The sequence below is a fragment of the Rhizobium cauense genome (assembly GCF_019511525.1).
Taxonomy (GTDB): Bacteria; Pseudomonadota; Alphaproteobacteria; order Rhizobiales; family Rhizobiaceae; genus Rhizobium; species Rhizobium cauense.
The window spans coordinates 112,175-169,044 of the sequence record NZ_JAEUAT010000011.1; the positions used below are offsets into that span (position 1 = coordinate 112,175).

Here is a 56,870-nt window from a genome sequence, read left to right on the forward strand (position 1 = left end):
TCCGAGCCGGTGAGCTCGCGCATTTGCGATCGATCGAGGAAAACGTGCTTCTCGCCAATACGCCGGAGCGACTCTCCGTAGCTGACGTTCAGCTTCATTCCCCTCGCCGTTGCTGCGGCATTGATTTTGCCCGATGGATCGAACGTCTCCCGGGACATCCCATACTCGTCCGCGGCGCTTTTTGCGAAATCGATTGCAAAGCGGTTCTGCGCGATCTCCATGGCGGTTGCCGCCTCGCTGGCCCCAGAATATTCGCCTGCCGAGAGATTGTGCGGAACATCGATCATATAGCCGGAATTTCGACCGGCCGTACTCTTGGCTACTTCACCCGCTTCCATGACGACGATCTTGTCGCGTGGCCGGATCTGAGAAAGCCGTCGCGCCGCGGACAACCCCGCAAACCCGGCCCCGACAATCAGCCAGTCGGCCGCCACACTGCCTTCGAGCGTCCGCATGGGGGCGACGCGGTTGCTGATCGCCTCCCAGCCGGAGACACCGGATTCGGCGGGGAGCCGTCTGACCGCGGTCTTGGTCATCGGATCATCTCGTCGATCGAGCGATCGGAAATGTCGATCCAGATCGTCTTCAGCTCGCAGTAGTTATCGTGGGCGAAGACGGACTTGTCTCGGCCGCCGAACCCGGACTCCTTGTAGCCGCCGAACGGCGTCGTCGCGTCCCCCTCGCCGAAGCAGTTGACCGTGACCAGGCCGGCCCGGATGTCACGCGAAAGCCGAATGGCGTTTCGCAGGCTGCCCGTGTACACAGAGGCGGTCAAACCGTAGTTTGTGTCGTTGGCAAGGGCGACCGCTTCCGGAAGGGTCTCGAACGTCGTCACCGACAAGATCGGCCCAAATATCTCCTCTTGGAACAGCCTGCTCTTCGGCGTCACGCCATCGACCACGGTCGGCTCAATGAAGGCGTCCTTGTGGGTCCCGCCGCCGTGGACGAGTGAAAGCTCCTCCGCCTCCACGTCATCGAGGAACGACTTCACCTTCTGGAAATGGCTCTGACTGACGAGAGCGCCGATGCGGTTTTCCGGATCCAGTGGATCACCAGTCTTCCACTCCCTCAGGTAGGCACCTATCCGCTTCAGCAGCTCGTCCTTGATACTGGAGTGGACAATCAGCCTGGATGTAGCCGAGCAGTTCTCGCCCATGTTCCAGAAGGCGCCGTTGACCACCTGCTCGGCCACGAGGTCGAGATCTTCCGCGTCCGGCAGCACGACCGCGGGATTTTTGCCGCCACATTCGAGCACTACCTTCTTCAGATTGGAATCCGCCGCGTAGCGAAGAAAGCGACGCCCCGTTGGCGTCGAGCCGGTGAAGGCCACCATGTCGACGTCCATATGGAGACCTATCGGTTCGCCGACATCCTTGCCGCTCCCTGTCACGACGTTGAACACGCCCGCCGGAATACCGGCTTCATGGGCAAGTTCGGCAACGCGTAGTGTCGTCAGCGTCGTTTCCTGCGCGGGTTTGACGATGACCGAGCATCCGGCCGCGAGAGCTGGCCCGATCTTCCATGCCAGCATCAGCAACGGGAAATTCCATGGCAGGACACAGCCGACGACGCCGATAGGCTCGCGGACGACCATTGCCAGTGCATCCGGTCCGACATTGTTGGTGTTGTCGTAGATCTTGTCGATCAGCTCCGCATGCCAACGGATCGTGTGGATCGTGTCAGGAATATCGACAGTCTGGCATTCGCGAACCGGCTTGCCGCTGTCGAGGCTTTCCATAACTGCCAGTTCGTGCCGGTTACGCTCAATAAGCTTGGCGAGCTTTAGAAGGGCGTCTCTCCGCTCGCCAGGAGAGCGCAAGCGCCAGCGACCATCGTCGAAAGCCTCCTTCGCCTTGGCCACCGCATAGTCGACGTCACTTGCATCGCAAGCGGTGATCGCTGCGAGCGCTTCGCCTGTCGCCGGGTTCACAGACGTAAAGGTCTTGCCGGAGATTGCAGGGCGAAACGAGCCGTCAATGAATGCATTGGTCGGCAGCTGAATCTCGGCGGCGATTGCCTTGTATTCGGCAGCGGTCAAGGGTTCATGCATGGTTGGCTCCCGACGAGATGTTGGCGACAGTGCGCTTCAAAGTGGCGACGACTGTTTGCAGGGTGCGCTTTTCTTCCGAGTTGAGAGGCCGCAACGGCGCACGCACGGATCCGGTCTTCAGCCCGATAATCTCGCAGCCGTGTTTGATGGACTGGACGAACTTGCCGCATTCGAGGAAGTCCATCAGCGGGAGCATCGCGGTCATGATCGCGCGGCCTTTGTCGAAGTTCTTCTCGCGTACACAGGCCTCGTACAGCGCGACATGTTCGCGCGGGAGGAAGTTGGATCCGGCGCAAACCCAGCTTTTCGCTCCCCAGGCGAAAAACTCGAGTGCCTGGTCGTCCCAGCCGCAGGACAGCGATATGTGCGGAAACTTGCGGGCAAGCAGATGCAGGTTGCCCATGTCGCCGGAGCTCTCCTTGATGGCGACGACATTCTTCGATTTGCCGACGCGCGAGAAATATTCCTCGCCCATCACCACGCCCATGCGGGCCGGATAGTTGTAGAGCATGATCGGCAGGTTGGCGGCACGGTCGACAGTCAGCGCGTGGACGGCATTTTCCCGTTCCGTCGGAAGTGCATATGGAGGCGAGGAAACCAGGATCGCATCCGCGCCGATTTCCTTTGCTGCCTTCGCGTATTCGACCGAATCCTCGGTCCGGGTCGCGCCGGTTCCAACGATGAGCGGCAACCGACCGCCGATGACATCCTTGGCGTAGGAGGCGAGGTCGAACCGTTCCTGGCTGGTCTGAGCATAGTACTCGCCGGTCGACCCGCCGACGATGATGCCGTGCACCCCGGCATCGACCAGTGATTCCAGCACAGCAGCGAATGCCTTCCGGTCGATTTGTCCGCATGTATCAAGCGGAGTAATCGCCGGGGTATAGATCCCCTCGAATTTCACTGTGACTTCTCCAATGCTTTGGCGGCTGGCCCACCGATAAGGGCGTCAACCTTCAACCCCTGCGGAGCGATGAACATCTCCATGTTCTCGCGAGACAGCTCCCAATGTTCGAAGACGAGATCGACGACGGTATCCTCGTCGTGCGCCGCCAATGCTTCAATGAATGCATCGTGGTGTTCGACGGCAACCTGCAGGCGGCGCTTCATGTCCTCATTCCTCGGTCGGAAGAAGGTATGGCCGATCCGGGCATGGTCGATCAGCAGGCGGCCGAGGCTTGGCTGCAAATAGACGTTTGCGGACATCTCGCCGAAAATCTCGTGGAAACGGTTGTTCTCGAGCACCATGTCGAGCGCATGACCATTCTCGCTGGCCCTGCGGAAGCGCTCCTGCGTTTGCTTGAGGTCAGTAAGCTGCCCCGACTTGAAATTCTGGACCGCGAGACGACCGATCGCGGCGTAGATCATCGGTGCAACCAGAAAAAAGTTTCTGAGTGTTGCATGGTTCATTGGAATGACGCGCGCGCCGCGGTTTTCGCGAATGTCGACATAGCCCTCGCCCGCCAGGCGGCGAAAAATGTCGCGTACCGGCGTTCGGGAAAGACCGTACCGTTCACTCAGGCTGGCTTCATCGAGATCGGCGTCTGGGTCGAGCTCCATCGTCAGAATTTGACGTTTCAGATCCTCGTAGAGGTTGCTCTTCACGGTTTTCGCCATGGGTCACTCCGCGCCGTTGGTTTCGCTAAGGGGAAACATGGCACGCATCTAATATGCTGTCAATGGATTGTGTACTTTGCGTACACAATAAAAGTTTCATAGGAATACAATTAAGAAAATGCTTCGCTAACCAATTGAATTATCTTGACTCTCTGACATATCAAGCGTCGTTCCTACAGCTTGGATCGAAGCTGGTTGTCGACGGCGCTTTTGGCGGAGTGAGAGTCCGATTTTGCTGGTGACGTTGCGGAGTGAGAGTCCGATTTTGCTGGTGACGTTATCGAGGGTTTGTGCTCCCGATTTCTATTGGCCGACACTCCACGTGTGACCGGCGGCCCGCCGCATACGGAAACATGGGATGAAATGCCGTCTATCCGCTATCGATTGACGTAAACCCAGTTTCAGTAGGAAATACCTCCAGGCATCTTCGGAAATGTCGACGGCAGGTTTGTATGGATCGTCTCGAAGCAATGAGGATGTTGCTGGCAGTCATCGACGCCGGGAGCATTTCTGCAGGCAGCAGGAAGCTGAATGCTCCGTTGCCCAGCGTCAGCCGCAAGGTCGCCGAGCTCGAACGGTACCTCGGCGCCAGTCTGATCGTGCGCACCAGCCGGAACCTCCAGCTCACCGACGCCGGGAGAGAATATGTCGAGACGGCGCGCAGGATCATGGCGGACCTGGAGGAAGCGGAGCGGCGGGCCTCCGGCGAATACCAAACCCCACGGGGCACGCTGACGATCACCATGCCGGTGGAGTTCGGCGCCCGCCGCGTTCTGCCGATTGTCCTGGGCTACATGGAAAAATACCCGGAGGTGCAATTGAACCTGCTGTCGCTCGACAGGACGGTGCACCTGGTGGACGAGCAGGTGGATATCGCGATCCGGCTGGGCGACCTCGCAGACAGCTCGCTCCACGCCGTCAAGGCGGGTGAGTTCCGCCTCGTGACCTGTGCAAGCCCAGCATATCTTGAGCGCCGAGGAGTGCCGGAGCACCCAGGTGACCTGGCACAGCACGATGGAATTCATTTCAACAAGCGAGCGTTCTTCTGGACGTTCGACGTCGACGGCCAGGCTGTCGAAGCGATTCCGCGAAACCGCCTTGAGGTAAACACCGCGGCCAACTGCGTGGCAGCTGCCGTAGGCGGGGCAGGTATTGCCCGCTTGTTCGACTATCAAATTCCCGACGAGCTGGCTTCAGGTTCCCTCGTGCCCATTCTGCAGCGTTTCGACGGCGCCCTCAGGCCAATTCACATCGTCTACCCTCGCCAAGGCCTACTAACGCTGAAAGTACGCTCGTTCATCGACTGGGCCCTGCCACGGCTTCGCACCGTCTCAGCGCAAGGCGAAGCGGTAGACGTCTAGCCTGAAAACGCAGCCCTGACCTCTTCGACCGTCCGCGCCCGATCCTGCAGATGCGGAAAGTGGCCGATACCTTGCAGGATTTCGAATGTCGAACCCGTACGATCCGCAAACTCACGGCCCATTTCCTTCGCGATGTAGATGTCTTTGTCGCCCCAGATCACCTTTATCGGTGTCTTGAGCTTGCCGAGATTGGCCTCGAGATAGTCTTCATCACGATTAAAGTAGGAATAGTAGAAGGCAAAGGCATCGGCGGTTGTCAGGCCGTCACGCGTCCACGAGTGCTTCATATCCTCCTGCACATCGGAGGGAAGATCGTATTGTGCGTCCGTCGAGAGTCCTCGCCGATGCACGTTTTGCAGGATCTCGTCACTGGTCTTGTTCATGTGGGCACGCGTTGGGGTGGCTGTCGGCTCCATCTTGAGGTTCTGCAGGCTCTCGTACATGTACTGTGGCCTGTTGAAGGGGGCGAAGTCGCCGACAATGATCTTCTTGGCCACTGCGGGTTCGTCCAGGGCAAGGAGTAGAGCGGGAAGCGCGCCGATGTCCGAGGCATAGATGATCAAGGTCGATCGATCGATGTGTGCCTTTTCGATGTAGACCTTCAGGACCTCGGCGTAGTCCTTCGGAGAGTAGGAGAACTTGTCCGGCGACGGGCGGGAAGACTGGCCATAGCCGGGCCAATCGAAGGCGTGCACCTCGTATTCCTTGCTGAGCGTACGTGAGATCTCTTTCCAGACGGCCAAGGTCTCAGGAAAACCATGCAGGAAAAGAACCGTGCCCTTGGGATCATCGGCACGGGAGACCATTCGGCGGAGCGTGATATGTTCACCGATCTTGATGAAGTCGATCTTCGGCTCTGCCTGGAAGGTGTTCGTCTCGGCATGTCCGTCCACCGTCGGCATCGATACCACGGCGGCCGCAGCGACAAGGGTTCTGAATGGTGAGATAGGCATGTCTGCCGTCCTTTTGGTCGAGTTGGATGTACCGAGAAGATGGAATACCGCGCTGGCGGCCGGTAGCCGGAAAATCCGAGAGGGCTCCTCTTGAATCGACAGGATGCCAAAAGAGGCGACCCGATGGCTGCGTTGATTGCAACGGGAGCCAACGCCATGTCGCAACTTCAAGGCGCTTGTCACCAATCTCTGCTCCGCGGCGATCGATCCCCACGCCAGAGCGAGAGGATGGCTCTCAATTTCGCTCAGTACCGCCCGCCAACGACCGTTCATAGATTCTCGCCATTCACGGATCGCTGGTCGAAACGCGATCCGCGTCCAACCCAAGCGGGGGAACTCGATCGCCCGCCTCAAAAGGAAGATGAACATGAACGATGTAGCAACCCGTCAGCATAAAGAGGCGCCCGAGAAGGTCAGAGGACTTTCGGGTCATTCGACAGTCGGCACGAACGACCTGGATGCCGCCGTCGCCTACTACGACAAGCTGCTTGCAGTCTTTGGGATTGGCCGCGTGCTCGAGCAACCCGGTCGGGCGGTCTATTACGGGCATCGCGCCCTGGAATTCGGCGTGACCAAGCCCTTCAACGGTGAAGCGGCGGCTGTCGGCAACGGAAACATGATCGCGTTCGAAGCCCGTTCACGGGCGCAGGTGGACCTGGCCCATGCCACGGCACTGCAAGCCGGCGGCTCCGACGAAGGGGCCCCTGGTCCGCGGGGGGCGAACGGCGATGGGCCATACTGCGCCTATTTCCGTGATCCGGAAGGCAACAAGTTCCTCGTATTCCGCGCCGGGCCTGACGAAGTCTGACTTCCCGATGAACAAGGGTCGAGGGCAGTACTCGAAAGCGCTCCCTCGACCAGAAGGCAAGAGCAATGAATATCCTCTCTATCGCATCCGCCGCCGTGACGTTCAGCCTCGTAGCCATCCACGGCGCGTCGGCTCAGCAGCCCGGCATCAAGCGCACCGACCTCGTGAAGAACGACATCGTCGTCTCCGGAAAGGAGGCCATCCAGGTGCGCGTCGACTTCGATCCTGGCGCCTTTGCCGTCAATCATCGCCACCCTGGCGAGGAGATCGCCTACGTCCTGGAGGGTGCCCTCGAATACAAACTCGAGGGCCGCGGGGCCATTATTCTCACTGCGGGCCAGTCTCTCTTCATCCCTTACGGCGTTGCCCATTCGGCTCGCAATGTCGGCAGCGGGAATGCCTCCGAACTCGCCACTTACATCGTCACTAAGGGAAGTCCTCTAGTCGAACCGGTACAATGAGCATCTGCTATCTCAGACAAGGAATCGTGACATGACACAGGCAAGCAAAGCCGGAAACGGGCAGGTCTCGCGACGCTCGTTCGTGTTTGGCGGCGTGGCGATTGGCGTCTCCGCAGCGGTGCTGCCTATGCCCGCTGTCGCAGCAGACAAGGTCAAATCAACGACGGGCATCGGTGACATCCGGCCGTTTAAAGCCGATATCCCCGAGTCGGCGCTTGTCGATTTGAGACGACGCCTCGCGGCAACCCGCTGGCCCGACGGCGAGACCGTAACCGACCGCTCCCAGGGTGTCGAACCGCAGAAGCTGATGGACCTCGTGGACTACTGGAAGTCCGACTATGATTGGCGCAAGGCAGAACGCAAGCTCAATGCCTTCCCGCAGTTCCTGACTGACATCGACGGACTGGACATCCACTTCATCCACGTACGCTCGCGCCATGAGAACGCGCTGCCCCTGATCATGACGCATGGCTGGCCGGGTTCGGTCTTCGAACTGCTGGACGTTATCGGGCCGCTGACGGATCCCACCGCCCATGGCGGCAAAGCCGAGGACGCGTTCCATCTGGTGATCCCGTCCATCCCCGGCTTTGGGTTTTCCCAGAAGCCGACGACAACAGGTTGGGACGCACAACGGATCGCAATGGCATGGGACACGCTGATGAAGCGAGTGGGCTACGATCGCTACGTCTCCCAGGGCGGCGACTGGGGCGCGATTATCAGCGATGCCCTCGGGCGTCAGGCCCCGGAAGGACTGCTCGGCATCCATGTAAACAGGATTGAGCGCGCCACCACGCTTCCGGCAGACGCCGCGCAGGCCCTCAAAAGTGGAGGACCAGCTCCCGATGAACTGTCGGAGGACGAGAAAAAGGTCTTCGACGAGGTCCGCGACTTCCTGAACAATGGTTTCGGCTACGCCGCGATCCTCAGCACGCGCCCGGAGACAATCGGCTACGGGCTTGCGGATTCTCCTGTCGCACTGGCGGCCTGGCTCTATGACAAGATTAGCGAGTGGGTGTTCACCCGTGGCAACCCCGAACAGGCGCTGAGCAAAGACGATATCCTCGACAACATCACGCTCTACTGGCTAACGAACACAGGCCCCTCGAGCGGACGCATCTACTGGGAGAACGTCAAGGCGGGTGCAAAGCTCACTGCTGTCAAGGTTCCCGTTGCCGTCAGCGTGTTTCCGGGAGAGGTCTACAGGCCGCCGAGGAAGTGGCTTTCAGCGGCCTATCCACAGCTCGTCTACTACAACTCGGTTTCGAAAGGCGGCCACTTCGCTGCCTGGGAAGAGCCGGACCTCTTCAGCGAAGAGATCAGGGCGGGCTTCAGGGCCATGCGCTCGAAATAACGCATCTCGGCCCGCCGATGCGCGCCGGGAAAACCGCAACCGATATGGGCATGACGCCGATCTTACGTCATGCTTCGGAAATGGGGTGTCGCTTCCTGTACTTGGAAAGCCCGATCTTGATGCCAACGAGCACAGGGGCGGCGACTACGAAAAGAAGAGCAACCGCGTTGAAGGCGGTGTCAAACGCGACCACAGTTGCCTGGCCCGACACGGCCCGACCGAGAAGGTTTGTCGCTGCCCGGCTGGCGGACGCCGGGTCCAACCCTTTCGCGGTCAGCACGGCGGTTGTGGCCGCCAGCCGTTCGATGACCGCGGGCTGCCCGGCGTTGACGTTCGCGCCGAGTACCGCAAGATTGGCGACGACGTTGTGGTCGATCAACGTCTGCAGCGCAGCCACGCCCATCAGACCGCCGAGCTGGCGGCCTGTATTGAAGAGGCCGATGCCCGAGGCCAGGTTTCGGCTGCCGAGGTTGCTGAAAGCGATCAACGTAATCGAGAGAAACAGGAAGCCAAGACCCAGGCCGCGCAACAGGATTGCCGCCATCATGTCGTTCGCGCCACTCTCGCTCGTCGAACCCGACAGCATCCACATCGACGCCATGATCATCAGAATGCCGAAGGGTACCGTGGCGAAAGGTGGAATGCGGCGGACCTGCATGAGGTAGGCGGCGACGAGAAGCGCGCCGATGAACAGTCCACCACTCGGCAGCAGGAGCAGTCCTGCATCGGTCGGTGTCAGCGCGAGCACAGATACGGCAAATGACGGGATCAGGAACGCGCTCCCGAACAATGCTGCTCCGGCAACGAAACTGACAATGAAGGCGAAGAGAAAATCATCCTGACGGAACAGGGAAAAATCCAGCAGGCCCTGCCCCTTCGCCGACACCTGCTGCCCCAAAAAAACCAGCAAAGCGGCTGCGCCAATCACCGTCAGCCATAGAATGCGGGGTTCCTCGAACCAGTCCCATCGGCTGCCTTGGCTAAGGACGTAGGTGAAGGAGGAAAGCGCGATTGAGAGCAGCAGCACGCCGATCCAATCAAACGGGCGGGATGTGGTTGTGGCGAGCAGCGGGCTCTCCGAAATCAACAAAAGTCCAACCGCCGCCAGCGCAAGCGGAACAACGCTGAGGTAAATCCATGTCCAGGAGTGGCTGTCGATCAACCATCCCTGAAGAGCCGGAGCTATCGTTGCGGGAGCGACAACAGCTCCCATCGCAAACACCGCCTGGAGAATCGGTTGGTGAGACCGCTGATAGGAAAAAAATATGATCGCCTGCCCCGCAACGAGCAGGGTACCTCCGGAGAAGCCCTGGATAACCCTTAAGGCGACCAGCAGATCCAGACGCGTTGTGATGGCGGCAATCGCGCAGGCCGTGCCCATGGCGAGCGTGGAGCCTATGACGACGTTAAGCGGCTTGATGCGGCTCAACAGCCAAGGCGCGATCATGAAGCCTATCAGCTTGAGCGCAGTGTAGCCGATATCCAGCCACGCAAACTCGTCGGGAGTTGCATAGGTGTCGCCGATTATGTCTGCGCGCCCGAGCGACAGGACGGTACTCGCGATGGCCTCGGTGAGCGCGGCGAGGAGTATGCCACCCACAAGAAACAAGCTTCCCGTGGAGCTTTCGCGGTTCAGTGCGATGGCGGTCGGTGTCATGATCCGCTCTCCAGATCTATCGCCACCCGTGCGGACAAGCCGGGGACAAGGCGACCAGGCAACGGATTGTTCGCAAAGCGGATCTTCACCGGAACACGTTGGACCACACGAACAAAGTTGCCTGTTGCATTATCGGCGGGAAGCAAGCTGAAGGCCGAGCCGCTGCCGGGTGCGAAGCTGTCCACGACGCCATCAAGCCTGTTGTCCGGATACCCGTCGATCGTGATGCGGGCAGTCTGACCCGGCCGGATGTTCTGGAGCTGGGTTTCCTTGAAGTTCGCCACGAGCCAAACATCGCGAACAGGGACGATATCGAGCAGGGACGTACCGGGCGCGACGAATCGGCCGACGCGGATCTGACGGTTTCCAATCACGCCGTCGACCGGCGCGCGGACCACCGTGCTTTCAAGGTCGATTTCTGAGAGGTCACGCGCGGCTTGAGCCTGAGCCACGGCGGCAACGGCCGCTTCCCGTTGTGATGCAAGGACGGCGATCCGTTGTTGCTGGGCCTCCAGCGTCGCGGAGGCCGCCAAAACGCTCGCCTCGGCTCTCGATCGCGTGGCATCGGCTTCCTCCGCGTGCGCCTGGCTCACCGTGTTGCTTCGGATAAGCTGGCGGCTGCGGTCGTATGCCTTGATCGCCAGATTCAGCTCCGCGACGCTCGACGTCTTCTGGGCCTCGGCCTGACGGATCAGCGAATGCTGAAGTTCAGTCTCGGCAGTAACGTTGGTGAGACGTGCCCGGGCAGCTTCAACATTGGCGACAGCTTGCGCAAGGCGTGCGCGGTAGTCACGATCATCGATACGAAAGAGGACATCCCCGGCGCGAACGGTTTGGTTGTCCTTTGCCTCCACCGCGACAACGTAGCCCGCGACCCTTGGCGCAAGCGAGGTTACATCCCCGCGAACGTATGCGTTGTCGGTCGATACCTCACCGCTCGAACGCGCCCCGGCCCATCCGGCAGCGATGGCCACCACAGCGCTGAAGCACAGCAGCAAGCCGATCACTCTCTTCCTGTTGGGCCGCGCCGTGCCGGCTGCTGCCTCAGAACTTCCTCCGCTGATGGTGGCGGCGTTGTCGAGCGTATCCATTTTCCCATGTCCTGTTGAATGCGGATGATCGTGCCGCGACCCCAGGCGACAGAATTCTGCCGCCTGGTTCTCAGGCATCGATGAGAGCTATCGCCAACCTCACTTCTTGGTGGGCGTGGTCAGTTCCTGTTCGCCGGTGTCCAGAACGAACACGGCCAGAAGGCGCGCAGGTTCCGTATCGCTGGCGTTTGCGCTTACCTCATGCAGAGAGCCGGGTTCTTCATAGAAGTTTTCACCGACCTTATAGACCCTTTCCGGAGCGCCATTTACGCTGCTGCGGATCGCACCCTCGAGTACTGTTGCATAGATGAAGGCCGACTTCGGATGCGTGTGGGCTGGCGATCCGCCGCCCGGCCCGTATTCAACGAGCACCCCTCTCATGCTCTTGCCGGGAACGTTCGGCAGCGGGCGATCAAAGACCACCGTGACCTTGCCCGCCGGTCGGTCGGCGGCAGAAGCAGTGGTGATCGAGAGCGTTGCCAAAGCAACTGCTGCGAGAGACCGTGTGAACATCGTATTCTCCTTTCAGATTGTCTGTCGTGAGGGTGCCAGACGCCCTCCGCTGGGGATCAGTGGGCGACCTGCTGGCCAAGCCAGTCCTCGAATCGGTTCACGCCGACGCGTGGGTTCTTGCCGGGGGTCAGCGACTGATCATCGAGAACCGCTCCGAAGTAGCGTGCGTGGACATCGGGCACGACCTTGCGAGGATCTTGCGTTGACCGCAGGAAGCGTCTGACCAACTCGTCGAGCGGCATTGCTTCGGGACCAGCAACCTCCACCGTGCCATTGACCGGCGGCGCGACCGCGAGATCAGCAAGGGTGGCTGCCACGTCGTCGGACGCGATTGGCTGGATCAGTGCCGGCGACAGGCGGATTTCTTCGCCAACGGTTGCCGACTGGGCGATGCCGCCGACAAACTCGAAGAACTGCGTCGCACGCAGGATGGTATAGGGAATGCCGGATGCCTTGATCAGATTTTCCTGGGCAACCTTCGCGCGGAAATATCCGTTCTCAGGTAGCCGTTCGACGCCGACGACAGACAGGGCAACGTGGTGGCGCACGCCTGCGGCGGCTTCGGCCGCCAACAGGTTGCGACCAGATGTCTCGAAGAACTCGAGGACGGCCTTGTCTTCCCATGCAGGTGCATTCGCTACGTCGACAACGATATCAGCCTTATCCAAAGCCGCTGCCAAGCCCTCGCGGGTGATCGTGTTCACACCGGTGTTGGGGGACGCGGGCAGCACCTCATGGCCGCCTTCGCGGAGATGCTTCACAAGTTTCGATCCGATGAGGCCGGTACCTCCGACAACGACAATCTTCATGGCTTCACTCCGTTTCACCCGACAGCACCATCGCTGTCGTCATGGGAGGAGATTGCCCGCTCGCTTCAGGGAAGTCCTTGCGCCGACCTTGTATTATCCCTGAGGCAAGCTTGTTTGTTTGTCCAAGACAGCGCTACTGATGGCTCCGTGTCAGACGGGCGAGCGAACCACGCGATCCTGTGCTATCAGATTCGAACTCCGTCAGTTGCTTCGGCTGGCGAGCCGAAGCACTCGGTCAAGGGGCAATTTAGCGTGCAGTTCGCGTTTGGAGATTACGTGCTCGACCCACAGCGAAGGGAACTGACCCTGCGCTCGCAAGTCGTGACCGTCGGCCCCCAGGTCTTCGACCTCTTGCTGCATCTCGTGACAAACCGCCACCGTGTCGTCAGCAAGGACGATCTGCTTCAGGCCGTGTGGGACGGCAGGATCGTCTCGGAATCGACGATCACCAGCCATATTAACGCGGTCCGCAGAGTGATTGGCGACAACGGCGAAGAACAGCGGCTGGTCCGGACGGTCCCCCGCAAGGGTTTTCGCTTCGTCGGCGATGTCGAGATCAGTGAGACCCAGCAGACGGAACAAGCGGAAAGCTCCGATTTCACCGAAGAGGTGACCGGCGAGACGTCGGAGAAACCCTCCGCGCTGGCCCTTCCGAACAAGCCCTCCATTGCCGTGTTGGCCTTCCAGAACCTGAGCGGCGATCCGGAGCAGGAGTATTTCGCCGACGGTGTTGTTGAGGACATCATCACTGCCCTTTCCCGCCTTCGATGGCTTTTCGTGATCGCGCGCAATTCCAGCTTCACCTACAAAGGACGGTCGGCGGACGTGAGGGATATCGGCCAGGAACTTGGCGTGCGCTACGTGCTGGAAGGCAGCCTGCGCAAGTCGGGAAACAAGGTGCGTATCACCGGGCAGTTGATTGACGCGACGACCGCCACACATCTGTGGGCGGAGCGCTTCGAGGGTACGCTCGATGACATCTTCGAACTTCAGGACCAGATAGCCGAAAGTGTCGTGGGGGCGATTGCGCCGCAGCTTGAACGGGCGGAGATCGAGCGCGCCAAGCGCAAACCCACAGAGCGGCTGGACGCTTACGACTATTATTTGCGCGGGACGGCCAAACTGCATAGCGGGACCCGCGAAGCGCTGGATGCTGCCCTGCCCCTGTTCTACAAGGCCGTTGAACTCGACCCGGAGTTCGCGTCAGCCTATGCCATGGCGGCCTGGTGCCATTTCTGGCGAAAGGTGAATGGCTGGATGACCGATCGCCCGCGGGAGATCGCCGAAGGTATTCGCTTGGCACGGCAAGCGGTCGAGTTGGGCCGGGAGGATACGGTGGCCCTCACACGCGGTGGACACGCGCTCGCCCACCTCTCCGACGATCTTGACGGCGGCATCGCTCTCCTCGACAGGGCCGTTCTGCTCAACCCGAACCATGCGCCCGCATGGTTTCTCGGAGGCGCTCTGCGTGCACTGCGCGGCGAAACCGACGCGGCAATCGAGCATTTGACGCATGCCGTTCGCTTGAGTCCACTGGATCCGGAAATGTTCAGGATGCAGGTGGGGATGGCGCTGGCACACTTCTTTGCCGGACGCTGGGATCCCGCGTCCGACTGGGCAGAGAAGGCGTTGGGAAATTTGCCCAGCTTGCTTCCTGCGGCTGCCGTGCTGGCGGCCAGTCATGCACTTGCCGGACGAATGGACAATGCCGCGCACGCGATGCAGCGCCTGCGCGGCCTCGATCCATCCATGCGGGTCTCCAACCTAAACAGCTGGCTTCCGATCTACCACGCCAAGGACCTTGCACGATTCGCGGAGGGACTACGACTGGCCGGCCTGCCGGAGTGAGCGCGACTACTCGAAGCGGCTGGTGGCGTCGCGATCGCGCTCATAGTGGCTCGTCAGTGGAAAGGGCGGCAACCAGGACTCTCGCCTAATGGTCCAGAGTTCGTAAGTTGGCTTGAACTGGTCGGGTGCGTCGAGTGATCCAAGGTTCACTTCGACCTCATCCCCGCTACGTCCGAAAACTGGCGAGCCGCAACGGGGACAAAAAAATCGCCCTTCGTAGTCACGCGTTTCGCCTTCGACGGTCACGGCATCCTGCGGAAATATCGCGGACGCGTGAAAGAGCGCCCCGTGATGCTTGCGGCAGTCAAGACAATGACAGATGCCGACGCGATAGGGACGCCCAGATGCCACAATTCGGACGTTGCCGCAGCGGCAACCGCCAGTGAACCGGTTCATGTTGCGTCTCCTCCAAAATCATTGGGCGAAATGCCTGCGAGCGTCAGGCTGCAATCCGCTTGCGGACATCCTCCGCGAGATCTTGCATCTGGTCGATGGGAATGCGGCCGATCAGCATGAAGGCGTGTGTCGCGTTCGACCAATAGACCACGTTCATGCCGTGGCGGCCCTCGACGTCAGGATCCTTTACCCCGACATCCGAGCGCACGATGCAGAGCGCCAGCGGCCCTGTCTCGGCATCAAGGTAGGCAATCTGCGCAAGGGGTTTATCATCGTACTGCAATAGCTGGGCCCGCTTGAACTCGATGCCCGGCAGCGACACGGCCTCGGGGGACAAGGAAAGACCAAGCTTGTCTTCAAAACGGCTAAGTTGGGCAGCCTGCGCTTCGACCGAGGGAGTCGGCCCGGCTAGGGTGTCGGCGGTGTAGAGGGCGATGTATTCGGCAACGACAGCCCGCCACTCGCTGCTTTCGTCAGGGGCATGGGAACGGTTGCGGACGGCCATCACGGTCCGGTCAACAACGATCCCTGCGACAAGGCAGGCGGCAAGCGCTCCCAGGAGTGCGCGCCGATCGGGTCGCGCAGGCGCCGGCTTTGCTTCTGCCGGTACGACGCCAAGCATGGCATCGAGCTTCGCCTTCGGCGCCGCGGCCAGCAGCGGTTCAAAGGCCTGCTTGAAGGAAAGACTGCTGCGCGACAGGAATTCCAACCGCTCTGCCACCCGCTCGTTCGAACCGAGAAGCACGTCGATGCGGGATATGTCGGCGTCCGGCAGTTCACCGTCGATGTAAGCCGTCAATTCCTCGTCCGAGGGGAGCTGGTTTCTATCGTTCATGTCGACCCCTCCTCCGCGACGTTCGCCGCGATCTTGGCGCGTGCGGCTGCAAGGCGGCTCATCACGGTTCCAATCGGAATATCCAATATGCTTGCTACCTCCTTGTAGGAAAGACCCTCGACATAAGCGAGGAACACGGCTGCCCGCTGCGCATCCGGCAGCGCGTTGACCAGTCGCAGCACCTGGTTCGCCATGACATGCGTTTCCGTGTCACGGGCGCCATCAACGACCAGGGCTTCGTCAGCATCGACAAAGCCTTGACCGAGGCGCACCCGCTGCGATCGAATCTCATTCAGCCAGATGGAGTGCAGGATGGAGAACAGCCAGCGATCCAGCCGCGTTCCAGCCTCGAACTGCGCCGTTCGCTCGAGGGCCCGAAGGCAGGTCTGCTGCACGAGATCATCTGCAATGTCGCGGCGATGCGAGAGCACGAGGCCGTAGCGCCAGAGCCGCAACAAATTGTCGGCCAAGCCGCTCCTGATGTCGGATTCGCTTGCGATGACAGCCTCCGCCACGGGTGTTTCTTCCAAAGCCGCCGGTTGCACCGACGGCTTTGGTTTTTCGGGACTATAGGCAGGAAATGTCGTGTACGCGACCGGCATTTTAAAGTTCCCGTTCAACCGAAATTGCGCTTTCCCGCCTTTGGTCAGCGCCGTGGCTTCTACGGCTTGAGGATCGCTTCGTTGAGGTCGCGATACTCCTCGCATTCGGTGCCGCAAATCGTCTTGATCGTTTCCAGCTGTTCCTTTGCGAGATCGAGACGACCCTTTACGACGTAGGCTTCGCCGAGATATTCGCGAACCTGCGCATAGGTGGGATCAAGCTCGACGGACTTCAGGTAGTAGGAAATTCCTTCATCCGTGCGGCCAAGCTTGCGGGTGGCGTAGCCGCGGTAGTTCAGAGCCTCGGCAGTATTCGGGTTCTTCAGCGTATCGAGCATGGCGAGCGCTTCTTCATAACGCTCGGCTTTTGCCAGGGAATACGCATAGTCGGTGCGGTCTTCGTCAGAGACATTGGCACTGCTCTGCCTGACGCACCTCTTCGTCCTCTTGTCATAGATCTGGCCCTTCTTGCAGGTGGGCATTGATGCGCCACCTCCACCGCTGCCCGTGCCACTGCCGCTGCCGCTGCCACTGCCACCACCGCCGACCGCGAAAGCGGGAGCGGAGAGTGCAAAGACTGCGATGCAGCCGCCGACCAAGATGGAAGCAATCCGAACAGTCGCGATCGTCATGGGGTATCTCCTAGGAAAATGACGTTGGCGGCGAGTGAACACCGTTGCCCTCACCTTTATTCGATCCACGGCTCTGCTTTTTTTGCGTTCACCCGGACGAATAAATGCGGTTCTGAGGTGTTTGCGGCTCACGCGCCGGCCAGAAGGAGCATTTCGTGAACGACACCGTAAAACTGCTGGGCCTCGCCGTCGCAGCCCCCGAATACGTGATCACACAGAAGGAAGCGGCAGAGACGTCCGCCCGGCTGTTCTCGTCCCGCTTCAAGGATTTTTCACACCTGGCATCCGTCTTCGACAACGCCGGCATCCGAAAGCGACATGCCGCGCGTCCCCTGGAATGGTTTATCGAGCCGCACGGGTGGCAGGACCGAATGGAGGCTTATGGCGAGGTGGCGCGCAGCCTGTTTCTGGAAACGACGACGAAGGCGCTGGCGCAGGCACGCCTTCAGGGCTCTGACATCGATTGCATCGTCACTATGAGCTCTACCGGGATTGCAACACCCAGTCTTGATGCGCAACTCGCCCAGAGACTGGGTTTTCGTTCCGATATCGAACGCGTTCCCGTTTTCGGACTTGGCTGTGCGGCGGGCGTTTCCGGCTTGGCAATCGCCTCACAGCTCGCCAAGGGCCGGCCCGGGAAGACCGTGCTATTCGTGACAATCGAGCTTTGCACCCTGGCGTTCCGGCTGGACGAGCTGACGCGAGCAAACATCGTCGCGACGGCGCTGTTCGGCGACGGCGCAGCAGCCTGCATCCTCAGGAGCGGACCGCATGGCAAGGCCGAAATAGAGTCGACCGGTGAGCATCTCTTCCCCGACACGCTCGGCATCATGGGCTGGAAGATCGACGACACCGGCTTCGGCGTCGTTCTCGCCCAATCGCTGCCGCCTTTTGCAGAAACCGAACTCGGCCCGGCTGTCGATTTGATACTGGCGCGCAACGGTCTTTCGCGAAGGAATATCGACCGCTTCATCTGCCACCCAGGCGGGACACGGGTCCTTGCGGCATTGGAGAGTGCCTTGTCACTTGTACCGGGAACGCTGGATCACGAGCGCGCCGTGCTTTCCGAATATGGCAACATGTCCTCGCCGACGATCCTCTTCGTGCTCGAGCGCGTCTTGCAGGCCGGCTTGCCGGAGCGCAGCGCCATGATCGCCCTCGGGCCCGGCTTTACGGCGAGCTGCGTGACCTTGCGGAGGGTCGCGTGATGTGGCCTTCGATTGCGCTCCTCGCCTTCGTGACCGCACAGCGCCTCGCTGAACTTGTCCTCTCCCGCCACAACACCCGGGCGCTTCTCAACCGCGGCGCGCGGGAGGTCGCGCCGGAGCACTATCCTTATATGGTGGCATTGCACACCGGCTGGATCGCAGGATTATGGCTGCTGGCACTGGGGCGTCCGATAGACCCGACATGGCTTGCCGTCTTTGCGATCCTGCAAGTCTGCCGGCTTTGGGTCATCGGCACACTCAAGGATCGGTGGACAACGCGCATCATCGTGTTGCCAGGTGCCCCGCTCGTTAGCAGCGGCCCCTACCGCTTCATCGCACATCCGAACTATGTCGTCGTGGCCGGGGAGATCGCGGTGCTTCCCCTGGCCTTCGGGATGCCGATCTATGCGGCGGTATTTTCGGTGCTGAACGCGGCCATGCTCTATGTTCGCATCAAGGCCGAAAGCAAGGCGCTGAGAACAACAATGTTTTTGAAATAAAACGCAATTTTTCGTTTGCGTGCAGCCTGCCAGAACGGCATTTTCATTGCCGCAAATAGTGGAATGCATGGAAATGACAAAGAACGTGATCGTGCTTGGCGCCGGTATCATCGGGGTGTCAACGGCCATTCACCTACAACGCCGGGGACGGCAGGTAACGTTGATCGACCGTAAGGCGCCAGGCAGCGAAACCTCCTTCGGAAATGCGGGTCTCATCCAACGCGAGGGCGTGGTGCCGTACGGCTTTCCGCAGCAGCTCGGCGTCCTGGTCCGCTACGCCTTCAACAACCGGATCGACGCCCACTATCACCTGAAGGCGCTGCCCGGACAGTTGGCATTCCTTGCCCGCTACTGGTGGAATTCAAACGCCAAGCGGCACGAGATGATTTCCAGAGCCTATGCTCCGCTGATCGAGCACTCGATCTCGGAGCACAATGATCTGATCGAAGCCTCCAATGCGCAGCACCTGATCCGAAAGAATGGCTGGATGGAGATTTTCCGCACGACCGGACGTCGGGACGCGGAGTTCGTCGAGGCAGAGCGGCTGCAGGCTGAATTCGGGGTCATGCACGAACAATTGGACGCCGCCGCCGTGGCGCGCCTGGAGCCCCACATCAAGGGCGATTTCGTCGGCGGTCTGCGCTGGCGCGATCCGTGGTCGGTGCTCGATCCGCACGGCTTGACGATGGCCTATCGCAACTATTTCCAAAGCCTGGGCGGCAGATGTGTCACCGGTGACGCCAACTCGCTCGGTCGCTCCGGTGCGAGTTGGAAGGTGGTGACCAGCGAGGGCCCGCTGGAGGCTGAGGACGCGGTTCTGGCACTCGGCCCCTGGGCGGCCGTCGCGACGCGCCGCCTCGGCTATGCCTTCCCGCTCGGCGTCAAGCGCGGCTATCACATGCACTACGCCACGACAGGCGACGCAACGCTCAATAACTGGACGCTCGATGCAGAGAAAGGTTACTTCCTCGCGCCTATGAACCGCGGCATCCGGCTAACGACGGGCGCGGAATTTGCCGCGCTGGACGCGCCGAAGACGCCGGTACAGCTCGAGCGGGCCGAAAAGGTTGCCCGTACGGTCTTTCCACTCGGAGAAAGGCTGGATGCGGAGCCGTGGATGGGCGCTCGCCCCTGCACGCCCGACATGATGCCAATCATCGGCAAGGCCCCCCGACATGACGGACTATGGTTCGCATTCGGCCACGCGCACCATGGGCTGACGCTCGGGCCGGTAACCGGCCGAATCCTGGCAGAACTGATTACCGGAGAGGCACCGTTCATCAACATTTCGGCCTATTCGCCGCAACGTTTCAATCCTTAGGCAACACGAGTCGGGCGGCAGCTGAGGACAACAATCCGCAAGATCGGCGGAAAGGAGAACCTCATTCCTCCCCATCCCTCTCTATTTCCGTATAAGACGATGGAAACTCTCAGGAAATCCATAATGTCTGTTGCGCCCTCCCCCATTCTCCACGCCCGCCAGCCATCTCTCGGCACTCCGGGTCTCGGAGCACTCTTCGCTCTCATCCTCGGCACCCTGCTGCTCGGCTATTACTATGGCCCGGCGCAGGGCGCGCTGTTCCTCATTGGCGGCGCTCTCGGCATCGCTCTTTATCACGCGGCCTTCGGCTTCACCTCCGCGTGGCGGGTATTCATCATGGACGGGCGTGGGCGTGGCCTGCGCGTGCAAATGATCCTGCTTGCTATCGCTGTCGTTCTGTTCTTCCCGTTCCTTGCCAGCGGCACGTTGTTCGGCCACGAAGTCAAGGGATCGGTTTCACCCGCCGGTATCGGTGTGATCGTCGGCGCGTTCATGTTCGGCATCGGCATGCAGCTCGGCGGCGGTTGCGCTTCCGGCACCCTGTTCACGGCAGGCGGCGGCAATGCGCGCATGCTGATCACGCTGTTTTTCTTCATCGTCGGGTCGGTGCTCGGCACGATCAATTTCGACTGGTGGGTCAGCCTGCCGTCACTCCCGCCAACATCGCTGGTCCAGAGCTTTGGCGCCTTCGGCGGCATCGCCGTCTCGTTGATCATCTTTGCCGCGATTGCTGGGCTGACTGTCATCGTCGAGAAGCGTTGGCATGGTTCGCTGGAAAAGGAAGCACCCTCGCCGCGCCAGGGGTTCGCACGCCTGCTGCGCGGTCCGTGGCCACTCGTTCTTGGCGCAGTGGCCCTCGCCTTGCTTAATTTCGCGACGCTGTCGATCGCCGGTCGTCCATGGGGCATCACATCAGCCTTCGCGCTCTGGGGCGCCAAGGGTGCGCAGTTCATCGGAATCGATCCAACGGCCTGGGCCTACTGGCAGACGCCCGCCAATGCCAAGGCGCTCGCTAGCAGTGTCTTTGCCGATATCACCTCGGTGATGGATTTCGGCATCATTGCCGGCGCGATGCTTGCTTCATCGCTGGCGGGTCGGTTCGCACCGAGCTGGGACATTCCACTGCGCTCGGTTCTCGCTGCCGTGATTGGTGGCCTGCTGCTCGGATACGGCGCTCGCATCGCCTATGGCTGCAATATCGGCGCCTATTTCTCCGGCATCTCATCCGGCAGTGTGCACGGCTATCTCTGGGCAGTGGCGGCATTTGCCGGCAACGTCATCGGCGTTCGTCTGCGACCCTACTTCTTCTTCGAGAAGAAGATCCTGTTGCGGACCGACGGCTAAGCCACGCCCAAGGACTTGAGATCGCGGAGCGCTGCCTCCGCGATCCCTTCGATCGTATCGTCAATATCGACAGTCACGACACCGGGTTCCCCGGTCGGCACTTCGAGTGTGGCGAGTTGGCTTTCCAGAAGCGAGACCGGCATGAAGTGGCCCTTGCGCTCGCCCATTCGCGTGGTCAGCAGTTCCTTCGAACCATGCAGGTAGACGAAGAAGAGGTTTCCATTCACCGCCTTGCGCAGCCGGTCGCGATAAATCTGCTTAAGCGCCGAACATGAAACGACGACGCCCGATCCGCGATCGAGCGCCTCCTTCATTGTTTCGCCAATCAGGTCTAGCCACGGCATCCGGTCGTCATCGGTGAGCGGAATGCCCTTCGACATCTTCTCGACGTTCGATGCCGGATGCAGCCGATCGCCCTCGACAAAGCCGACGCCGAGCGTGGCGGCCAGGCTTTCGGCTATCGAGGTCTTGCCGGAACCACTGACCCCCATGACGACAATGGCATGGGGGCGTCCGTCGATCTCTGGCATTATCGTCTCACTGGCTATTTCGGTGCAGGCACGACGCTTTACGAGGCTGCCGGCAGCGACGCATTCTTGCGTGCAAGACGCGCCCTGATGGTTTCGACATCGGCGCGCGGCGTCGCCGCGAACAATGTCTTTGTATAGCTGTGCTGAGGATCACTGAAAACCTGATCCCGCGATCCGTATTCGACGGCCTCGCCGTAATACATGACCATGACGTCATCGGCCATGTAGCGGACGACCGAGAGGTCGTGGCTGATGAAGACGTAGGTCAGGTTCAGTTCGTCCTGCAGGTCGGCGAGCAGGTTCAGCACCTGTGCCTGCACCGACAGGTCGAGCGCGGAGACCGGCTCGTCCAGCACCAGAAGCCGCGGCTTCAGCATCAGTGCGCGCGCAATCGCGATACGCTGGCGCTGACCGCCTGAGAACATGTGCGGATAGCGGTTGAAGTGGACTTCCTGCAGGCCGACCTTTTTCAGCATCGACATGGCCAGTTCGCGGCGTTCGGCGGCGGGCGTGTCGGTGTTGATAATCAGCGGCTCCATCAGGATGTCACCGATCTTCTTGCGCGGATTCAGCGAACCATAGGGGTTCTGGAAGACGATCTGCACCTTGCGGCGCATCTCCGGCGTCAGGTCGCCGGCCGCGATGTCCACTTTCTTGCCGTCGATGAACAGCTCGCCGCCACTAGCCGGATCGATCATGGTGATGATGCGCGCCAGCGTGGACTTGCCGCAGCCGCTTTCGCCGACGATCGCCAGCGTCTTGCCCTGCTCGACCTTAAAGCTCACGCCCTTGACGGCGTGAACGGTCTTTTCCTTCTTGAACATGCCGCCCGGCAGATAATAGTTGCGGACGATGTTCTTGCCTTCGAGGACTGGCGTCATTGGGCCGCTCCCTCAGTCGTCTGTTTGAAGATTTCGCCGATAGTCGGCAGGCGGTCGCCGGTGGCATTGTCGGGCAATGCCGCAAGCAGCGCGCGGGTGTAATCGCTCTTCGGCGCCTCGAAGAGGGAAAGCACGTCGGCCTCCTCCATCTTCCGGCCCTTGTACTGCACGATGACGCGATCGGCGGTCTCGGCGACCACGCCCATATTGTGGGTGATCATGATCAGGCCCATGCCGTGCTCGGTCTGCAGGCGCATCAAGAGATCGAGGATCTGCTTCTGGATCGTGACGTCGAGCGCGGTGGTCGGCTCGTCGGCGATCAAAAGCTTCGGATTGCAGGCAATCGCGATCGCGATCATCACGCGCTGGCACTGGCCACCCGACATCTGGTGCGGGAAGTGGCCGAGGCGCTCGGCGGGGTTCGGGATGCCGACGGCCTCGAACAACTCGACGGCGCGCTTGCGGCGCGCAGCCTTGTCGAGGCCAAGGTGAATTCGCAGAACTTCCTCGATCTGGAAGCCGACCGTGAAGCAGGGATTGAGGCTGGCGATCGGCTCCTGGAAGATCATCGACATATCCTTGCCGATGATCTTGCGGCGCTCGCTCGCAGACATGCCGAGCAGATTGCGGCCGTCGAAGACCATCTTGTCGGCCGTTACCTTGGCCGTCCACGGCAGCAGTCCCATTGCAGCGAGCATGGAGACCGATTTTCCGGACCCCGACTCCCCTACGATCGCAAGGACTTCGCCCGGATCAACCTTGAGCGAGACGCCGTCAACCGCACGGAATGCACCCGTTGAGGTCTGGAATTCGACGACGAGGTTTTCAATTTCGAGAAGCGCCATCTCAGGACCTCTTCAGCTTGGGATCGAGCGCATCACGCAGTCCATCGCCCATCAGGTTGATGGCGAGAACGGTAATGAGGATGCAGAGACCCGGGAAAGTGACGAGCCAGGGGTTGCTTTGCAGGAATTCACGCGAATCCGCCAGCATCGTGCCCCATTCGGAGGTCGGCGGCTGCGCGCCCATGCCGAGGAAGCCGAGGGCTGCGGCATCGAGGATCGCCGCCGAAAAGGCAAGCGTCGCCTGCACGATCAGCGGTGCCAGGCAGTTCGGCAGGATCGTCTTGAACATAAGACGGAAGGTGCCGGCGCCGGCCACACGGGACGCCACGACATATTCCTTTTCGCGTTCACTCATCACGGCTGCGCGCGTCAGGCGCACGAAATGCGGCTGATTGACGATCGAAATCGCGATCATGGCGTTGAGCAAGCCCGGACCGAGAACTGCAACGAGCACGAGGGCAAGCAGCAGCGACGGGAAGGCAAGGATGATGTCCATGATCCGCATGATGAAGGTATCGACGCGGCCACGGAAATAGCCTGCGACCAGACCGATCAGCACGCCCGCGACAGCCGACAGCGAGGCGACGACCAGACCGATGAAGAGCGAGAAGCGCGTGCCGTAGATGAGGCGCGAAAGCAGATCGCGACCGACAGCGTCAGTGCCCAACAGGAACGAGCTGTTGCCGTTTTCCGACCATGCGGGCGGAAGACGCTGCATGCCGGACGGAACGTTCGGGTCGTGCGGCGCGATCAACGGTGCGAAGATCGCCATGAAGAGCACGATGAGAAAGACGACGAGGCCGATGACCGCGCCCTTGTTGCGCGAGAAATAGTACCAGAACTCAGCGAGTGCGGACGGCTGGGTCGACTTGGCGGTTGCTACACTCATGAGCCGCTCCTAGTGACGAATGCGTGGATTGATCAGACCATAAAGCAGGTCGACGATCAGATTGACGAGCATGATGATGGCGGCGATGAGCAGCAGGCCGCCCTGGACGACCGTGTAGTCACGCTTGAAGACCGCGTCGACCATCCACTTGCCGATACCCGGCCAGGAGAAGATCGTTTCCGTCAGGATCGCTCCGCCAAGCAGAACGCCGACCTGGAGACCGATCGAGGTGACGACAGGGATCATTGCATTGCGAAGCGCATGGACGCTGACGACGCGAAGCGGCGAAAGGCCCTTGGAACGGGCGGTGCGAACATAGTCTTCGCCGAGAACTTCCAGCATGGCCGAGCGCGTCTGACGCGCGATGACGGCAAGCGGGATCGTACCCAGGACGATCGTCGGAAGGATCAGCGATGAGACGGCGGACTTAAAGGCGCCGGCCTGGCCAGACAGCAGACTGTCGATCAGCATGAAGCCGGTGACCGGCTTAAAGAAATACATCAGACCGATACGGCCGGACACGGGTGTCCAATGCAGCGTATTGGAGAAGAGAACGATGAGAAGCAGTCCCCACCAGAAGATCGGCATCGAATAGCCGACAAGCGCCGTACCCATGACACCCTGGTCGAACCAGGTTCCGCGCTTGACGGCAGCAAAGACGCCGGCAGGGATACCAAGAACGATGGCAAACAGGATGGCGCAGAGCGAAAGCTCCAACGTCGCTGGGAACAGCGAGCCAAACTCCTGAAGGACGGGGCGCTTGGTGACGATCGACGAACCCAGATCGCCCTGCACCACGTTGCCGAGGTAATCCAGGTATTGAACGTAGACCGGTCGATCAAGGCCAAGATCATGCATGACCTGGGCATGACGTTCCGGCGCCATCACGCGTTCGCCCGACATCAGCATGACCGGGTCGCCGGGCAGCAGACGGATGAACGAGAAGGCGATAAGCGAAACGCCGATGAAGGTTGGGATCAGGATCGCGAGGCGTCCGATGAGAAATCGCAACATTGGCAAGTGTCCATAGTGTTCCGGCGGTCAGGTATCAAACCTGACCGCCGGCCAAGCCCGGGGTTGCCGGGCATCTTTGCATAATTTTGATTACTCGGCGATATCAACGCCGTCGAAACGGTGAACGCCGACCGGATCCTGCACGTAGCCGGAAACCTTGGCGCTCATCGGTACGAATTCCGTGGAGTGGTCGATTGTCGCCCACGGAGCTTCCTTCTTGAAGACGACCTGTGCTTCTTCGTAGAGCTTCGTACGCTCTGCAACGTCAGCGGTCTTCTTTGCCTTCTTCACGAGAGCGTCGAATTCCTGGTTGCACCACTGCGCGCGGTTGTTACCGCCGACGGCTTCGCAGCCGAGCAGAGTGTCAAGGAAGTTGTCCGGATCACCGTTGTCACCCGTCCAGCCGAGGATCGCAGCACCATCGCGGTTCTTGTCCTTGGACAGCTTCAGGTACTCGGCCCATTCGTGCGTGACGATGTCGACCTTGACGCCAACCTTGGCGAGGTCGGCCTGCATCAGTTCAGCGGCGCGACGTGCGTTCAGCATGTACGGACGCGAAACCGGCATTGCCCAGATCTTCATCGAGAGATCCTTGACGCCAGCGGCTTCAAGCATCTTCTTGGCTTCGTCGGGGTTGTAAGCGTCATCCTTGATGGCGTCGTTGTAGGACCACATCGTCGGCGGGATCGGGTTCTTGGCAACCTGGCCAGCGCCCTGGAAGACCGCGTCGACGATCGCCTGCTTGTTGATCGCCATGTTAAGCGCCTTGCGCACTTCAGGCTTGTCGAACGGCGCCTGGGTCGTGTTGTAGGCGAGGTAGGAAACGTTCAGGCCCGGCTGTTCCAGAACCTTCAGGTTCGAGTCGGCCTTGAGGTCCTTGATGTCAGCCGCGTTCGGGTACGGCATGATGTGGCACTCGCCGGCCTTCAGCTTCTGAGCGCGGACGGATGCGTCCGGGGTGATCGCGAACACGAGATCGTCGATCTTTTCCTTGCCCTTGAAGTAGGTTTCGTTGGCCTTGTAGCGGATGACGGCATCCGGCTGGTAGGCAACGAAGGTGAACGGACCGGTGCCGAGCGGCATCTGGTTCATCTGTTCCATCTTGCCGTCAGCCTGCAGCTTGTCGGCATATTCCTTCGACACGACCGACGCGAAGTCCATCGCGAGATCGGCGAGGAACGGTGCTTCCGGGTGGTTCAGCGTGAACTTGACGGTCAGGTCATCGACCTTCTCGACGGACTTGATGAGATCCGGGAAACCCATGCCTGCGGCATATTCGTAGGATACGCCGGCGACGTACTTGGCCCACGGGCTGTCGGCCTTGAGCTGGCGCTCGAACGAGAACACGACGTCGTCAGCGGTCAGGTCGCGGCTCGGCGTGAAGAATTCAGTTGTCTGGAACTTGACGCCCGGACGCAGCTTGAAGGTGTAGACCGTGCCGTCGTCGGAAACGGTCCAGCTTTCAGCGAGGCCCGGCTCGATTTCGGTCTTGCCATGCTGGAACTCGACGAGGCGGCTGTAGACCGTACGCGAGGAAGCGTCGAAGGTGGTGCCTGCAGTGTAGATGCCGGGGTCGAACCCTTCCGGCGAGCCCTCGGAGCAGTAAACGAGCGTTTTGGACCAGGCTGCGGATGCCATGGCCGAAGCCAGGACCGTCGCGGCCAACAAGACAGACATCTTTTTCATGATATCGTTTCCCAGGTTTGTTCTTTTATTTGAGATCTCGGATATGCCATCCGGATCGACGGCAGATGGAACGACATTTATTTGCTGAAATCAACGACCGTCGTGGAAAATTTTTCCAGCCGGACAACTTTAGTAATTTTCCGCCAAAAATGGGCCGCATTTAGAAATAAACGAACTGGATAAACTCGATTCCTGTCGCTTTTGGTATAATTTCGCGTCCGAGAGAGCATCGTTGCACACGCGAAGCGCGAGTTTTTCCCCTGCACATCTTCCAAAACAAAACGGCCGCGGCACCAAACGCTGCCACGGCCGGATCAAGATTTCGTTATTGAGGTCAGGCGGCCGGAACGGCTACTGGTGACTTGCGGTGCTCCTGTTCGCCCGTCAGGCCGAGCAGGAAGTTGATCTGTGGCCGCGCCTTGACGAGATCGTCGATCGAATACTGTGTCAGCACGTCGAAGAATGCGTTCAGCGCCTTGCGCAAGGCAGAGTTCAGACCGCAGCTATCAACGAGCGGGCATTCAACCATGCCATCATCCTCGAAGCACTCCGCCATGGCAAAGCTGTCTTCCGTGACGCGAACCACGTCAAAGAGGCTGATGTCCTTTGCCGGCTTGCCAAGACGAACACCACCATTGCGACCGCGAACGGTTTCGACCAAGCCCGCCTTGTTGAGAGGCTGCAGAATCTTGAACAGAAAGAGTTCGGAAACACCGTATGCCTTGGCAATCTCGGGAATCCGGCTGAGGTGCCCATCATTGGCCGCGCAATACATCAACATGCGAACCGCATAGTTGGTCTGTTTCGTCAAACGCATGCCGATCTCCAGAATCGTCTATTATAAGAGGTCTATATAGTGGCTTTGCTAGTTTTGAACAATTCCAAAATATGAAATTCGTATTCACCTTATGTGAGACGGATTGCCGCGACGTCTCACAACGAAAATTGGGGGCCGCAGCCCCCAATTCTACATGTCGTTCGCCCGACTTACTTCATCGTCGGAATGACGAACTCGGCGCCATCCTTGATGCCCGAGGGCCAACGGCTCGTGACAGTCTTGGTGCGGCTCCAGAACTTGATCGAATCCGTGCCGTGCTGGTTGAGATCGCCGAAGGACGAGGACTTCCAGCCGCCGAAGGAATGGTAGGCCAGCGGAACCGGGATCGGCACGTTGACACCAACCATGCCGATGTTGATGCGTGAGGTGAAATCACGCGCGGCGTCGCCGTCGCGGGTGTAGATCGCGACACCGTTGCCGTATTCGTGCTTCATCGGCAGCGACAACGCTTCCTCGTAGTTCTTCGCGCGGACGACCGACAGGACCGGCCCGAAGATCTCGGTCTTGTAGATGTCCATGTCCGGCGTGACGTGGTCGAACAGGCAGCCGCCGACGAAGTAGCCGTCCTCGTAGCCCTGGAGCTTGAAGTCACGGCCGTCGACGAGAAGCTTGGCGCCCTGCTCGACGCCGCTGTCGATGAGACCCTTGATGCGGACCTGGGCTTCCTTGGTGACGACCGGACCGAGATCGGCCTTGTCGTCGGAGTACGGACCGATGCGCAGGCTCTCGACCATCGGTACAAGCTTGTCGATCAGGCGGTTGGCGGTGTCCTCGCCGACCGGCACCGCGACCGAGATCGCCATGCAGCGCTCGCCGGCGGAGCCGTAGCCTGCGCCGATCAGGGCGTTGGCGGCCTGGTCGAGGTCGGCATCGGGCATGATGATCATGTGGTTCTTGGCGCCGCCGAAGCACTGGGCGCGCTTGCCATTCATCGCCGCCGTTCCATAGACGTAACGGGCAATCGGCGTGGAGCCGACGAAGGAGACGGCACCGATGTCCGGATCCGTCAGGATCGCGTCGACGGCGCCCTTGTCGCCGTTGACGACGTTGAGGATGCCTGCCGGCAGCCCGGCCTCGATCATCAGTTCGGCAAGACGCATCGGAAGGGACGGGTCGCGCTCGGAGGGCTTGAGGATGAAGGCGTTGCCGCAGGCGATCGCCGGCGCAAACATCCACATCGGGATCATGCCCGGGAAGTTGAACGGGGTGATGCCCGCGCCGATGCCGACCGGCTGGCGGATCGAGTACATGTCGATGTTCGGGCCGGCGCCTTCGGTGAACTCGCTTTTGGAGAGATGCGGGATGCCGATGACGAACTCACAGACCTCGAGACCGCGAATGATGTCGCCCTTGGAGTCCTCGACGGTCTTGCCGTGCTCCTTGGAAAGCATCTCCGCCAGCTCGTTCATGTTGTCGTTGAGAAGCTGGACGAATTTCATGAAGACGCGGGCGCGGCGCTGAGGGTTCGTGGCTGCCCATTTCGGCTGAGCGGCCTTGGCGTTTTCGACGGCAGCACGCAGGTCCTCGACGCTTGCGAGCGCGACCGTTGCCTGAACTTCACCGGTTGCCGGGTTGAAGACGTTGCTGGTGCGGCCGCTGGTGCCGGGGACGTGCTTGCCACCAATGAAATGACCGATCTCGCGCATGGGTGCTCCTCCTGTTATTGGATGGCAAACATTCGCACTTCAATTTGCACAAATCAACGAGCTGAGATAATCATCCGTTGTGCGAAAATTGAAGTCCTAGTGTTGATGCTTCCCGCAAGTTCTATCCGCGATAGGAACTACATGGCGCGGTCAAACCAAACTCAAGAGGAGGTCGCATTTTAATGGGCGGAGAACCTATTGTCAGAATGGCTGAGCTCGAGATCGATCCAAACCAGCTTGAAACCTATCGCGCTCTTCTGGCCGAGGAGATCGAGGCCTCCGTCGCGTTGGAGGACGGTGTTCTTTCCCTGAACGCGGTTGCCATAAAGGATCGTCCTCACCACATCAGGATCCTCGAAGTCTATGCAAACCGGCAAGCCTACGAGGCACATCTGCAGACAGATCATTTCCTCAAATACAAGAACGAAACCGCAGGCATGGTGGTGTCGCTCGCGCTCATCGATGTCGAGCCGCTGATGATGCGCGGCAAACCATGAACTGGGACGACGTCCGCATTTTTCTGGCCGTCGCCCGCACCGGGCAAATCCTTGCCGCATCGAAACGGTTGGGACTGAACCACGCCACCCTGTCGCGACGGCTCACCTCGCTGGAGGAGGCGCTGAAGAGCCGGCTCTTCGTCCGCCGTACGAACGGCTGCGAGCTGACAGCCGAGGGCGAGGTTTTCCTTGCATCTGCGGAACGGATGGAAACTGAAATGCTTTCCGTACAGGCCAATCTCGGTCGCACCGATACGGCAATCGCAGGCACCGTGCGTGTCGGCGCACCTGACGGGTTCGGCGTTTCCTTCCTGGCTCCGCGTATCGGCGCGCTGATCGAACGCCATCCGGAGCTGAAGATCCAGCTTGTGCCGGTGCCGCGATCCTTTTCGCTATCGCAACGTGAGGCGGATATCGCCATTACTCTGGAACGGCCCGAACAGGGTCGCCTCGTTTCAGCAAAACTCACCGACTATACGCTCGGCCTCTACGCCTCCCGAAGCTATGCCGAGCTCAACGGCCTGCCTGATGACGCGGAGGGGCTGAAGCAGCATCGGCGGATCGGCTATGTCGAGGATCTGATCTTCTCCCAGTCGCTGAACTTCACCGGCGAGGTGATGCGGAACTGGAACGCCGCCTTCGAGATTTCCTCGGCGACCGGCCAGACGGAAGCCGTACTTTCGGGAGCCGGGATCGGCATTCTGCATGATTATATCGCCCGGCAGCACCCTGGACTCGTGCGCATCCTGCCCGATGTCTCGATCCGGCGCGCGTACTGGACAACATTTCACGAGAGCGCGCGCGAGTTGGTGCGCGTCCGCACGGTTTCCGATTTCCTTCAGGAACTCGTAGCAGCCGAACGCCACATATTCATGTGACATCGTTCGCGCCGGATCAGTCGCGTCCTTCAGGCTCTTCGCTTGTCTGCTGCTTGTCCGAAGCAATTTCTGCTGCACGCACCGGCATGCTATCCACAATCGTGAACAGTTCGCCACTCGAGATCGGCTCGCTCACCGTCAGCTTTACCGTGCCATCCTTGCCGACGAGGAACGCCGCAAACTCTCCAGTCGCCGGATCGCCCAATTCGCTTGAAATCGCCGCTCCATCGAGATCCTTGCCGGAGCCGAAGAGAACTCGCACCTCGTCTGGAGCAATTTTCAGAATGACCATATCGCGTTGCTGCAGAGCCTCGCGATCGGAAAGGAGCTGGTTCTCCTGGCGTGCAGCGCGTGCGTTGCCCTTGTCGGCAAAGATGACGAGGACGCGGTTGCGCCACTGGAACTGTTCGAGGCTCGCAATGGCAGAGTAAGCACTGTTGGCTTCGTCCACCTTGGTCGCACCATATAGAAGCGTTTTCGACATGCACATTTCTCCTGCAGACCAGAACGTCCAGGGAGAGCGGGCGGTTCCATTCGCCAAACCAGGTGGTGAGTCGCCCAGGATTTCGGTAGGTGTCGCGTGGACCGGCAAGCGCACAAATCAGCGACGGAAACCTGCTCCACGCGATATGGAGGTTTGGGCAAGTGAAATAGTGGGAAAGATAATGAAGGGGTGGGTGAGGTAAGGCCAGGCGGGCAAATGCCCTGCCCGGCCCTTACTTTATGGTCACATCGGAACCAACGATGAGAGCGGCACCTGCAATGCAGCGGCGATCCGCTTGAGCCTGGCTGGATCTGAATCCACACCACTCTCGATTTCCTCAATCTCATTGACAACCAGACCGCAGGTCACTGCAAGGTCATCGACGCTATAGCCGACGGCCTCCCGAGCGGCCCGTACGGCAGAGGCTACGTTCATCGCCGAAACGGCGGTAGCCTTGGATGCATCCAGATTGCTGAGCGAAATGGACATTGAAGTCTCCTTCTGAAATCACTCTGAATTGACCCCCGCGGGAAAATGGCATTCCCGATCACGTTTTGCAATGCGATATGGTTAATTCGTGATCGATGAGCGCCGGCTGCGACAACGTGGACAAGTTCGCAAGGTCGCATTGCCCTTTGTAAGAAAAGCACATTTTCCGGGCCTGTTCGTAGCGCGACTGGACGCTGGCATGCGCCAAAAAAATTCCAAACCGCGGCGATTTGCCACCTGTTACCTGGAGGTTTACGCACGGCTTCCAGCGAATCACTGAGACAGAAATCGGGCAAAAGCGGCCACAAAGGCGGGGTTAGGGGCGGTCGAATGCGGAAGCGTTCGCCGGACTTGCTTCGAAAAGGGGCATGGAATTTTCCGAAGCAAGTCCAGGCAACAGTGTCAGGCTGCCCGTCGCGCAAACTTTGCGGAAAGAGCAACCTCGTCCTCAGACGCTTCCTCCGTGCGCCCGACAGGGACGGCGAAGAGCAACGCGTGGGCGAACAGGATCGCCGAGCCGAGCAGGGCGGCATAGGCAAGCAAGATAGTGCCCATCGGCACAGCGAAGTTGAGCTGCGGCAGCGCACCGAGCATCATCGGCACATACCAGGAAACAGCCGAAATCGCACCCGAGACAACAAACACACTGCGATGCGATGCAGGCAGGCCTTCCATGATCGAGCGGCCGATCTGCTTCTTCACCCGCGGAAGGATGATGGAATGGATGAAGCCACCATTGATGGTCAGGATGAGCACGATGGTCATCTTGGCCCAGATCTTTTCGTTGCCAAGCTTGGCCGGATCGAACGCACCATAGTAGGTGAGAAAGCCAAGTCCGGTCGCCCAGAGCAGGATAAGACCCCAGTTAACGACCTTCGAGCCGAACTTGAAGACCTTCCAGTGATCCTGGGTGATCTTGCCTCTCATCAAAAAACGCAAAACAAGAAGATCAAGTACGGTTGCGGCGCCAAGTCCAAGTGCCAAACCAATGAAATGCACTATTCTCAGAACCGACTTGATTGATACTGCCGGATCCTGGCTGAGTGTCTGAATAAGGAGAGTAAATCCCATACTAATGCACCTTTCATTCATTGGATCACAGCGTTGGAACGCAGGTAGGTCTGAGTGTCAGGACACGGGAAATCGCACCAAGCGCCGAACTCAATCGGCCTCTACACATGAGCGAATTAAACGTTCCGACAGTCTGTGATCCCTCTTTGGTGCCCCGTTCCCCGAGGTCCGATTTATTAGCAAAGAATGAACAGAGGGCGGCGAGAACGTGGCAGAAACGCGTCCATATAGCGATATGACAATTTATCTATGTCTAATTCTATAGTGATGCACGTACAGAGCGAGTAATTCCTGAGGCTCAATGCAGAAGGCCTGCTGCCGATGTCACAGGAGGTTCATTCTAGGGGATTAGACCCGACTAAGGTTTGACCTCAAGAGGAGTGGAAGATGACAATAGTTCAGGTTGAAGAACATCATCGTGATCGCGAATAGCGTTCAACTTGAGAAAACAGGATCAGGAAGTGATACCTGCCCGTCTTCTTTACCTCCTGGTCGCAAGGCTTGGTCATCGCCCCATTGCGCTAGGGCGAGACTTGCGCAGTACAGCCGCCATTTTGCCGCCCCTGGCAGGAGGTCGCCCGGAAGCCGTCTTTAAATCGCGCCACGAACACAGTGAGGGTGAACGTCCATGAATAACGCATCTGACAACAACTATTCGGACTGGCTTGAGGCCGAACTGGCCGACACGCTGGATGAGGACTACGAGCTCGAGCTTTCAGAGCCGGCACTTTCCGACGCGATCCGAAAGATCTACCGCAACGCCCATCCAACCACGATTCCGCGGCTCGATTATTTTCGGGCGCTGCTATCGCTGCAGGCCGAGCTGATCAAGCTTCAGGATTGGGTGGTCTATAATAAGGAGAAGGTCGTCGTGATCTTCGAAGGCCGCGATTCCGCCGGAAAGGGCGGCGTGATCAAACGTATCACGCAGCGCCTCAATCCGCGCGTTGTCCGTACCGTCGCCTTGCCCGCCCCTTCCGACCGCGAGAAGACGCAGTGGTATTTCCAGCGCTATGTGCCACACCTGCCTGCCGGCGGCGAAATCGTCCTCTTCGATCGCTCCTGGTACAATCGCTCAGGCGTAGAGAGAGTGATGGGATTTGCGACGGAAGATCAGGTCGAGCAGTTCTTCAACGACGTTCCCGAATTCGAGCGCATGCTCGTGCGCTCGGGCATCCGGCTCGTCAAATACTGGTTCTCGATCACCGACGAGGAACAGCAGATGCGATTTCTTGTCCGAATCCACGACCCGCTAAAACAATGGAAGCTGTCGCCGATGGACCTGCAATCGCGCGTCCGCTGGGAGGGCTATACGAAGGCGAAGGAAGAGACCTTCGCACGCACCAACATTCCCGAAGCGCCGTGGCATATCGTCGAAGGCAACGACAAGAAACGGGCGCGGCTGAACTGCATCGATCATCTGCTGCAGCAGATTCCATACACTGATGTTCCACACGAGGAGATCACGCTGCCCGACCGCGTGTTCAATCCGGATTACGAGCGCAAGGTGCTGCCTCAGGAGCTTTACGTTCCACCGAAGTATTGATTGGAGACCGATCCGCGGGCACGGCAAGGGCCGTGCTCGCCCCACCGACGCCAATTGGTTCGCGACCGTTGGCCCGAGTGAAAAAGCTTCTGGTGAAAGAAGAGAATGGTACGGTTGGGGGGTCTCGAACCTCCGACCTCAGGTGCCACAAACCTGCGCTCTAACCAACTGAGCTACAACCGCACAAATCGCGTCCGACGCGACGGGGGTCACATACGAGGACTTGGAAATTAATTCAAGCCCTATCTCTCCCCAATATACAAAAAGGCCGGACAAATGGTCCAGCCTCTTCGTGAGTTCTGTCGAAAAATCAGGCCGCCTTGAAGGAGGCCATGACCTTCTCAGCTGCTTCCTTGGAAGGCTTGGCAAGCTTTTCGGCAACCTGCTTGGAGGTTTCCTGCATGCCCTTGGCCTGCTCGATCGTCAGCTCGACCTGCTTGCGCAGGAAGGTGGTCTGCAGTTCGACGAGTTCGGCGACCGACTTGACGGCAAGCAGCGCTTCCATATGCGTCAGCGAGTTTTCAGCGTTCGTGCGCAGAGCGTCGATTGCCTTGTGGCCAATTTCAACGGCACCGGCCTGAGCCGTCTGAACCGTTGCTTCCAGCGTCTTGCTCGCTTCCTCGCCCGCGGTTTTCATCTTCGCGTAGGCTTCGCGCGACTGCTGCGCGCCCTTTTCTGCGAAATCGCGGAAGGATTCGGTGAACTTGGAAGGATCAAACGACGACATTGAAAAAACGTCGTCCATCTTTATGCTAGCCATTGCTTTGCGCTCCTTTTGCCTCGGCATGCATATCGCCTCGTAGGTTAGATGTTCATTATATAGCGCAGATATTTGTGCATTGCAACACCTTTGTGCGCCGCACAACACGTTAACCTTTTCGGCCGAAAGCCGGGCGCTGTTCTGGACCCCATTCCGGCCTATCGTTATTAATAGACTATTAATTTCAGAATGACCGAAGCTGAAGGTTCGATCATGCCCGCAGTCCAGTACCCGTTCATCGACATCGCCGTGCATCCACGCGTGCGGGAACGTTTTTCGCGGGGCGAAGCAATGGTCCTGCTTTCGGCAGACCTCAGCCGGGCGCTCTGGGCAAACGGAGCGGGCGCCGAACTCTTCGGGCAATCGGCAGTCTATGATCTGCTGGATCAGGGCATCGACGGAGCCGATATCACCTTTCGCCAGCTGGAAGCCGCTGCCCGGCAGCTGGTCAACGTCGGTGACAGCCGCAACTTCGTGATCCGCATTGCGCGCGGGTTCCAGCGCGTCGCGGTGCAGGCAACCGTCGAACTGATCCGCCTTTCTTCGGGCGAGCGCGCCGTTCTCTTGTCGCTGCCGGTTGTAAGCAGCGTCCTTTCCACCAGAGCATCCGCAGAACAGATGCTCAAGGGGCTCGACGATCCTGACACGCACATGGCAGTCATCGGGGCCGACGGCGAGATCATTGCCGCCTCCCCCGGCTTTGCGTCGCTGGGCATCACGCAGCAGACCGCCCGGACGATGACAATTCTTGCCGGCAACCATGGCGATCGGCTGGTCAAGCGGCCCGTCGCCACCGGCAAAGGCTATCTTCCGGCAGCCGTCGGGCGACTCAGTGACGAGCCCGTGCTCAATCTGCTTTTCGCTGTCGAAACCGTCATCGGGCACCTCGATCCGATCGACCCGCCGGCGCCCGCGGTAGACTTATCCACAGCCGCCGTTAACCATAACGCACCTCCGCAGGCTTCGAGCTTCGTCGATGCAATCGACGCCATTGCCGGCATCGAAGACATGGAGGAGGCTCCCGAAGAGCATGACCGGGAAGAGGATACCGCCGAGACGACAACCAAAGAGGCGCCCGCGATTGCCATAGAGGCTGTCGAGGCAGAGCCGACTGCGGCAGAGGTCCACACCGACGACGGACTGCCGCCGAAAACGGACGATACGACCGGAGAACTGCCCCTCGGAGAACCGACGGATGTGCCGGCGATGGAAGCGACACAAGACGCCACGGAAAGCGAACCCGTCGCGACAGCATCAGACCGCGATACAGTGTCCCCCGCAGCAGAAGATCATCCGTCGGAAGTGCTTGCAGCCGAAGACGTCGCCGCGCCTGATGATGCCGAAGTCGCTACATATGCGGGCCAACTGGCGTCTGAGCCCGTCGCCAAGGCGGGCGCCTTCGTTTTCAACCCGAACAGCCGCGCAACGCGCTTCGTCTGGAAGATCGATGCAACAGGGCGTTTCAGCGAAGTATCGGGCGAGTTTGCCGAGGCGGTAGGACCGCATGCCGCCAAGATCATCGGCACGCCGTTCAGCGACATTTCGGCTCTCTTCAACCTCGACCCGGAAGGCCGGATCAGCGAAGCTCTGGCACGACGCGACACTTGGTCGGGCAAGACCATCAACTGGCCGATCGAGGGAACGAGCCTTGCTGTTCCGGTCGACCTCGCGGCCCTGCCGACCTACACCCGAAGCCGGGAATTCGACGGCTTTCGCGGGTTCGGTGTCGTGCGCCTGTCCGATGCCGCCGAAGATCCTTTGGCGCTCGGACTGACACTTGGCCCGAGCGGCATCGGCAATGATACCGCACTCTTCGACCAGCTGGACGAGGCCTCCGAAGATGACGCTTTGCCGGCCATCGCTGACGAAGCGGCCGCTGGTGACGAGACGCTGGCGGAAACTACCGAGCCTCAGGCAGCAGAGACGCCCCCTGCCGACGAAACGAAGACCGAGCCAGCGGTTCCGTCTCCTCCGGCAGAGCCTCCGGCCTTGCGGATCGTCGAAAATCCAAGCCGCCGCCTGACTGACAAGATCGTGCAACTCCATGGTGTCGGGCCGCAGCTTACCTCCGCCGAACAGGCGAACTTCCGCGAGATCGCCAAGCGCCTCGAAGCGTTCGGCGTCCGCGAGCCGGAACCGCGCGACGGAGAGCCGGCAGCGAAGGACGCCGAGGAACACGACGCCACCGCAGCGGAAACGGCGTCCGTCGAAGCACACGATGACAAACTGGCCGATGACGAAAAGGCTGACGACGCTCCGATTGGTACAGGCGAAGCCGAGCCGGTAGAGGCCGCCGTGCCTGACGATGATGTGACCGAAGGGTTGGAGGAAACCGTCAGCCAGATGGACATGCTGGCGAGCTTCATTCCACCCCGCGCCAAAATGACCGCCGGGTTGTCGGCCGCCACAATCGACCAATTGCCTGTAGCCGTCCTCGTTCATGCCGGTGACCAGCTGATCCACGCGAACCCGGAGTTCATGCGCCTGACCGGCTACAGGACGCTGGAGGAACTGAGCGAGGTGGGTGGTATCGACGCCCTCCTGCAGCGCTCGGAACTCGAAGAGCGCGCTGGTCGTGCCGGCTCGATGATGCTGGTAACGGTCGACGACAATCTGGTTCCGGTCACGGCACGACTTCAGTCCATTCGCTGGGAGGACAGTAGCGCCTTGATGCTCGCCTTGATGCCGGCAACAAGTGACGCCGCCGTTCCTGCGCGCCCCGTTGCTCCGGCAGAGCCTCGCTCATTCGAGAGAATGCTGGAGAAGGTCGCGAAGCTGCAGGTGGAAATCGAAGAGCTGCAGTCGATCCTGGAAACAGCGACCGATGGTGTCGTGGTGATCGGCGCCGAGGGAGATATCCGCTCGATGAACCGCTCGGCGAGCGCGCTGTTCAACTATGACGACGAGGAAACCCGCGGCAAACCATTCGTCATGCTGTTTGCGCACGAAAGCCAGAAGGCCGTGCTGGACTATCTCGGCGGGCTGTCGGGCCACGGTGTTGCGAGCGTTCTTAATGACGGTCGCGAAGTCATCGGGCGCGAGGCAGGCGGTGGTTTTGTGCCGCTGTTCATGACGATGGGACGGCTTACGTCCTCCAGCGGTTACTGCGCGGTCATTCGCGACATCACCCAGTGGAAGCGCACCGAGGATGAACTGAGAAACGCCAAAAGTGCGGCAGAGGTTGCCAGCGAACACAAGTCGGACTTCCTCGCACGCGTCAGCCACGAGATCCGGACGCCGCTCAATGCGATCATCGGCTTTTCCGACATGATGGCGACTGAGCGCTTTGGGCCGATCGGGCATCCGCGCTATGTCGAGTATGCAAACGACATCGGTCGATCCGGGCGCCATGTCCTCGATATCGTCAACGATCTTCTCGACATCTCGAAGATCGAAGCTGGCGAAATGGAATTGGATTTCGGTGCAATCGACCTGAATGAGGCGATTTCGGAAGCCGTCTCACTCCTCCAGCCACAGGCCAACAGTCAGCGCGTGATCATCCGCACCGCCTTGTCGCAAGCCGTGCCTGAAGTCGTGGCCGACCTGCGCTCGATCAAGCAGATCGCGCTCAACATCCTGTCCAACTCGATCCGCTTCACGCCGGCGGGCGGACAGATTGTCGTTTCCACCTCCTACGAGACGAATGGCAGCGTCGTTCTGCGGGTGCGCGATACCGGAGTCGGCATGACGCGCAGCGAGCTCGACCAAGCCATGAAGCCGTTCCGTCAGGTGGCTGCCCAGTCCCACCATCGCGGTGACGGCACGGGGCTCGGCCTGCCGCTGACCAAGGCGATGGTCGACGCCAACCGGGCGATTTTTGCGATCAGCTCCGCGCCCAATGAAGGCACGCTGGTTGAAATCGCCTTCCCCTCTCAGCGGGTTCTCGCCGGTTGAACGAAAAAAGGCAGCCCAAGGGCTGCCTGAAAAGTTTGGGTGCTGTTCAACAAGGGCTTAGTCAGTCCAACATCATGTTTTAGAAGCCAAAGGCTCCGGCTGCTTCATTCATATGCAGCCCCAAGTTGGTATTTACTCTTGACCAACGTTTATTAACGAAAGGTTGCCACGGCGCCCAATCACTCAAAGGTGAAAGCTTGTAATCCGGTCGGCATTTTCCTCGATCAGACACGCAGCTCCTCAAGCCCGGCGAAGAGATCCAGTGCCTCCGGGTTCGCGAGCGCCTCCTTGTTCTTGACCGGTCGGCCATGGACAATCTCGCGAACCGCAAGCTCGACAATCTTCCCAGACTTGGTGCGGGGAATATCGCTGACCGCGATGATCTTTGCCGGCACGTGACGTGGAGAGGCGCCGGTGCGAATGCGATTCTTGATCGCCTTCGTCAACTCCTCGGTCAGGGCAACATCAGGCACCAGGCGCACGAAGAGAACCACACGGACATCATCATCCCATTCCTGGCCGATGCAAAGGGCCTCGGCGACCTCGCCCATCTGTTCGACCTGGTTGTAGATCTCGGCGGTTCCGATGCGGACACCGCCCGGATTGAGCGTGGCGTCGGAGCGTCCATGGATGACGATGCCGTCGTGCTCGGTCCATTCAGCGAAGTCGCCATGGCACCACACATTGTCGAAGCGATCGAAATAGGCCGCCCTGTATTTTGTGCCGTCCGGATCATTCCAGAACATGACAGGCATCGAGGGAAAGGCCTTGGTGCAAACGAGTTCACCCTTTTCGAGGCGCACCGGCTTGCCCTCGTCGTTCCACACATCCATTGCAAGGCCGAGGCCTGGACCCTGGATTTCACCCCGCCAGACTGGCTGCAAGGGATTTCCAAGGACGAAGCAGGAGACGATGTCCGTACCGCCTGAGATAGAGGCGAGCTGCACGTCCTGCTTGATCCCTTCGTAGACAAAGGTGAAGCCCTCCGGCGACAGCGGCGAACCCGTCGATGTCATCAGCCGAAGGCTGGAGAGGTCGTGGCTTGTACGGGGCGTCAGCCCGCTCTTGCGAACGGCATCGATATACTTGGCCGACGTGCCGAAGACGGCAAACTTCTCGGCGGCGGCAAAGTCGAAGAGCACGTTGCCATCGGGCGCGAAAGGCGAACCGTCAAAGAGGCAAAGCGTGGCGCCGACCGCCAGTCCACTGACCAGCCAGTTCCACATCATCCAGCCGCAGGTGGTGAAATAGAAGAGCTTCTCGCCGGGCTGAATGCCGCAGTGAAGCCGGTGTTCCTTGAGATGCTGCAACAACGTGCCGCCGGCGGAATGGACAATGCACTTCGGAACGCCGGTCGTTCCAGAAGAGAAGAGAATATAAAGGGGATGAGCGAACGGCAGGCGCGTGAACTCGATCGGGCGAGCCTCGAACGGCGCAATGAAGTCTTCCAGTGCCTTCGCGCCAGGCGTCCGATTGACAACCGCGGACGCATCGCCGGCATAGTGGACAACGAGGCACGGAACGCCAAGCCGCTCTGTGACGGTCGCGACCTTGGCGGTCACGTCCTGCAGCTTCCCGCCATACCAATAGGCGTCGCAAGCGATGAAAAGCTTGGGCTCAATCTGGCCGAAGCGATCGAGAACGCCCTGCTCGCCGAAATCGGGAGAACACGACGACCAGATCGCGCCGATCGAAGCGGCGGCCAGCATACAGGCAACCGTCTCGGGCATGTTCGGCATCATCGCCGCGACACGATCCCCGGAAACGATACCCATGGCCTTGAATGCCTGCTGCAATCTGGAAACCAGGCCACGCAAGCGGTCCCAACTCCAGCGATCAGCAACCTTGTCCTCGCCGCGAAAGATCAACGCGTCGCTGGCGCCTCCTCCGGACAATAGATTTTCGGCGAAGTTTAACCTCGCATCCGGGAAGAAGCGCGCGTCGAGCATGACATCGCCATGGATGAGCGGACGCGTACCACGTTCGCCAATAACGCCACAGAACTCCCAGACCGACGTCCAGAAACGCTCCCTTTCGGCGACCGAAAAGGCGTGCAAATCATGATAGCTTGCCAAAGAAAGACCGAAGTCGCGATTGCACTGCTGCATGAAGGCGTGCATCGGACTTGCTTCGACCGCTGCTCGCGAAGGCACCCAGAGTGGCTTATCGTCGCGCATTCGACACTTCTCCCGTTTGCTCGCCTATATACCATGCAATATCAGGTCATAAAGGGCATGACGAGCAGCGCAAGAGACATCGATTTGCAAGCACTCGGTATTTGATATATCCGGCATTTCATAGCATTAGGGGCAGCCACTAAAGGTACTGGCGATTTATGGGTACGTCACGACGGCCGCGATGGCGGAGAAAGATCAGGCCCGTGTCCCGCTGGTTGCCAACGTTTGCGCGGCTGGCGACGATCATCCTGCTCGTCGCCTTGTCGATCTTCGTGTCGCTTCGTGTTGCAGCTCCCTATCTGATCTCCACCGGCCTCGTCCGCTCGGGTATCGAGGATGCCCTGTCCAAATGGGCAGGCTATCGGGCTGAGGTCGCCGGTACTCCGGTCATTGAATTCTGGCCGACGCCTCGCATCACCCTCAACGATATCTCTGTCCATCAGAAAGGCACCGGCAACAAGCTGCTGGGAACGATCGAAAGCCTTTCCGCCGAATTCAGCCTGATCGATGCGATCAGGGGGCGTGCAAGCTTCCACGAATTCCACCTTCTTCGTCCCACCTTGCAGCTCACGCGCGAAAGCAACGGCGTGATCGACTGGACGAACGAAGGGCTTCTGGCGAGGGCGATCACGGGCGCACGCGAGGAAGATGGACGGGAAGTCCTCGACAGCAAGCTGGATGCCGAGATTGGCACGATTACGGTTGAAGATGGCACGGTGAACGTCGCCGATGTCGCCAGCGGCAGAACGTATCATTTCGAGGGCGTGATGGCTGACGTCGGCTGGCGCACACTGTCGAGCCCGATCGCCGCTGTGCTGATCGCGCGGACGAGCGGACAGGATCTGAAGCTCGACTTCTCGTCTCCCAGCCCGCTGCTCGTATTCGGCGGCAAGAAGGCCGAGATGAGCGGATCGTTGACCTCCAGCCTGCTTACGGCGCGCTTCCAGGGACTGGCCAATATCTCGCACTTCTTCGACCTTTCCGGCAATCTATCGCTTAGCATCGGTGATTTGCCGGCGCTTCTGACGTGGGTGGACCGCTCGTTGCCGGGCATCGCGACCCTGAAAAGCTTCTCGATCGAGACGGATGTCGCCTCCGTTCCGAACGGTTTCCGTTTCGACAATGTCAACATGAGCATGAACGGGTCGAATGCCCGCGGCGTGATGGATGTGGCCTTCCCGCCCGGCAAACGCGCCAAGCTTGGTGGCACGCTGGCATTCGACCAGATGAATTTCAGATCTCTGTTCGATGCATTCGTGCTTCGCCTCGCGGCCGGGGAGGCAAACGGGCCGCCGGACGGTGGCGCGCTGCAGAAGCTGGATCTCGACCTCCGGCTTTCCGCCAAGCACGCCCTGATCGAACCTTTCACGCTCTCGGATGTGGGAGCAAGCATCATCGTTTCCAGCAACGAGGCGAAGTTCGACATCGGCGATAGCCAGTTTGAAGGCGGTTCGCTATCAGCCCATCTGGAAGCGATGCGCGGTGATTTCGACGGCGGCGGCAAGCTGCAGCTCTCGATCCGGGGAGCGGACTTTGCAGGCCTGATCGAGCGGCTTCAGCTCCAGGGACCACTCCCCCTTGCCACCGGCTCACTTGACGTGTCGCTCAGGACCTCGATGCCGCTCTGGAAGGCCGGCGCAGGCGACGTGACCGGCAGGGTCGCCTTCCGCGCCCGATCAGGCTCGCTTCCCGGCTTTGATGCGGAGGCCGTGCGTGACGAGGCGGCTCGGACCGACTTCTTTCCGCTGAATGCCGTATCCCACCGGGCCTTCGCCTTCGACAATTTCGACGTCGCCGCCAATCTTGCGGATGGCGCGGCAACAATCCATGGCGGACGGATCGAGGGGCCGCAGCAGACGCTCATCCTTTCCGGCGTCATCCCATACAGGTCGAATGGGCTGGCACTGTCCGGCACGATCGAAGCGACTGACCCGACGGCATCGACAAGCTTCCCGCCGCTGCCGTTCTTCGTTGGTGGCGCTTGGCCGGAGCCGGTGATCTCCCCCGCTCCCGTCACGCAGCAGGGATCGACCAAATAGTCACGGCGCGTTTGCCGCGGCGCGCTCGTCACGCTCGCGCTGCAGTTCACGACGTTTGGTAATGGTTGAGGCGCAGATGACGCCAATTGCCACGATCCCGATCAGAATGGTGCAGACCGCGTTGATTTCAGGTGTCACCCCGAGACGGACCTGGCTGTAGATCTTCATCGGCAACGTCGTCGCACCGGGGCCCGAGGTAAAGCTCGTGATCACCAGATCGTCGAGCGACAGCGTGAAAGCGAGAATCCAACCCGACAAAACCGCAGGCGCAATGATCGGCAGCGTCACTTCGAAGAAGGTTCTCAGCGGCGGTGCGCCGAGATCCTGCGCCGCCTCCTCGATCGAATTGTCGAAGCTCACGAGGCGTGACTGCACGACAACGGCTACGAAGCACATCGTAAATGTCGTATGCGCCAGCGTGATCGTCCAGAAGCCGCGGTCGAAGCCGATCGCCACGAAGAGCAGCAGCAGCGACAGACCGGTAATCACTTCAGGCATGACCAGCGGGGCATAGACCATGCCGGAAAACAGCATGCGTCCGCGAAACCGTGTGTAGCGCACCAGAGCAATCGCTGCGAGCGTTCCAAGGATCGTCGCCGCGGTGGCCGAGAGGAGGCCGACGCGGATCGTCACCCAGGCGGCGTCGAGCAAAGCTTGATTGTGCAGAAGGGAAACGTACCATTTCGTCGAGAAGCCGCCCCAGACGGTCACGAGTTTGGACTCGTTGAAGGAAAAGACGACCAGCAGCACGATCGGCAGGTAGAGAAACGCAAAGCCGAGCACGACGGATGTGATGTTGAAACGGGTCCATCTCAGCATGTCTATCTCCCCTGCTCGTCGGCCTTGGCCTGCGCGTTCTGGAAGAACACGATCGGGATCACCAGGATCAGCAGCAGGATCGTCGCCACCGCCGAGGAGACCGGCCAGTCGCGGTTGGCGTTGAACTCGTTCCACAGCGTCTTGCCGATCATCAGCGTCTGCGATCCGCCAAGCAGATCGGGGATAACAAACTCGCCGACCGCCGGGATGAACACCAGCATGCAGCCGGCGACGACGCCGGGCAACGACAGCGGGAACGTCACCCGCCAGAAAGCAGTAATCGGCGTGCAGCCGAGATCCTGCGCGGCCTCGATCAGCGTGCCATCCATTTTCTCAAGCGACGAGTAGAGCGGCAGTACCATGAACGGCAGGTAGGAATAGACGATGCCGATGTAGACGGCGACGTTGGTGTTCAGGATGATCAGCGGGCTGTCGATGACATGCAGCGACAGCAGCAGCTGGTTGAACAGTCCCTCCGGCTTCAGGATCGCGATCCAGGAATAGACGCGGATCAGAAAGCTCGTCCAGAACGGCAGGACGACCAGCATCAGCAGCGTCGGGCGTATGCTGCGCGGAGCCTGAGCCATGCCGTAGGCGATCGGGTAAGCGATCAAAAGCGTCAGGAACGTCGATATCCCGGCGATCACGAGGCTCGATATGTAAGCGTTCATATAGAGCGGGTCGTCGATCAGATAGCTGTAGTTGTCGAGCGAGAAGGTGCTGACCTTGTCCCAGAACCCCGCCCAGCCGTCGCCAAGGGAAAACACCGGCTCATAGGGAGGCATGGCGATCGCCGTCGTCGACAGCGATATGCGGAAGACGATGAAGAACGGCGCCAGGAAGAACAGCAGCAGCCAAACATAGGGGATGATGATGACCAGGCGATTGTAGAAGGCGGAACCGAGCTTGCCCATGCTTCAATCCTTGAGAAGGACGCCGGCATCATCGGCGAAGGTGATCCAGACTTCCTGGTCGTAGGTGAACGGATCGTCGACGGCACGCTGGGCATTCAGGAGCGAAGCCTTGACCACTTTCCCGCTCTTCAGCTTCACGTGGAAGACTGTCATGTCCCCGAGATAGCCGATGTCCCACAGCTCGCCCGACGCTGCGTTCACCTTTGGATTGGCCGGCGGCTTGCGTGAGACCTTCAGCTTCTCGGGACGGATCGCAAAGCCGACCGACGAACCCATGGCCGGCTTGTCGGGTGTGACGACGCTGATGGAAAAATCCTCGTCGACGGCGATCTCGACGGTGCTGTCGTTGGCGCCGGTGACCTTGCCGTCAAAAATATTCACGTCGCCGATGAAATCAGCGACGAAGCGGGAATTCGGCGCTTCGTAGATCTCGGCCGGTGTTGCAACCTGGACAACCTTTCCGTGGCTCATGACCGCAATGCGATCGGCCATGGTCATCGCCTCTTCCTGGTCGTGGGTTACCACAACAAAGGTCAGGCCGAGATTCTGCTGCAGATCCATCAGTTCGAACTGGGTTTCCTCACGCAGCTTCTTGTCGAGCGCGCCGAGCGGCTCGTCGAGCAGCAGCACCTTCGGCCGTTTGGCAAGGGAACGGGCCAAAGCCACGCGCTGACGCTGGCCGCCGGACAACTGGTTCGGTTTGCGCGTGGCAAACTTCTCGAGCTTCACCATCTTCAGCATCTGCAGAACGCGTTCGGCGATCTCCTCCTTCGGCATGCCGTCCTGACGCAGACCGAAAGCGATGTTCTTTTCGACCGTCATGTGGGGAAAGAGGGCATAGGACTGAAACATCATATTCACGGGCCGCTTGTAGGGCGGCGTCCCGGCAAGGTCGGTGCCGTCGAGGATGATTTCGCCCGAGGTCGGCTGCTCGAAGCCCGCGAGCATGCGCAGCAACGTGGATTTTCCGCATCCAGACGCGCCCAGCAAGGCGAAGAACTCGCGGTGATAGATATTCAAAGACAGGTCATCGACGGCAGTGAAATCGCCAAATCGCTTGGTGACGTTGTTGAACGATATGAACGGCTTCGATGCCGGGTCCGTCCACGGCGCAAACGAACGGCGAATATTGCCAAGTGACTTCATATTGTTCCCCGAAAAGTCATTTTGAGAGCCGACGTTTCCCCGATCGGCATAGTAAGAAAAGGCCCGGGCGTTGCCGTCCGGGCCTGAAACTCATTATTGGCCGGTGACGATCTTGGTCCAGAGCCGGGTCGCCGTGCGCTGCGTTTTCGGATCCCACGGCGCTACGGTGAAGAGCTTCTTCATCACCTCGTCAGTTGGATAGATCGCCGAATCCTCCAGCACTTCCTTGTCCACGAACTGCTGCGAGGCCTTGTTGCCGTTGGCGTAGAATACGTAGTTGCTGGCCTTGGCGATAATTTCGGGCCTCATCATGTAGTTGATGAATTCATGCGCTTCGGCAGCATGCGGGGCATCGGCCGGGATCGCCATCATGTCGAACCACATCTGGGCGCCCTGAGAGGGGATCGAGTAGTCGACTTCGACGCCGTTCTTCGCCTCCTCGGCGCGATCGCGCGCCTGCAGGACGTCGCCCGAGTAGCCGAACGCGATGCAGATGTCGCCATTCGCCAACGCATTGATGTACTCGGACGAATGGAACTTGCGGATATAAGGACGAACAGCACTCAGGAGCTCTTCCACCTTCTTGAAGTCTTCCGCCTTGGTCGAGTTGGGATCAAGACCGAGATAGTGGAGAGCCGTCGAAATGACGTCCTTCGGTGTGTCGAGGACGTAGATGCCGCAGTCCTTGAACTTCTCGGCAACCTTCGGATCGAAGATCACTTCGAGACCTGGCTTGACATCGGGGCCGAGCACTTCGGCGACCTTCTTGACGTTGTAGCCGATGCCGTCCGTTCCCCACATGTAGTCGATGGCATACTCGTTGCCCGGATCGTAGCTCGCGGTGCGCTGCTGGATCACGTCCCACATATTGGAAAGATTCGGCAGCTTCGACTTGTCGAGTTTCTGGAAGACGCCTGCCTGGATCTGGCGCTGCAGGAAGTCGGCGGTTGGCACGACAACGTCATAGCCGGTGCCGCCGGCAAGCAACTTGGTTTCAACCGTCTCGTTGGAATCGAAGGTGTCGTAAACGACCTTGATACCGGTTTCCTTGGTGAAGTCTTCTAGGATAGAGCTGTCGATATAGTCCGACCAGTTGTAGACGTTGACTACCCGCTCCTGCGCAAAGGACGGCGCAGCGGCGAACGCGAGTACAACGGCGCTCGCTGCAAGTCTTGCGATTGTTGACCTCATGATATCTCCTGTCTTCTTCTTGCTTTGCGGCGCCCTATGGACGCCTACCCTCTGGTTTTGCAAGCAGACTAGAAAGGTTTTTGAGAGCCCACAAGCGCAAAAACCAGTAGTCTCAATCATTTCACAGTCACTGGAAATCGAAGCTGCTGAGACCCGCCACCATCTCATCGAGGCCCAACGGTCGTGTGACGGGCGGCTCGGCGCGCGAAAGGCATCCGCGCCGTTCACAAAGGCGACAAGCCGGTCCAATCGAAACCGGCTGCTGGGCCGCTCCGGTCTGGCTGTAGACCGACGGCCCGCTGGCAGCTGCTTCACAGCCGATCAGCAAGGCGGTGCGCCTGATGCGCTCGCCGAACGCGGCGGTCGGCCCCTCGAGCGTCCGGGAGACAGTGAGATAGCTGGTGCCATCCGGCATTTCGACCGTCTCGGCAAGAATCTGGCCCGGCTGCAGGAAGGCGGCATGAATATTCAGCTTCGGACAGCCGCCGCCGAAACGCGAATGCGGGAACCCCTGAGCCCCAGCGCGCCGGAGCCGGTGACCCGCGGCATCGATCTCGATCATGAAGAACGGAATGCCGGAGGCGCCTGGTCGCTGCAGCATGACGAGCCGGGCTGCCGCCTGCGCATAGGAAACGCCGAAGCGAGAACGGAGAATATCGATGTCGTAGCGGCTGTTCGCGGCAGCGGCCAAGAAGGGCGCATAGGGCATGGCAAGCGCCAATGCGCCGTAGCGACAGAGCTCGAAGCGGGCTATGCGTTTTGCCTCCGGGGTCGACAGCGCGAGACCATCAAGCTCCGACAGAATCGCATCGCGCAAGGCGAGCGTTGCAACCTCAATGGCGATCTCATGCGCCTGATCGGCCGGCGACAGGCGTTCGGACACGAAGAGACGCATCGAGTGCCGGTCGAAGCGGCGCCGCAGATCCGGCATGACGTGAACCGGAAGCACGCGCACGCTGATGCCGCGCTCGGCGCGCAGCCACTCCTTGAATGCAGCCGGCAGATCGCGGGTCTCGGCAAAGCGGGCCAAGAAGGCCTCCGCGGCATCCTCCAGCAACGGGAAATAGGCCGAGCGCCGCTCCAGGATATCGCGCACCTCATCGGCCGGAAGCCGCGCACCGGCAAGTGGGACCTGCCCTGCGCCTGCGGTCAGCGACGTCAGGTCCGACAGGCGGCTCGCCTGCTCACTATAGGCTCGGTATAGCTTGATGATGCCGCTTGCAGCGTTTGGCGCAGCTTCAGCAACCTCAACAAGCTCCTGATCGCCAGGGAGTTCGCCGGCCAGAAGCGGATCCGCGAAAATCTCCCTCAGCTGATTGAGGCTTCCGCCGCTTTCATCCCTCAGCTCCTCCAGGTCCACCTTATAGACAGAAGACAGCTTGAGGAGCAGCTGCACCGTCAGTGGCCGCTGGTTGCGCTCGATGAGGTTGAGATAGGACGGAGAAATGCCAAGCTCGTCGGCCATCGCAGACTGCGTCAAGCCGAGACCGTTGCGAATGCGCCGGACCTTTGGCCCCCCAAAAATCTTGCGCTCCGCCATGTGACAATCCTTTACAAAAACCCGATAGCCAATATTTACAAAATTTTACAAATTTACAGAGCATTCCTGTCAAACGCTTTGCATCCTAACTCGTTTCTTACCGCTATTCCATAGATATTTCTGGCTTTCGCCGAGGATTTGTAAATTCTGTCAAACATCCAAACTGACTGCAAAATCTGCAAGGAGCATGAAATGACAGAATTTGACAAGCTGCACAGAGACCTTCCGGCAGGGCGCTTCTCCGGGGTCGAGCGTCCCTACTCGATCGACGACGTCAAGCGGCTGCGCGGCTCCGTGGAGCTTCGCTATACGCTCGCGGAAATGGGTGCCAAGCGGTTGTGGCAGCTTCTGCATCAGGATAATTTCGTCAACGCGCTCGGCGCGCTCTCGGGCAATCAGGCGATGCAGATGGTTCGCGCCGGATTGAAGGCCATCTACCTCTCGGGCTGGCAGGTCGCCGCCGACGGCAATACTGCCTCGGCCATGTATCCGGATCAATCACTGTACCCGGCAAACGCAGGCCCGGAACTTGCCAAGCGGATCAACAGGACCCTGCAGCGCGCCGACCAGATCGAGACATCGGAGCAGAATGGCCTGTCGGTCGAAACCTGGTTTGCCCCGATTGTCGCTGATGCGGAAGCCGGCTTCGGCGGGCCGTTGAACGCGTTCGAGATCATGAAGGCCTACATCGAAGCGGGCGCGGCTGGTGTCCATTTCGAGGACCAGCTGGCATCGGAGAAGAAATGCGGCCACCTTGGCGGCAAGGTGCTAATCCCGACTGCGGCACACATCCGCAACCTCGATGCGGCTCGCCTTGCCGCCGACGTCATGGGTGTCCCGACGCTCGTCATCGCCCGTACCGACGCTGAAGCTGCGAAGCTGCTGACCTCTGATATCGACGAGCGCGACCAGCCTTTCGTCGACTACGATGCCGGCCGCACTGTCGAAGGCTTCTATCAGGTTCGCAACGGTCTCGAGCCGTGCATCGCCCGCGCCGTCGCCTATGCGCCGCACTGCGATCTCATCTGGTGCGAAACCTCGAAGCCGGATCTGGAGCAGGCACGGCGTTTTGCCGAAGGGGTCCACAAGGTGCATCCCGGCAAGCTGCTCGCCTACAACTGCTCGCCGTCGTTCAACTGGAAGAAGAACCTCGATGACGCGACGATTGCCAAGTTCCAGCGCGAACTCGGCGCGATGGGCTACAAGTTCCAGTTCATCACACTTGCCGGCTTCCATCAGCTGAACTTCGGCATGTACGAACTCGCCCGAGGTTACAAGGACCGGCAGATGGCCGCCTATTCCGAATTGCAGGAGGCGGAGTTCGCGGCGGAGATCAATGGCTACACCGCGACCAAGCATCAGCGCGAAGTCGGCACCGGCTACTTCGATGCGGTTTCGATGGCCATCACCGGCGGACGCTCGTCGACCACGGCGATGAAGGAATCCACCGAGCACGCACAGTTCAAACCAGCAGCAGAATGATCGCACCAAGGAGGAGAATGCCATGCCTACGCTTGCACGCGTCAAGGAACGCGCTGAAGAACAGTCGACCTGCATGACCCCGGACCAGCAGACGATGATCCGCATGCTCGCCAACGACCTGCACCGGCTGAACCAGTCTGTCATGAAGGCCGTCGATGCCGGCGTTTCCGTCGAGATCGTTCGCTCGGCGAGACACCACGGCGGCGACGGGAATTGGGGAGACCTCTTGATCCCTGTCATCGTTGCGGCGCGCAACTGAAACCGAGGCGGACGCCCTCAGCTTCGGCTGGGGCGCTTGCCGGCAAAGAGATCGCCGTAGCTCTTCAGCAACTTCGTCATGCGATCGGCAACGGTCCGGATCTCCGGCCGGTGCCGATCCTCGTTGTTCATGACGATCCACTGCCGATGGCGCACCTCCGGCAACTCGGTGCCAAGACGCTGCAGTTCGGGATCGAGGTCGCCGACGAAGCATGGTAGCACCGCCTTGCCCGCCCCTGCCCTCACCAATTCCGGCAGCGAGCGCGGTCGGTTGACGGTCGCAACGATTGAACCAGCAGCATTGCGATGCGGCCAGCGAAGGTAATTCGAGATCGCATCCTCCTCGACCACGGCCACCCATCGATCTTCGATCGGCTCGGCGTTGCGCCTGGTGTAGACGGCATAGGCCACCTCACCGAGCAGGCGCGCAGCAAGATTGCTTTCCTCCGGCTCGAAGGCACGGATACCGATATCGCTTTCCCGATAGTTGAGATTGGCGCGCGTTTCGCCGATGGTCAAAGAAATGGCGAAAGCGTCGCCGGACTTGCGAACAGCGGCGAAATTCTCGGTCAGAAGCCAGGCGATCCATGTGCCCGCGGCGACCCTTACCGTTGCACCGACGCTGCCTGCCTGCCGCCAGGCATCCACCTTGCGCGCCGCCGTTTCCATATCCTGCAGATGATCGAGAAGCACCTGGCCGTCGACGGTCAGGCTGTAGCCCGTCTGACTGCGGATAAACAGCGCCTTGCCGATCTCATGCTCCAGATCGAGCATGCGACGGCCGATCGTCGCGGGGCTGAGGCCGCTCGAGGCGCTCGCACCCGTCAGCCCGCCAAACCGAGCAACCTGAAGAAAAAGCTGAAAAGAGTCCCACTGAGTGTTTTTCATGAATGAAAAACATAGTGAGATAACTCGCGTTTATAAAGCAGATTTTGCGGAATAACTAAGGCGATGCCCAACAGAGGACATCGCCATGATTGATCACATCGCCATCGCACAGATTGCAGACATGATACATGAAAGCCGCAACAAATATTCAGCCGGAGCCGAAAGAGCTTTCTACGAGAGCGTCGGTCGTTCGCACATCGTCCGCCTCGTGGCATTCCTCACATCGCTCAGAATCGGCGGGCGGGTATTTCGCTCAAGAACTCAACCCGCCTGCCGTCCGCATCGCGATCAGGCTGCCTGCCTCGGCCGACCGTAATCCGGAGCGGCTTCGAAGCGGAACTGCTGAACCAGCGCCATCAACGCATCCGCCTCACTGGCAAGCCGCCGGCTCGCCTCTGTCGTTTCCTCAACCATTGCGGCGTTCTGCTGCGTCATCTGGTCCATCGCGTTGACGGCACCGTTGACCTCGTGCAGAGCGGCCGATTGGTCCTGGCTTGCCGTTGCGATCGTTTCGACGTGCCCGCTGATCGCGATGATCTCCTGGCTGATCGAGGCAAGGACCGAGCCGGTCTTCTGCACTAGGCCCGAGCCGGTCATGACCTCGCGGGTCGACTTCTCGATCAGGCCCTTGATTTCACGCGCCGCGTCCGCGGAGCGCTGCGCAAGCTCGCGCACCTCCTGCGCAACAACCGCGAAACCCTTGCCTGCCTCACCGGCACGCGCTGCCTCGATACCGGCGTTCAGCGCCAGAAGGTTGGTCTGAAACGCGATGTCGTCGATGACTTCGATGATCTGTTCGATCTGCTTCGAGGCCTCCTCGATGCGATCCATCGCCGCAACGGCGTCGCTGACAACGGCGCCTGAGCTATCGGCGTTCTTCTTCGTCACCGATACGGCGTCGTTCGCCTCTCTCGCACGGACCGCAGAGGATTTCACCGTTACCGTGATTTCCTCGACGGCAGCTGCCGTTTCTTCGAGATTGGCAGCCTGCGCTTCGGTGCGCTTCGAAAGCTCGTCGGCGGACGACAGCATGGCGCCGGAGTTGCTCTGGATCGAAGCGGTGTTGTCACGGATGCGTGCCAAGGTTTCCTGAAGACGAACAAGCGATGCATTGAAGTCAACGCGAAGCTGTTCCAGACGACCAACAAACGGGGTCTGGATTGTCTGTGAGACATCGCCCTGCGCGAGACGTCCCAGGCCTGAAGCAAGCTGGTTGACGGCGAAGTCGATCTGACCGTCGAGCGCGCGCTTCTCAGCGTCGTTGCGGGCGCGCTCGTCGTCGCTGAGCTGGCGCTGTTCGGCTGCCTGCGTTTCCAGGGCCTGGCGAGCGCGGGCGTTATCACGGAAGAAAGCGAGGGCGCGCCCGATCGCACCGAACTCGTTCTGCTTGTCGACGCAGGGAATTGGTCCGTCGAGATTGCCGGCAGAGATGGTGTGGATGGTCGCAGTCAGCGCTTCAAGCGGCCTGACGGTTGCTCGGATGGCGAAGTAGGCGACAAAGCCGACCAGCAGCAACACCGCGACACCAGCGCCTGCCACCAGCACCAGCAACTGCTGCAGGCTGTTGAAGTAGACTTCCATCGGAATGCCGATGAAGAGGATGCCGACATTCGAGCCGGTTGCGTTCTTGACCGGGAAATAGCCGGTCATGAATTTGCGACCGAACAGCTCCGCCGGACCATAATAGGCCTGCCCCTTGGCCAATACCGCCTGGGCCGGATGATCCGCGGCAAGCTTCGTGCCGACGGCGCGGTCGCCGTTTTCCTTCTTCACGTTGGTCGAGACGCGAACATAGTCGCTGCCCTGACGTTCAAACACGGTCGCAACACCTGCGATCGACTGCGCGGTGCGATCGACCAGAACGTGATCGCCTAGCGAGGGAAGCTTCTCCTCCGTCACGCCGGCAAGCTCATTGTTGCTGACATCGACCTTCACGGCCGCATCGCTGGCACCATAGAGAACCGCCATCGTCCGGCTCGCATCCTTCGCATCGGACACGGCGCTCGACATCACGTAGGCGCTGAGATTGTAGTAGGTGACGCAGACAATTGCCGCGGTGCTGAAGACGAGTAGTATAAGCGTGATGGCAACGATCTGACGTACGATGGAAGCCGAGAACAGGCGCAGCATAGATTTCCCCTGAGACATGAGCTTCCTAGGCTAATGCGAAAAATTTAAAGAAAATCTTCAAAAAATTGACAATCGTCAAAAAATTGAAGCGAAATCCGACGCCAACAATTCCAGGGCTACAGAACGCTGAAAGAAAAAGGCCCCGGTTTGACCGGGGCCTTGCTTGGATATGACCTTTGATTGCGCTTAGGCGGCGCGATAGATCGTGCCCTGCGTATCGCCGTCGATCTTGAACTGCTGAACGAGCCGCAACAGGGAATCCGCCTCGACTGCAAGCTCGCGACTTGCCGCACTGGTCTCTTCCACCATGGCAGCGTTCTGCTGTGTCATCTGGTCCATCTGATTGACGGTCGCATTGACCTCCTGTAGCGCGCCAGACTGGTCGTGGCTTGCGCGAGCGATCGTCTCCACATGCTGGCTGATCGTGACGATCTGAGCGCTGATCTTGGCAAGCACCGTGCCGGTCTCCTGCACGAACTGAGAGCCGGAGCTGACCTCTGTCGTCGACTTGTTGATGAGGCCCTTGATCTCCTGTGCCGCAGCGGCAGAGCGCTGCGCCAGTTCACGGACCTCCATCGCGACGACGGCGAAGCCCTTACCAGCTTCACCGGCGCGTGCCGCTTCGATCCCGGCATTCAATGCCAGAAGGTTGGTCTGGAACGCAATCTCATCGATGACACCGATGATCTGCTCGATCTGGCGGGATGCATCTTCAATGCGGCCCATCGCATCGATGGCGTTGCTGACGACGACTGCCGAGTCGTCAGCGCTGCGCTTGGCCTGGCGGACGATCTGGTCGGCGTCCTTGGCGCGCTCCGCGGAGGAGCGGACCGTCACCGTAATCTGTTCAACGGCTGCGGCGGTCTCTTCCAGCGAAGCAGCCTGCTGCTCGGTGCGCTTGGAGAGATCCTCGGCTGACTGGGCCATCTGGTTGCCGTTGCCCTGGATCATCTCGACGTTGTCGCGGATCTGGCTCATCGTGGCCTGCAGGCGCATCATCGAGCCGTTGAAATCCTGGCGAAGCTGCTCGAGGCGTCCGATGAACGGCGTATCGATCGTCGTCGAAATGTCGCCCTGCGACATGCGCTCGAGGCCGGAGGCAAGCGCATTGACCGCAAACTCGATCTGGCGATCCATTTCGCGCTTCTCGGCATCGTTGCGCTGACGCTCGTGCTCGGCTGCGGTTCGTTCCTCTTCGCTCTGTTCCTCGATGCGGATCTTGGAGATCGCGTTCTCCTTGAAGATACCAAGTGCGCGGGCCATATCGCCGATTTCGTCATGGCGCTGATCACCCGAAATGCTGGTGTCGAGTGCGCCATCGGCGATACGGCGCATCGCGGCGGTGATCTGGCCGATCGGACGCTGCAGCGTCAGGACAAGGGCAATGCCACCGACGATGGAGAGCACGATGCCAAGGCCTGTCGTCAGCACGGAGATGCCATTTGCCTGTGTGCGTTCGGCACCGGCGCTCTGCTTCTGCAATTCGGCAAATGCCGTCAGCTGGCCCCAGACGGCGTCGAGCTGCTGGCGGGCTGAAGCGTAGTCGGCAACGCGCTGGTTGATCGTATCGACGAGGCTCTGCGCGTCCTTGTCCATCGACGCAAGCGCCGGCGACATGGCTGCGACGATCTCCTCGGCGAAGTTCATGCCCTTGGCGCTGGCAAGCAGCGTGTTCAGGTTGGTGCCGAGCGTCGCAATCTCCTGGTGCAGGCGGACGCGGTTTTCCTTGCCCGGCTTGGCAGCGAATTCACCAAGAACGAGCTGCAGCGAATAGATCGCGCTTTCCAGGCGCCGGGTGTCCTCGAGAACCGAGTTCGTTTGAGCGATGCGGCTATCAAGCTCGACGAATGTGGTCGTCGCCGCACGCATCATCTGCGTTGCCGTCAGCTGGGTGTAGGTCGACATCTGGCGGAAGCGGGAGACAAGGCGCCCGAGGTTGGCGATCGCCTCATCACTGCCGGCATCGGCGGCCGTTGCCTGCGCCTTCACGTCGCTGATCGTCTGCGACAGCGACTGCGTCATGCTCTTCTGGTTCGCGGGTACCGAAATCTCGATCAGTCGCTGCGCCTTGGCAATGGCCGGAATGGCGTCCGTCACAACCTTCAGCTTGTCGGCCGGCAACTGCGCCTTGTTGAAGTCGCCCATGACGGTTGCAAGTGTGTCGCCGCCCTTCAGCAGGCGATCAGCAGCACGCAACGTTGCTGTGGCGTTACCTTCGTCCTTGCGGATGTTTTCCTCAAGCTGCTGCGCATCATAGTTGACGTTGAAGCGGCTTGTGATCATCACCTTCTGTGCGTCGTCGATCGACTTGCGAAGGGCGAGTTCCTGCTCGTGCAGGGTCCAGAGCTTGCCCACGGTGTCGGAAATTCCCGAGGTTCCGTCGATCGCAGCCATGAGGTTGTCGCGCCCGCCATTTTCGCCGATCTGCTTCAACGTGGCGTTCAGCGTGCCCTCTTGCGTCTTGATGTCCCCATAGAGCTTGTCGCGTGCTTCCTGGCTGGTGATCTGCAGGAAGTCGTCCATGGAGCCATAGAGGTCCTTGAACCCGCTCAGCGATTGCAGGACGCTGTTGGAGATTTCCATGCGCCCCTGCAGCAAGCCGGAAGCATAGAGGCCAGTCAGGCCGACGGCAGAAATACTTACAACAAAAGGCAATACAAAAATCAGGACCTTCGTCTTGATCCTGAAACGGGAAAGAATCTTATCAATCAACATGGCGGTTCCGGCCTTCCATACACCACTCCTCCCATCGGCCGCCTGGCGGGGCGCCGACCGAGTGCATCGAGCTGCTCTATTGGAACAATGGGAGTCCCGAACAACGAGGTCCGGTCGGCAATCATTGCCAGCTCGCCTCACGCCAACGCGGAAGCGCCCAAAAATCATCGAGCAAGTTTTGCAGGGGATGTCTTAATTTTCGGATAAGCGAAAACCAGGGAAAGCCGCATTCAAATCGATTTATGGACGAGATAGCTCATGCGCGG

Annotated in this window: 50 protein-coding genes and 1 tRNA gene (1 of these 51 cut by a window edge); 16 read left to right on the forward strand and 35 right to left on the reverse strand. The window is 60.0% G+C overall.

Going from position 1 to position 56,870, the window contains the following annotated elements:
• The 4 genes in view from JNB88_RS20670 to JNB88_RS20685 are tightly spaced (each overlapping or abutting the next) and all read right to left on the reverse strand, a layout consistent with a single transcriptional unit that may run on beyond the window.
• Positions 1 to 536, reverse strand: partial view of an NAD(P)/FAD-dependent oxidoreductase gene (locus tag JNB88_RS20670; protein WP_220357059.1) — the 5' portion only. It extends 811 nt beyond the left edge of the window; only the first 536 of its 1,347 coding nucleotides appear in the window; it begins with the start codon at positions 534 to 536; its stop codon lies off the left edge, out of view.
• Positions 533 to 2,050: an aldehyde dehydrogenase gene (locus JNB88_RS20675; RefSeq protein WP_220357060.1), complete on the reverse strand. Its 1,518-nt coding sequence runs from the start codon at positions 2,048 to 2,050 to the stop codon at positions 533 to 535. The genes JNB88_RS20670 and JNB88_RS20675 overlap by 4 nt, the downstream gene beginning before the upstream one ends.
• The gene (locus tag JNB88_RS20680; RefSeq protein ID WP_220357061.1) at positions 2,043 to 2,954 is read right to left on the reverse strand and encodes a dihydrodipicolinate synthase family protein; all 912 of its coding nucleotides are present in this window, start codon (positions 2,952 to 2,954) and stop codon (positions 2,043 to 2,045) included. Before JNB88_RS20680 ends, JNB88_RS20675 begins: the two co-directional genes overlap by 8 nt.
• Entirely contained in the window at positions 2,951 to 3,667 is a 717-nt protein-coding gene (locus JNB88_RS20685) for a GntR family transcriptional regulator (protein ID WP_220357062.1), read from the reverse strand. The genes JNB88_RS20680 and JNB88_RS20685 overlap by 4 nt, the downstream gene beginning before the upstream one ends.
• A gap of 452 nt (positions 3,668 to 4,119) precedes the next feature.
• Here JNB88_RS20685 and JNB88_RS20690 point away from each other — a divergent pair, with 452 nt between their 5' ends.
• Positions 4,120 to 5,028 carry a LysR substrate-binding domain-containing protein gene (locus JNB88_RS20690; protein WP_220357063.1) on the forward strand — a complete coding sequence of 303 codons (909 nt, stop codon included), beginning with the start codon at positions 4,120 to 4,122 and terminating at the stop codon, positions 5,026 to 5,028.
• Here JNB88_RS20690 and JNB88_RS20695 read toward each other — a convergent pair.
• Complete coding sequence (locus JNB88_RS20695) at positions 5,025 to 5,981, reverse strand: alpha/beta fold hydrolase (protein WP_420832202.1); 957 nt, start codon at positions 5,979 to 5,981, stop codon at positions 5,025 to 5,027. The two genes, JNB88_RS20690 and JNB88_RS20695, sit on opposite strands and share 4 nt — an antisense overlap.
• A gap of 367 nt (positions 5,982 to 6,348) precedes the next feature.
• On the opposite strand from JNB88_RS20695, the gene JNB88_RS20700 reads away from it, so the two are divergent.
• The 3 genes from JNB88_RS20700 to JNB88_RS20710 all read left to right on the forward strand — a co-directional run bounded on the left by JNB88_RS20700 (position 6,349) and on the right by JNB88_RS20710 (position 8,601).
• Positions 6,349 to 6,789 (forward strand): VOC family protein, encoded by a 441-nt coding sequence (locus tag JNB88_RS20700; RefSeq protein ID WP_220357064.1) that lies wholly within the window; start codon positions 6,349 to 6,351, stop codon positions 6,787 to 6,789.
• A 65-nt stretch (positions 6,790 to 6,854) separates the two neighbouring features.
• Complete coding sequence (locus JNB88_RS20705; protein WP_220357065.1) at positions 6,855 to 7,250, forward strand: cupin domain-containing protein; 396 nt, start codon at positions 6,855 to 6,857, stop codon at positions 7,248 to 7,250.
• A 31-nt stretch (positions 7,251 to 7,281) separates the two neighbouring features.
• Positions 7,282 to 8,601, forward strand: coding sequence for an epoxide hydrolase family protein (locus tag JNB88_RS20710; protein WP_220357066.1), 1,320 nt, complete (start codon positions 7,282 to 7,284; stop codon positions 8,599 to 8,601).
• Between the two features lie 67 nt (positions 8,602 to 8,668).
• Here the strand turns inward: JNB88_RS20710 and JNB88_RS20715 are convergent, their stop codons facing one another.
• The 4 genes from JNB88_RS20715 to JNB88_RS20730 all read right to left on the reverse strand — a co-directional run bounded on the left by JNB88_RS20715 (position 8,669) and on the right by JNB88_RS20730 (position 12,671).
• Positions 8,669 to 10,258, reverse strand: a complete 1,590-nt coding sequence (locus JNB88_RS20715) for a DHA2 family efflux MFS transporter permease subunit (RefSeq protein ID WP_220357067.1) — start codon at positions 10,256 to 10,258, stop codon at positions 8,669 to 8,671.
• A complete protein-coding gene (locus JNB88_RS20720; RefSeq protein ID WP_220357068.1) occupies positions 10,255 to 11,349 on the reverse strand; it encodes an HlyD family secretion protein in 1,095 nt (364 codons plus the stop codon). Before JNB88_RS20720 ends, JNB88_RS20715 begins: the two co-directional genes overlap by 4 nt.
• Before the next feature lie 99 nt (positions 11,350 to 11,448).
• Positions 11,449 to 11,862 (reverse strand): cupin domain-containing protein, encoded by a 414-nt coding sequence (locus tag JNB88_RS20725; protein ID WP_220357069.1) that lies wholly within the window; start codon positions 11,860 to 11,862, stop codon positions 11,449 to 11,451.
• 56 nt (positions 11,863 to 11,918) lie between these two features.
• On the reverse strand, positions 11,919 to 12,671 hold the full coding sequence (locus JNB88_RS20730; RefSeq protein ID WP_220357070.1) for an SDR family oxidoreductase: 753 nt from the start codon (positions 12,669 to 12,671) through the stop codon (positions 11,919 to 11,921).
• Positions 12,672 to 12,923: 252 nt separating this feature from the next.
• On the opposite strand from JNB88_RS20730, the gene JNB88_RS20735 reads away from it, so the two are divergent.
• Complete coding sequence (locus tag JNB88_RS20735) at positions 12,924 to 14,519, forward strand: winged helix-turn-helix domain-containing protein (protein WP_220357071.1); 1,596 nt, start codon at positions 12,924 to 12,926, stop codon at positions 14,517 to 14,519.
• 6 nt (positions 14,520 to 14,525) lie between these two features.
• Here the strand turns inward: JNB88_RS20735 and JNB88_RS20740 are convergent, their stop codons facing one another.
• From JNB88_RS20740 to JNB88_RS20755, 4 genes are read right to left on the reverse strand one after another with little or no spacing between them, the layout of a single operon-like run.
• Positions 14,526 to 14,915: a GFA family protein gene (locus JNB88_RS20740; protein WP_220357072.1), complete on the reverse strand. Its 390-nt coding sequence runs from the start codon at positions 14,913 to 14,915 to the stop codon at positions 14,526 to 14,528.
• A 43-nt stretch (positions 14,916 to 14,958) separates the two neighbouring features.
• Positions 14,959 to 15,750 carry an anti-sigma factor family protein gene (locus tag JNB88_RS20745; RefSeq protein ID WP_220357073.1) on the reverse strand — a complete coding sequence of 264 codons (792 nt, stop codon included), beginning with the start codon at positions 15,748 to 15,750 and terminating at the stop codon, positions 14,959 to 14,961.
• Positions 15,747 to 16,352, reverse strand: a complete 606-nt coding sequence (locus JNB88_RS20750) for an RNA polymerase sigma factor (protein ID WP_220357074.1) — start codon at positions 16,350 to 16,352, stop codon at positions 15,747 to 15,749. The genes JNB88_RS20745 and JNB88_RS20750 overlap by 4 nt, the downstream gene beginning before the upstream one ends.
• 59 nt (positions 16,353 to 16,411) lie before the next feature.
• Positions 16,412 to 16,984, reverse strand: a complete 573-nt coding sequence (locus JNB88_RS20755) for a tetratricopeptide repeat protein (protein ID WP_220357075.1) — start codon at positions 16,982 to 16,984, stop codon at positions 16,412 to 16,414.
• A 155-nt stretch (positions 16,985 to 17,139) separates the two neighbouring features.
• Here JNB88_RS20755 and JNB88_RS20760 point away from each other — a divergent pair, with 155 nt between their 5' ends.
• From JNB88_RS20760 to JNB88_RS20775, 4 genes are all read left to right on the forward strand, one after another.
• Entirely contained in the window at positions 17,140 to 18,192 is a 1,053-nt protein-coding gene (locus JNB88_RS20760; protein WP_220357076.1) for a type III polyketide synthase, read from the forward strand.
• Positions 18,189 to 18,692, forward strand: coding sequence for an isoprenylcysteine carboxyl methyltransferase family protein (locus JNB88_RS20765; RefSeq protein ID WP_220357077.1), 504 nt, complete (start codon positions 18,189 to 18,191; stop codon positions 18,690 to 18,692). The genes JNB88_RS20760 and JNB88_RS20765 overlap by 4 nt, the downstream gene beginning before the upstream one ends.
• Before the next feature lie 73 nt (positions 18,693 to 18,765).
• Positions 18,766 to 20,013: an NAD(P)/FAD-dependent oxidoreductase gene (locus tag JNB88_RS20770; RefSeq protein WP_220357078.1), complete on the forward strand. Its 1,248-nt coding sequence runs from the start codon at positions 18,766 to 18,768 to the stop codon at positions 20,011 to 20,013.
• A 123-nt stretch (positions 20,014 to 20,136) separates the two neighbouring features.
• Positions 20,137 to 21,357, forward strand: coding sequence for a YeeE/YedE family protein (locus JNB88_RS20775; protein WP_220357079.1), 1,221 nt, complete (start codon positions 20,137 to 20,139; stop codon positions 21,355 to 21,357).
• Here the strand turns inward: JNB88_RS20775 and JNB88_RS20780 are convergent.
• The 8 genes from JNB88_RS20780 to JNB88_RS20815 all read right to left on the reverse strand — a co-directional run bounded on the left by JNB88_RS20780 (position 21,354) and on the right by JNB88_RS20815 (position 29,686).
• On the reverse strand, positions 21,354 to 21,887 hold the full coding sequence (locus JNB88_RS20780; protein WP_220357080.1) for a gluconokinase: 534 nt from the start codon (positions 21,885 to 21,887) through the stop codon (positions 21,354 to 21,356). The two genes, JNB88_RS20775 and JNB88_RS20780, sit on opposite strands and share 4 nt — an antisense overlap.
• Before the next feature lie 38 nt (positions 21,888 to 21,925).
• On the reverse strand, positions 21,926 to 22,768 hold the full coding sequence (locus JNB88_RS20785; RefSeq protein ID WP_037139336.1) for a dipeptide ABC transporter ATP-binding protein: 843 nt from the start codon (positions 22,766 to 22,768) through the stop codon (positions 21,926 to 21,928).
• Positions 22,765 to 23,613, reverse strand: a complete 849-nt coding sequence (locus JNB88_RS20790; protein ID WP_220357081.1) for an ABC transporter ATP-binding protein — start codon at positions 23,611 to 23,613, stop codon at positions 22,765 to 22,767. Before JNB88_RS20790 ends, JNB88_RS20785 begins: the two co-directional genes overlap by 4 nt.
• A 1-nt stretch (position 23,614) precedes the next feature.
• Positions 23,615 to 24,502, reverse strand: coding sequence for an ABC transporter permease subunit (locus tag JNB88_RS20795; protein WP_037139333.1), 888 nt, complete (start codon positions 24,500 to 24,502; stop codon positions 23,615 to 23,617).
• 9 nt (positions 24,503 to 24,511) lie between these two features.
• Positions 24,512 to 25,516: an ABC transporter permease subunit gene (locus tag JNB88_RS20800; protein ID WP_037139330.1), complete on the reverse strand. Its 1,005-nt coding sequence runs from the start codon at positions 25,514 to 25,516 to the stop codon at positions 24,512 to 24,514.
• Between the two features lie 90 nt (positions 25,517 to 25,606).
• The gene (locus tag JNB88_RS20805; protein ID WP_037139327.1) at positions 25,607 to 27,202 is read right to left on the reverse strand and encodes an ABC transporter substrate-binding protein; all 1,596 of its coding nucleotides are present in this window, start codon (positions 27,200 to 27,202) and stop codon (positions 25,607 to 25,609) included.
• Positions 27,203 to 27,536: 334 nt separating this feature from the next.
• The gene (rirA, locus tag JNB88_RS20810) at positions 27,537 to 28,019 is read right to left on the reverse strand and encodes an iron-responsive transcriptional regulator RirA (protein ID WP_037139323.1); all 483 of its coding nucleotides are present in this window, start codon (positions 28,017 to 28,019) and stop codon (positions 27,537 to 27,539) included.
• A 170-nt stretch (positions 28,020 to 28,189) separates the two neighbouring features.
• Complete coding sequence (locus tag JNB88_RS20815; protein WP_037139319.1) at positions 28,190 to 29,686, reverse strand: CoA-acylating methylmalonate-semialdehyde dehydrogenase; 1,497 nt, start codon at positions 29,684 to 29,686, stop codon at positions 28,190 to 28,192.
• Positions 29,687 to 29,868: 182 nt separating this feature from the next.
• On the opposite strand from JNB88_RS20815, the gene JNB88_RS20820 reads away from it, so the two are divergent.
• Positions 29,869 to 30,183: a putative quinol monooxygenase gene (locus tag JNB88_RS20820; protein ID WP_037139315.1), complete on the forward strand. Its 315-nt coding sequence runs from the start codon at positions 29,869 to 29,871 to the stop codon at positions 30,181 to 30,183.
• Positions 30,180 to 31,061 (forward strand): LysR family transcriptional regulator, encoded by an 882-nt coding sequence (locus tag JNB88_RS20825; protein WP_037139312.1) that lies wholly within the window; start codon positions 30,180 to 30,182, stop codon positions 31,059 to 31,061. Before JNB88_RS20820 ends, JNB88_RS20825 begins: the two co-directional genes overlap by 4 nt.
• 16 nt (positions 31,062 to 31,077) lie before the next feature.
• Here the strand turns inward: JNB88_RS20825 and JNB88_RS20830 are convergent, their stop codons facing one another.
• The 3 genes from JNB88_RS20830 to JNB88_RS20840 form a co-directional block, all read right to left on the reverse strand.
• Positions 31,078 to 31,545, reverse strand: a complete 468-nt coding sequence (locus tag JNB88_RS20830; RefSeq protein ID WP_220357082.1) for a DUF4174 domain-containing protein — start codon at positions 31,543 to 31,545, stop codon at positions 31,078 to 31,080.
• A 243-nt stretch (positions 31,546 to 31,788) separates the two neighbouring features.
• Positions 31,789 to 32,034 (reverse strand): helix-turn-helix domain-containing protein, encoded by a 246-nt coding sequence (locus tag JNB88_RS20835; RefSeq protein ID WP_037139308.1) that lies wholly within the window; start codon positions 32,032 to 32,034, stop codon positions 31,789 to 31,791.
• A gap of 402 nt (positions 32,035 to 32,436) precedes the next feature.
• Entirely contained in the window at positions 32,437 to 33,105 is a 669-nt protein-coding gene (locus JNB88_RS20840) for a hypothetical protein (protein WP_223217271.1), read from the reverse strand.
• A gap of 628 nt (positions 33,106 to 33,733) precedes the next feature.
• On the opposite strand from JNB88_RS20840, the gene ppk2 reads away from it, so the two are divergent.
• The gene (gene ppk2 / locus JNB88_RS20845) at positions 33,734 to 34,651 is read left to right on the forward strand and encodes a polyphosphate kinase 2 (protein ID WP_037139301.1); all 918 of its coding nucleotides are present in this window, start codon (positions 33,734 to 33,736) and stop codon (positions 34,649 to 34,651) included.
• 106 nt (positions 34,652 to 34,757) lie between these two features.
• On the opposite strand, the gene JNB88_RS20850 is transcribed toward ppk2, so the two are convergent.
• Together JNB88_RS20850 and JNB88_RS20855 are read right to left on the reverse strand one after the other, a co-directional pair.
• A tRNA-His gene (locus tag JNB88_RS20850) sits at positions 34,758 to 34,834 on the reverse strand.
• Positions 34,835 to 34,961: 127 nt separating this feature from the next.
• Entirely contained in the window at positions 34,962 to 35,411 is a 450-nt protein-coding gene (locus JNB88_RS20855) for a phasin (protein ID WP_037139299.1), read from the reverse strand.
• Between the two features lie 213 nt (positions 35,412 to 35,624).
• On the opposite strand from JNB88_RS20855, the gene JNB88_RS20860 reads away from it, so the two are divergent.
• Positions 35,625 to 39,305 (forward strand): PAS domain-containing sensor histidine kinase, encoded by a 3,681-nt coding sequence (locus JNB88_RS20860; protein WP_220357122.1) that lies wholly within the window; start codon positions 35,625 to 35,627, stop codon positions 39,303 to 39,305.
• A 224-nt stretch (positions 39,306 to 39,529) separates the two neighbouring features.
• On the opposite strand, the gene JNB88_RS20865 is transcribed toward JNB88_RS20860, so the two are convergent.
• The gene (locus JNB88_RS20865; protein WP_220357083.1) at positions 39,530 to 41,482 is read right to left on the reverse strand and encodes an acetoacetate--CoA ligase; all 1,953 of its coding nucleotides are present in this window, start codon (positions 41,480 to 41,482) and stop codon (positions 39,530 to 39,532) included.
• Positions 41,483 to 41,640: 158 nt separating this feature from the next.
• Here JNB88_RS20865 and JNB88_RS20870 point away from each other — a divergent pair, with 158 nt between their 5' ends.
• Positions 41,641 to 43,521 carry an AsmA family protein gene (locus JNB88_RS20870; RefSeq protein ID WP_220357084.1) on the forward strand — a complete coding sequence of 627 codons (1,881 nt, stop codon included), beginning with the start codon at positions 41,641 to 41,643 and terminating at the stop codon, positions 43,519 to 43,521.
• On the opposite strand, the gene JNB88_RS20875 is transcribed toward JNB88_RS20870, so the two are convergent.
• From JNB88_RS20875 to JNB88_RS20895, 5 genes are all read right to left on the reverse strand, one after another.
• Positions 43,522 to 44,340, reverse strand: a complete 819-nt coding sequence (locus JNB88_RS20875; RefSeq protein ID WP_037139294.1) for an ABC transporter permease — start codon at positions 44,338 to 44,340, stop codon at positions 43,522 to 43,524.
• Positions 44,341 to 44,342: 2 nt separating this feature from the next.
• Entirely contained in the window at positions 44,343 to 45,254 is a 912-nt protein-coding gene (locus JNB88_RS20880; protein WP_037139292.1) for an ABC transporter permease subunit, read from the reverse strand.
• Between the two features lie 3 nt (positions 45,255 to 45,257).
• A complete protein-coding gene (locus JNB88_RS20885; RefSeq protein ID WP_220357085.1) occupies positions 45,258 to 46,400 on the reverse strand; it encodes an ABC transporter ATP-binding protein in 1,143 nt (380 codons plus the stop codon).
• Positions 46,401 to 46,493: 93 nt separating this feature from the next.
• Entirely contained in the window at positions 46,494 to 47,591 is a 1,098-nt protein-coding gene (locus tag JNB88_RS20890; RefSeq protein WP_037139287.1) for a polyamine ABC transporter substrate-binding protein, read from the reverse strand.
• Between the two features lie 127 nt (positions 47,592 to 47,718).
• Positions 47,719 to 49,131, reverse strand: coding sequence for a helix-turn-helix domain-containing protein (locus JNB88_RS20895; RefSeq protein WP_220357086.1), 1,413 nt, complete (start codon positions 49,129 to 49,131; stop codon positions 47,719 to 47,721).
• A gap of 192 nt (positions 49,132 to 49,323) precedes the next feature.
• Between JNB88_RS20895 and aceA the strand changes: the two genes are divergently transcribed.
• The gene (aceA, locus tag JNB88_RS20900) at positions 49,324 to 50,613 is read left to right on the forward strand and encodes an isocitrate lyase (RefSeq protein WP_220357087.1); all 1,290 of its coding nucleotides are present in this window, start codon (positions 49,324 to 49,326) and stop codon (positions 50,611 to 50,613) included.
• A gap of 22 nt (positions 50,614 to 50,635) precedes the next feature.
• On the forward strand, positions 50,636 to 50,872 hold the full coding sequence (locus JNB88_RS20905) for an SMc00767 family acetate metabolism repressor (protein ID WP_037139281.1): 237 nt from the start codon (positions 50,636 to 50,638) through the stop codon (positions 50,870 to 50,872).
• A gap of 17 nt (positions 50,873 to 50,889) precedes the next feature.
• Here the strand turns inward: JNB88_RS20905 and JNB88_RS20910 are convergent, their stop codons facing one another.
• The 3 genes from JNB88_RS20910 to JNB88_RS20920 form a co-directional block, all read right to left on the reverse strand.
• Positions 50,890 to 51,759 carry a LysR family transcriptional regulator gene (locus JNB88_RS20910; RefSeq protein WP_220357088.1) on the reverse strand — a complete coding sequence of 290 codons (870 nt, stop codon included), beginning with the start codon at positions 51,757 to 51,759 and terminating at the stop codon, positions 50,890 to 50,892.
• Positions 51,760 to 52,047: 288 nt separating this feature from the next.
• Complete coding sequence (locus tag JNB88_RS20915; protein ID WP_220357089.1) at positions 52,048 to 53,889, reverse strand: methyl-accepting chemotaxis protein; 1,842 nt, start codon at positions 53,887 to 53,889, stop codon at positions 52,048 to 52,050.
• 186 nt (positions 53,890 to 54,075) lie between these two features.
• Positions 54,076 to 56,604, reverse strand: a complete 2,529-nt coding sequence (locus JNB88_RS20920) for a methyl-accepting chemotaxis protein (protein ID WP_037139268.1) — start codon at positions 56,602 to 56,604, stop codon at positions 54,076 to 54,078.
• Positions 56,605 to 56,870 lie beyond the last annotated feature (266 nt).

Coding starts and splice junctions, on each gene's coding strand:
- JNB88_RS20685 (WP_220357062.1), bottom strand. CDS start 3,667: ATGGCGAAAACCGTGAAGAGCAACCTCTACGAGGATCTGAAACGTCAA.
- JNB88_RS20745 (WP_220357073.1), bottom strand. CDS start 15,750: ATGAACGATAGAAACCAGCTCCCCTCGGACGAGGAATTGACGGCTTAC.
- JNB88_RS20740 (WP_220357072.1), bottom strand. CDS start 14,915: ATGAACCGGTTCACTGGCGGTTGCCGCTGCGGCAACGTCCGAATTGTG.
- JNB88_RS20720 (WP_220357068.1), bottom strand. CDS start 11,349: ATGGATACGCTCGACAACGCCGCCACCATCAGCGGAGGAAGTTCTGAG.
- ppk2 (WP_037139301.1), top strand. CDS start 33,734: ATGAATAACGCATCTGACAACAACTATTCGGACTGGCTTGAGGCCGAA.
- JNB88_RS20920 (WP_037139268.1), bottom strand. CDS start 56,604: ATGTTGATTGATAAGATTCTTTCCCGTTTCAGGATCAAGACGAAGGTC.
- JNB88_RS20790 (WP_220357081.1), bottom strand. CDS start 23,613: ATGGCGCTTCTCGAAATTGAAAACCTCGTCGTCGAATTCCAGACCTCA.
- JNB88_RS20830 (WP_220357082.1), bottom strand. CDS start 31,545: ATGTCGAAAACGCTTCTATATGGTGCGACCAAGGTGGACGAAGCCAAC.
- JNB88_RS20855 (WP_037139299.1), bottom strand. CDS start 35,411: ATGGCTAGCATAAAGATGGACGACGTTTTTTCAATGTCGTCGTTTGAT.
- JNB88_RS20865 (WP_220357083.1), bottom strand. CDS start 41,482: ATGCGCGACGATAAGCCACTCTGGGTGCCTTCGCGAGCAGCGGTCGAA.
- JNB88_RS20710 (WP_220357066.1), top strand. CDS start 7,282: ATGACACAGGCAAGCAAAGCCGGAAACGGGCAGGTCTCGCGACGCTCG.
- JNB88_RS20805 (WP_037139327.1), bottom strand. CDS start 27,202: ATGAAAAAGATGTCTGTCTTGTTGGCCGCGACGGTCCTGGCTTCGGCC.
- JNB88_RS20725 (WP_220357069.1), bottom strand. CDS start 11,862: ATGTTCACACGGTCTCTCGCAGCAGTTGCTTTGGCAACGCTCTCGATC.
- JNB88_RS20730 (WP_220357070.1), bottom strand. CDS start 12,671: ATGAAGATTGTCGTTGTCGGAGGTACCGGCCTCATCGGATCGAAACTT.
- aceA (WP_220357087.1), top strand. CDS start 49,324: ATGACAGAATTTGACAAGCTGCACAGAGACCTTCCGGCAGGGCGCTTC.
- JNB88_RS20860 (WP_220357122.1), top strand. CDS start 35,625: ATGCCCGCAGTCCAGTACCCGTTCATCGACATCGCCGTGCATCCACGC.
- JNB88_RS20915 (WP_220357089.1), bottom strand. CDS start 53,889: ATGCTGCGCCTGTTCTCGGCTTCCATCGTACGTCAGATCGTTGCCATC.
- JNB88_RS20910 (WP_220357088.1), bottom strand. CDS start 51,759: ATGAAAAACACTCAGTGGGACTCTTTTCAGCTTTTTCTTCAGGTTGCT.
- JNB88_RS20785 (WP_037139336.1), bottom strand. CDS start 22,768: ATGACGCCAGTCCTCGAAGGCAAGAACATCGTCCGCAACTATTATCTG.
- JNB88_RS20715 (WP_220357067.1), bottom strand. CDS start 10,258: ATGACACCGACCGCCATCGCACTGAACCGCGAAAGCTCCACGGGAAGC.
- JNB88_RS20825 (WP_037139312.1), top strand. CDS start 30,180: ATGAACTGGGACGACGTCCGCATTTTTCTGGCCGTCGCCCGCACCGGG.
- JNB88_RS20815 (WP_037139319.1), bottom strand. CDS start 29,686: ATGCGCGAGATCGGTCATTTCATTGGTGGCAAGCACGTCCCCGGCACC.
- JNB88_RS20905 (WP_037139281.1), top strand. CDS start 50,636: ATGCCTACGCTTGCACGCGTCAAGGAACGCGCTGAAGAACAGTCGACC.
- JNB88_RS20880 (WP_037139292.1), bottom strand. CDS start 45,254: ATGGGCAAGCTCGGTTCCGCCTTCTACAATCGCCTGGTCATCATCATC.
- JNB88_RS20820 (WP_037139315.1), top strand. CDS start 29,869: ATGGGCGGAGAACCTATTGTCAGAATGGCTGAGCTCGAGATCGATCCA.
- JNB88_RS20870 (WP_220357084.1), top strand. CDS start 41,641: ATGGGTACGTCACGACGGCCGCGATGGCGGAGAAAGATCAGGCCCGTG.
- JNB88_RS20750 (WP_220357074.1), bottom strand. CDS start 16,352: ATGCCGGTCGCGTACACGACATTTCCTGCCTATAGTCCCGAAAAACCA.
- JNB88_RS20875 (WP_037139294.1), bottom strand. CDS start 44,340: ATGCTGAGATGGACCCGTTTCAACATCACATCCGTCGTGCTCGGCTTT.
- JNB88_RS20675 (WP_220357060.1), bottom strand. CDS start 2,050: ATGCATGAACCCTTGACCGCTGCCGAATACAAGGCAATCGCCGCCGAG.
- JNB88_RS20705 (WP_220357065.1), top strand. CDS start 6,855: ATGAATATCCTCTCTATCGCATCCGCCGCCGTGACGTTCAGCCTCGTA.
- JNB88_RS20835 (WP_037139308.1), bottom strand. CDS start 32,034: ATGTCCATTTCGCTCAGCAATCTGGATGCATCCAAGGCTACCGCCGTT.
- JNB88_RS20700 (WP_220357064.1), top strand. CDS start 6,349: ATGAACGATGTAGCAACCCGTCAGCATAAAGAGGCGCCCGAGAAGGTC.
- JNB88_RS20890 (WP_037139287.1), bottom strand. CDS start 47,591: ATGAGGTCAACAATCGCAAGACTTGCAGCGAGCGCCGTTGTACTCGCG.
- JNB88_RS20885 (WP_220357085.1), bottom strand. CDS start 46,400: ATGAAGTCACTTGGCAATATTCGCCGTTCGTTTGCGCCGTGGACGGAC.
- JNB88_RS20775 (WP_220357079.1), top strand. CDS start 20,137: ATGTCTGTTGCGCCCTCCCCCATTCTCCACGCCCGCCAGCCATCTCTC.
- JNB88_RS20695 (WP_420832202.1), bottom strand. CDS start 5,981: ATGCCTATCTCACCATTCAGAACCCTTGTCGCTGCGGCCGCCGTGGTA.
- JNB88_RS20800 (WP_037139330.1), bottom strand. CDS start 25,516: ATGTTGCGATTTCTCATCGGACGCCTCGCGATCCTGATCCCAACCTTC.
- JNB88_RS20780 (WP_220357080.1), bottom strand. CDS start 21,887: ATGCCAGAGATCGACGGACGCCCCCATGCCATTGTCGTCATGGGGGTC.
- JNB88_RS20690 (WP_220357063.1), top strand. CDS start 4,120: ATGGATCGTCTCGAAGCAATGAGGATGTTGCTGGCAGTCATCGACGCC.
- JNB88_RS20840 (WP_223217271.1), bottom strand. CDS start 33,105: ATGGGATTTACTCTCCTTATTCAGACACTCAGCCAGGATCCGGCAGTA.
- JNB88_RS20755 (WP_220357075.1), bottom strand. CDS start 16,984: ATGACGATCGCGACTGTTCGGATTGCTTCCATCTTGGTCGGCGGCTGC.
- JNB88_RS20895 (WP_220357086.1), bottom strand. CDS start 49,131: ATGGCGGAGCGCAAGATTTTTGGGGGGCCAAAGGTCCGGCGCATTCGC.
- JNB88_RS20770 (WP_220357078.1), top strand. CDS start 18,766: ATGACAAAGAACGTGATCGTGCTTGGCGCCGGTATCATCGGGGTGTCA.
- rirA (WP_037139323.1), bottom strand. CDS start 28,019: ATGCGTTTGACGAAACAGACCAACTATGCGGTTCGCATGTTGATGTAT.
- JNB88_RS20795 (WP_037139333.1), bottom strand. CDS start 24,502: ATGAGTGTAGCAACCGCCAAGTCGACCCAGCCGTCCGCACTCGCTGAG.